Origin of the sequence: Brevibacillus sp. JB24b (genome assembly GCF_051713385.1) — a bacterium.
Lineage (GTDB): Bacteria > Bacillota > Bacilli > Brevibacillales > Brevibacillaceae > Brevibacillus_B > Brevibacillus_B laterosporus.
The window spans coordinates 3,011,618-3,069,288 of record NZ_JBNVQV010000001.1 but is presented as its reverse complement, the minus strand read 5'-3'; the positions used below and the strand labels follow the sequence as shown (position 1 = coordinate 3,069,288).

20 protein-coding genes (2 of these 20 running past the window's edge) are annotated in these 57,671 nt (G+C 39.2%); all 20 read left to right on the top strand.

Going from position 1 to position 57,671, the window contains the following annotated elements; all coding sequences use genetic code 11:
* Nucleotides 1–1,494: the 3' end of a type I polyketide synthase gene (locus ACQV1I_RS14240; protein WP_116333984.1), read on the top strand. 4,572 nt of this gene lie to the left of the window's left edge; only the last 1,494 of its 6,066 coding nucleotides appear in the window; the start codon falls outside the window, past its left edge; it ends in the stop codon at nucleotides 1,492–1,494.
* 29 nt (nucleotides 1,495–1,523) lie between these two features.
* A complete protein-coding gene (gene ectB / locus ACQV1I_RS14235) occupies nucleotides 1,524–2,798 on the top strand; it encodes a diaminobutyrate--2-oxoglutarate transaminase (RefSeq protein ID WP_116333983.1) in 1,275 nt (424 codons plus the stop codon).
* 40 nt (nucleotides 2,799–2,838) lie between these two features.
* Complete coding sequence (locus ACQV1I_RS14230; protein ID WP_116333982.1) at nucleotides 2,839–3,807, top strand: 2,3-diaminopropionate biosynthesis protein SbnB; 969 nt, start codon at nucleotides 2,839–2,841, stop codon at nucleotides 3,805–3,807.
* A 28-nt stretch (nucleotides 3,808–3,835) separates the two neighbouring features.
* Nucleotides 3,836–11,599 (top strand): non-ribosomal peptide synthetase, encoded by a 7,764-nt coding sequence (locus tag ACQV1I_RS14225; protein WP_116333981.1) that lies wholly within the window; start codon nucleotides 3,836–3,838, stop codon nucleotides 11,597–11,599.
* A 254-nt stretch (nucleotides 11,600–11,853) separates the two neighbouring features.
* A complete protein-coding gene (locus ACQV1I_RS14220; RefSeq protein WP_236645774.1) occupies nucleotides 11,854–19,623 on the top strand; it encodes a non-ribosomal peptide synthetase in 7,770 nt (2,589 codons plus the stop codon).
* Nucleotides 19,624–19,734: 111 nt separating this feature from the next.
* Entirely contained in the window at nucleotides 19,735–32,598 is a 12,864-nt protein-coding gene (locus ACQV1I_RS14215; protein ID WP_116333979.1) for a non-ribosomal peptide synthetase, read from the top strand.
* Nucleotides 32,599–32,668: 70 nt separating this feature from the next.
* Entirely contained in the window at nucleotides 32,669–36,748 is a 4,080-nt protein-coding gene (locus ACQV1I_RS14210) for an amino acid adenylation domain-containing protein (RefSeq protein ID WP_236645773.1), read from the top strand.
* A gap of 27 nt (nucleotides 36,749–36,775) precedes the next feature.
* Entirely contained in the window at nucleotides 36,776–42,463 is a 5,688-nt protein-coding gene (locus ACQV1I_RS14205) for a MupA/Atu3671 family FMN-dependent luciferase-like monooxygenase (RefSeq protein ID WP_116333978.1), read from the top strand.
* 21 nt (nucleotides 42,464–42,484) lie between these two features.
* Entirely contained in the window at nucleotides 42,485–44,092 is a 1,608-nt protein-coding gene (locus tag ACQV1I_RS14200; RefSeq protein WP_116333977.1) for a serine hydrolase domain-containing protein, read from the top strand.
* Between the two features lie 56 nt (nucleotides 44,093–44,148).
* Nucleotides 44,149–48,123 carry an amino acid adenylation domain-containing protein gene (locus tag ACQV1I_RS14195; protein ID WP_438769432.1) on the top strand — a complete coding sequence of 1,325 codons (3,975 nt, stop codon included), beginning with the start codon at nucleotides 44,149–44,151 and terminating at the stop codon, nucleotides 48,121–48,123.
* Between the two features lie 182 nt (nucleotides 48,124–48,305).
* On the top strand, nucleotides 48,306–49,835 hold the full coding sequence (locus ACQV1I_RS14190) for a spore germination protein (RefSeq protein WP_116333975.1): 1,530 nt from the start codon (nucleotides 48,306–48,308) through the stop codon (nucleotides 49,833–49,835).
* Between the two features lie 6 nt (nucleotides 49,836–49,841).
* Nucleotides 49,842–50,945 carry a GerAB/ArcD/ProY family transporter gene (locus tag ACQV1I_RS14185; RefSeq protein ID WP_116333974.1) on the top strand — a complete coding sequence of 368 codons (1,104 nt, stop codon included), beginning with the start codon at nucleotides 49,842–49,844 and terminating at the stop codon, nucleotides 50,943–50,945.
* Nucleotides 50,942–52,063, top strand: coding sequence for a Ger(x)C family spore germination protein (locus ACQV1I_RS14180; protein ID WP_116333973.1), 1,122 nt, complete (start codon nucleotides 50,942–50,944; stop codon nucleotides 52,061–52,063). Before ACQV1I_RS14185 ends, ACQV1I_RS14180 begins: the two co-directional genes overlap by 4 nt.
* Nucleotides 52,064–52,144: 81 nt before the next feature.
* The gene (locus ACQV1I_RS14175; protein WP_116333972.1) at nucleotides 52,145–52,741 is read left to right on the top strand and encodes a hypothetical protein; all 597 of its coding nucleotides are present in this window, start codon (nucleotides 52,145–52,147) and stop codon (nucleotides 52,739–52,741) included.
* Nucleotides 52,742–52,881: 140 nt separating this feature from the next.
* A complete protein-coding gene (locus tag ACQV1I_RS14170; protein WP_116333971.1) occupies nucleotides 52,882–53,397 on the top strand; it encodes a hemerythrin domain-containing protein in 516 nt (171 codons plus the stop codon).
* A gap of 151 nt (nucleotides 53,398–53,548) precedes the next feature.
* Nucleotides 53,549–55,132: an acyl-CoA synthetase gene (locus tag ACQV1I_RS14165; protein WP_116333970.1), complete on the top strand. Its 1,584-nt coding sequence runs from the start codon at nucleotides 53,549–53,551 to the stop codon at nucleotides 55,130–55,132.
* Between the two features lie 205 nt (nucleotides 55,133–55,337).
* Nucleotides 55,338–55,988, top strand: coding sequence for a DsbA family oxidoreductase (locus ACQV1I_RS14160; RefSeq protein ID WP_094699996.1), 651 nt, complete (start codon nucleotides 55,338–55,340; stop codon nucleotides 55,986–55,988).
* 46 nt (nucleotides 55,989–56,034) lie between these two features.
* Nucleotides 56,035–56,439 (top strand): nuclear transport factor 2 family protein, encoded by a 405-nt coding sequence (locus tag ACQV1I_RS14155; protein ID WP_116333969.1) that lies wholly within the window; start codon nucleotides 56,035–56,037, stop codon nucleotides 56,437–56,439.
* Between the two features lie 272 nt (nucleotides 56,440–56,711).
* Nucleotides 56,712–57,455 (top strand): 2,3-diphosphoglycerate-dependent phosphoglycerate mutase, encoded by a 744-nt coding sequence (gene gpmA, locus ACQV1I_RS14150; protein ID WP_116333968.1) that lies wholly within the window; start codon nucleotides 56,712–56,714, stop codon nucleotides 57,453–57,455.
* A 62-nt stretch (nucleotides 57,456–57,517) separates the two neighbouring features.
* Nucleotides 57,518–57,671, top strand: partial view of a tagatose 1,6-diphosphate aldolase gene (locus tag ACQV1I_RS14145; protein WP_116333967.1) — the start only. The gene runs 854 nt beyond the window's last position; only the first 154 of its 1,008 coding nucleotides appear in the window; it begins with the start codon at nucleotides 57,518–57,520; its stop codon lies off the right edge, out of view.

Sequence of the window (57,671 nt, the reverse complement as noted above, 5' to 3'; positions counted from 1 at the left end):
CAAAAGTATCTGAATAAGAACATTGGAATCAGTGAAATATTTCAAAATTTAACTATTTTTGCACTTGCAGCACATCTTAGTTCTCAAGAAGAAGGTAATAAAAAAATCATAATCTCTGAGCAGAATACAGAAGCACCAAACATCGTGTTGGAATCGGAGGAAGGAATTGAACTAACAGGTATGCAGCGGCACATCTACTTCCTTCAATCCTATAATCCGTTTATGACTGAACTTACCATGCTTACCGAAAAAGAGCTTTCTACATCTGTTGACATTGAGTTGTTTCAAAAAGCTGTTGACGCAGTTACCCAACAGCATGAGTCTCTACGGACAATTTTCCGAGAAGAGAATGGACTACCCAAACAAGTCATTTTGCCATTTATGAGTGTAGAGACAGAATACGAAGACCTATCCTTTGATTCAGATGCAAGCCAGCTAGCTAAAAGAAAGCTGAACGAAGCTAGAATTCGAGCTTGTCAGCTTTCAAAGTCAACATGGCGTCCGATTTTGTATCGTTTACCAGAAAAGAAAACTCTCTTTGGTCTCATTATTCACTCACTGATTGGAGACCAGTGGAGTTTGGAGTATATTGCTAATGAAATTCTTCAAGTTTATAACGATCTACTAGAAAATAAAGAGATTGCACTTCCACCTACGGGCAACTATATCTCTTGGATACGCGATCAGCTTAGTTGGGAAAAGAGTGAAGGGTTTCAAACAGACCAAGCATACTGGCAACAGGAATTACGTAATCCTCTTCCTCAATTAAACCTAGCAACGGATTTTCAACGTCCTAAGACTCCAAGCTATCAAGGAAGCTTTTATCCTTTTCAGGTAAAGGATGAGGAAGTATGGAAATCAATTCAAGAAACAATCAAACGGGTAGATATTTCCTTGGAAACCTATCTATTGTCTGCCTATTACCTTCTGTTGCACAAGCTTACGCTTGATACAGATATCATCATAGGGATGACAGCTCGTCACCAAGGTGATTCAGATAGTAATGAAATTGTGGGGGCACTGACGAACATCTTCTGTATGCGTGTGAAGGTAGAAGAAACAGAGACGATTGAAGAACTATTTGCCAAGGTAGAAAAAACGAGATTTGCAGCTACTACACACAGTCGTTATCCATTTGATGCTATAGTCGCCCAGGTTAATGCTCAACGTAGTCAACGAAGTTCGATCTTTTCGACAATGTTCCAATGGCATGAATCAATGCCTACTTTAAACGATGGTGTAAGCTTGTACGATTTAAGCTTGGTAGGTGTGGCTAACACAGAACAACTACATTTCCGATTCGAGTTTGATACAAATCTTTTCAAAATAGAAACGATAAGTAAGCTAGCACAGTATTATTTGAATATCTTGTATGAAGTCAGCAATAGTGGTTTACGCATTCCAGATGTACAGCTTTTGTCTCAAAATCAGATGCAAGAATTGAAAGCATCGCAGGTATCAAGTGTCATGGGAGATTTTGAATTTAATTTCTAACTTACAAAACTAACTAGAGGAGAATCCCAATGCTTACGCAAACAACTTCCATATTTGAACAACTAGAGTCTAATGTTCGTTCTTATTGCAGAGCTTTTCCAGATGTTTTTATAAAGGGAAAAAATTCAGCTATGTATACCAAGTCGGGAGCAAAATTCATTGATTTCTTTGCAGGAGCTGGAGCTCTCAACTACGGGCATAATAATGATTTTATCAAAAAAAAGCTTATTGCCTATTTAGAAACCGACGGGCTTGCTCACGGTTTAGATATGCACACCTCTGCCAAAGAAAACTTTTTGCAGACGTTTAATGACTTGATCCTTCGTCCCAGAAATTTGGAGTATAAAGTGATGTTTTGTGGACCTACTGGAGCAAATGCGGTAGAAGCAGGACTAAAGATCGCCCGTAAGACGAAACAACGCTCAGGTATTTTTGCTTTTACAGGTGGCTTTCATGGAATGTCTTTAGGGGCTTTGTCTGTTACCGCCAATAGTTACAATCGTCAGGCGGCAGGCGTTGATTTGCCTCAAGTCACATTCATGCCGTACCCTACTGATTTTTCTTTCGATACGATTGAATATATCGATAAAATGATTAGCGACAGTCATTCTGGTATTGCTAAACCAGCTGCGATTATTTGTGAAACGATTCAGGCAGAAGGCGGTATTAACGTTGCCCCTACTCAGTGGCTTCAGAGGTTACGTCAATTGTGTGACAAGCATGATGTGCTATTGATTTGCGATGAAGTTCAGATCGGATGTGGTCGAGCAGGCTCTTTCTTTTCATTTGAAAGAGCTCCTATTGTTCCAGATATTGTAGTACTTTCCAAATCTATTAGTGGCTATGGTTTGCCAATGTCGCTCTTGTTGTTTAAACCAGAATTAGATATTTGGCAACCTGCAGAACATAATGGAACATTCCGTGGTAATCAACTAGCCTTTGTTGCTGCCGAAGCTGCCTTACATTACAGAGAAATGGAACAATTAGAAGCAGAGGTTCTACATAAAGAAAAGTTTGTGAAACAATTTTTAAATGAACATATTGCTAGCTTGCACGACCAGATTGATATACGTGGAATGGGGTTAATTTGGGGCGTAGATGTAGCTAGAGTTAGTGGTTCAGGAGTAAATGTTGCGAAAAAAGTAGCAAAGCGTTGCTATGAGCGTGGCTTAATCATCGAGTGTGTAGGTCGCAATGATACAGTGATTAAACTTCTCCCTCCGTTAACCATTGAATGGAATGAATTACAAAAAGGATGCGATATATTACAACAATCAATGAGGGAGTGCTTGAGCAGTTTATAAGCAGACAAGATCCAAAAAAGTGAGAGGAGATCATCTACAAATGAGATATCTACATGAAAAAGACTTGCTTACCATTGGAATGAACTGGGATGAAACGACCTCTGTTATTGAACAGGCTGTGAGATGCTTGCAGCAGGATGACTTTGCCCAACCGATAAAACCTTATTTACGATATGGGCAAGAGCAAAATCGAATTATCGCTATGCCTGCTTTTGTGGGAGGTACGATTAATCAAGCAGGGATTAAGTGGATTGCTAGCTTTCCGAATAATATTCAACAAGGTATTCCCCGAGCGCACAGTGTCACCATTCTAAATAATGCAAAGAATGGCGTTCCAGAAGCTATTATTAACACAGCCTTACTTAGCGTCATCCGCACAGCTTCCGTTAGTGGAATGATAATTAAACATTATGATAACGTTCGCACTCTCAAAGATATCACAGTTGGTATTATCGGCTGGGGTCCGATCGGTCAATATCACTTTAAGATGGTTACTGCTTTACTAGGAGATCGAATTAAAAGTATTTACTTATATGATCTTAGTCCAATTGAAATCGCGACAATTGACTCGTCTGTAAAAGATAAGGTTATCATCGCTAAAGGGTGGAAAGAAGCCTACCAAAATTCAGATATCTTCATAACATGCACAGTGTCCAAAGCACCATACATTGATGCTAAACCAAAGACAGGTTCTCTCCTACTCAATGTTTCGTTACGTGATTTTACTACAGATATTTTTCCGTATGTAAAAGATTCAATCATTGTAGACAACTGGGAAGAGGTATGTCGGGAAAAAACAGATATAGAGTCTATGCATTTGTATTGTGGTTTACAAAAGGAAGGCACGAAATCCATTATTAACGTGGTTTGTGACAATGCCATGTCTAGTTACCGTGAAGATCAGAATATTATGTTTAACCCCATGGGTATGGCCGTTTTTGATATTTCGATGGGACATTATTTTGTAAGAAAAGCAGAAGACTTAAAGATAGGACAACTATTGGAATAAACATAACATGTAAAATGGGGGGATTCCAATGAGTACCAATTTTTTGCATAATATTCTACTAGCAAGCGGACAATTTGAGCAAGAGCGTTCCTATTGGCTTCAACAATTGGAAGGAGTCACTGATTTTAGTGGTTTCCCCTTTGAAACACGCCCTATTGCCAACAAAGTAGAGGACATGAATACGGTCAGTTATCCAATTCCACCTGCGATAGTGGCAATTATCAAGCGAATGAGTAACAACTCAGACTATGGAATATACATGTTCCTTCTTGCGGGGATAAAGTATCTTTTGTCTACATACAAACAGCATTCAGATATTATTGTCGGGATGCCTGTTTTTCAGCAACAAGAGGATGATAAACAGGCTTTTTCCAATATCTTGCCAATCCGTTCTAATTTAGATCGTTCACTAACCTGGAAACAGGTGCTCCCTACATTAAAAGGTACGATAACAGATGCAGTGAAAAATCAAAACCTGCCATACAAATCAATTGCTGGCTTGTTGGGGATTTCAAATGAAGAAAAAAGTAGACCGAACTTTGGAACTATCGTTTTGCTTGACACGATACATGATCAAGCAAGTGTAGAGTCGATTACTGCCGACATGGTGTTTCACTTTAAAAAACATGATGAGGGTCTAATACTCCAACTAGATTATCACCCAGGTCTGTATAGTGAAGAGAGTATTGGACAGGTAGTGAATCGTTTATTCGTCGTTTTGCACATGATTACTAGTAAAACGGGTGAATCACTTCAATCAATGGATCAACTCCTTACGCATTGGAAAGGTTCATATACGAATGTATCTAAATTACAGCTACCTGTGGAACACTCACTTTCAAACGCTACACCCATTAAATGGGGGAATAAAGAATTTACCCTCTCTCATGAGGAAAACAAACGACTTACAGAACTAGCGGAAATAGCTGGTAGCTCTCTTTCAGTTGCGCTATTTAGTGTTTGGCAATTGCTTCTTCACCGTTATACAGGCGAAAATGACATTTTAAGTGGATGGATAAGACAGGATGAGCCTAATAAAAGTTCTCCTCTCTCCATTTATAGTGATTTTTCGGGTAATCCTAGCTTCATTGAGTTGCTTCGGCGCGTTCAACGTACAATAGACGCTATCATAATTGAACAGCAGTTTTCGGTTTATCAGCTACCTGCCTTTCAAATTTTATTTGTAACGGGAGAGATAGATTATCCATCATGGACTGATGATACAGAGCTTGCTCTTACTATTTCTCAAAGAGAAACAGGGTTAGTAGGTACAATCTTTTTTGATACAGAACGCTTTAGAGAGGATACGATCCAACGATTAATACAGCATCTAACTACAATGCTTAAAGATATTATGGTTCATCCTGATATCTCGATTGGGCAGATTTCTCTGTTAGATGATTCTGAGCGTGACTTACTACTTACTGCGTGGAATGATACGAATACTCCATTTCCTAGTGAAGCGCTTGTTCAAGAGTTATTTGAAGCGCAGGTCAGACAATATCCAGACCAAATTGCGATTATTGATGGAGAGATCCAGCTTACCTACCGAGAATTACATGAGAAATCTAACCAGATGGCTCATTGCCTTCAACGATTAGGAGTGCAGCCAGACACGCTCGTAGGGATTAGTATGGAACGATCGCCAGAGATGATCATAGGCATCCTAGCTATTCTTAAAGCGGGAGCGGCTTATCTCCCGATTGATCTAACCTACCCTCGGGAGCGAATTTCCTTTATCATCCAGGACTCACAATTAACTGTGCTGATTACGAAAGAGTCTCATTATCAACAGTTTGCAGACTATGACATGACAGTAGTGTTAATTGATAGCGATGTTCAGGGGTTTGATCAAGAAAGCTTGTCAACACCTAGTAGTAACGCTACTGCTACGAATATGGCTTATGTTATCTACACCTCTGGTTCAACAGGTATCCCAAAAGGTACAAGGATCACACATCAGAGTATTAATCGTCTCGTAAAAAATAATTCATATGTAGATTGGGAGCCTACTGATCGTTTAGCGCAGATCAGTAATACGTCCTTTGATGCATTTACCTTTGAATTGTGGGGTACGTTGCTTCATGGGGCTACGCTTGTACTCATTGCGCCAGATGTTGTTTTATCTCCTTACGCTTTCCAGAAAGAAATTCATCATTATGGGATTACTATGATGTTAGTAACGACTGCCTTGTTCAACCAATATGCAGGGGAAAAACCTGAACTGTTTACAAACATTACGGTTTTATTTGGGGGAGAAGCTGCTGATCCTAAGTGGGTAAGAGTAGCCTTAGAAAAAGGTAAGCCGAAGAAGTTAATTAATGTCTATGGACCAGCAGAATGTACAGTGTTTACGACAACACATCATGTTACTCAAGTAGCGGCTGGTGCTTTATCAATTCCAATCGGGAAGCCTATTGCTAATACCCAAGTCTATGTCTTAGATCAATATTTACAAGTAGTCCCTATCGGGGTTCCGGGTGAACTGTATGTGGGGGGACCTGGTCTTGCACTAGGATATTTACATCGACCCGAAATTACAAGTGAGCGCTTCATAAAAAATATATTTTCTTCAAATGAAACGGATCGTTTATATAAGACTGGGGATATTGTGCGTTATTTGCCAGATGGCACTTTAAGCTATATTGGACGCGAGGATGATCAAGTTAAAATACGCGGATTCCGAATTGAATTAGGTGAAATCGAAGCTGTTTTGGGGCAGCATTCAGAAATTCGGGATGCGGTAGTAATGATGAGAGAAGATCAAAATAGTAACAAACAACTGATTGCCTATTTTACTGCCTACAAACCAGGGGTAGTAACCACTAGTGAGTTACGCAGTTTTGCAGAGAAGAAAATACCAATGCATATGATTCCTGCTACGTTTATCTATTTGGATCATCTACCGGTTACACCAAATGGAAAAGTAGATCGAAAAGCATTGCCAGCTCCTTTTCTTGAAAGAGAGGAAGGGAATACGCCGTTTATTGAACCCGTTACTGATACAGAGATAATCCTATCCGAATTTTGGAAAGAAATTTTAGGAATTGGTCGCATCAGTATCATCGATGACTTTTTTAATAGTGGCGGTCATTCTCTTCTTGCTACTCAGCTTTTATCAAGAATATACCATGCCTTTCATATAGAAATATCATTACGAACGTTCTTTGAAAATCCAACGATCCAAGCAATGGGAAAACAGATTGACCACATCATATCTTCAGGAGAGCAATCGGTATCCGTTCCGCTGGTTCCTGTCTCACGAGATGATGATCTTGTCCTTTCGTATACTCAACAAGGAGTTTGGTTTATTGAACAACTGGAACCTGGAAGTGCAACCTATAATGTCCCAGTTGCAAACACACTCAAAGGAAATTTAAACATTGATGCTTTGGAGCGTGCAGTAAATGAGATCATTCGGCGACATGAAATTTTGCGCACCAGTTTTATCTCGAAAGATGGAAAACCTTATCAACTCAGTCATCCATTCCAATCCATTCGCATTCCTTTGATTGATATGAGTGATGTTCCTGCTCCAGAACGCCATCAGCGCATTATCGATATGGCCAATGAGGATGCTAATCGATCGTTTGATTTAACGAAATGTCCGTTGGTGCGTTTCATATTATTTAAAAAAGATGAAGAGAGTTACGTCTTTTATTACACCATGCATCATCTTATCATGGATGGTTGGTCCTTACAGATATTTACACACGAATTATCTGTTTTATATGAAGCATTTAGTCAAGGCAAACCTTCTCCTTTACCAGAAATGCAGCTACAATATGCCGATTTTGCTGCATGGCAGCGCAAGTGGCTAGATGGTAAAGTGATGAATCAACAATTAGCCTATTGGAAAAAACAGTTGGCTGGGAACTTACCAGTTTTACAATTACCGATAGACCGGACTCGTCCAAGTGTAGCCAGTGGCGCAGGTCAGCGTGACACTTTAGTTATGCCGAAAGAACTTGTTAATAAATTACATGTTCTTTGTAAACGTCAAGGCGTGACTCTTTATATGGCCTTACTTTCAGCATTTAAAGTACTGCTTAGTCGATATTCGGGAGAAAACGATATATTAGTTGGTTCTCCAATTGCTAATCGTACACGCTTAGAGACAGAGGGTATGATTGGATTCTTTGCTAATACAATTGTATTACGTTCTCAATTGAGCGATAACCCAACATTTACTGAACTTCTAAAACAAGTACGCGAGGTTACTCTTGAAGCGTTTTCCAATCAAGATGTTCCATTCGAAAAATTAGTGGAAGTATTACAACCTGAACGTACAAAAAACATCACCCCAATTTTTCAGGTCATGTTTACATTGCAAAATAATCGTCGTACCGATTTTAAACTCTCTGATGAGACACTGATTCATCCGGAAATTGATAGAGGCACGTCTATGTTTGATCTTTTATTTGATATTGCAGAGCATCCAGATGGTCTGCTGTTGGTAGCAGAATATAACATGGATATATTTTTTTCAGCTACCATCGGCCGTATGATGGAGCATTATCGGGAGCTGCTCGAATCCATTGTGGAGCTTCCAGAGCAACCAATTTCTGATCTAAATATGTTGACAAAACAAGAAAAAATCCAAATTCTCGAGGATTTTAATGATACAAAATGTGATTTTCCACTAGACAAAACCACGCATGAATTATTTGAAAAGCAAGTGGAATGTCGACCTACTGACATTGCTGTTATACATCGGGATCAACAAATGACGTATGAAGAATTGAATGCTCGGGCCAATCAAATGGCGCGCTTTATCCGTAGAACCGGTATGAAAAATGAAGAGATAATAGCTGTTTTCTTAGAACGTTCCATCCCAATGATGGAAAGTATCCTAGGTATTTGGAAAGCAGGTGGGGCTTACATACCTATTGATACGGCCTACCCCATACAACGAATTATAGGTATTCTCGAAGATTCAGGGGCGGCGGTACTGATCACTACATCGAAATTTGTTACTCCAGAGATTATACAGAACTATAGGGGTACCATTATTTGTATTGATGATCAAATGGACGCCATCAATCAAGAAAGGAAAGACAATCTAAGTGTTATCGTTGAGCCTGACCATCTTGCTTATATCATCTATACATCAGGATCAACAGGTAAGCCAAAAGGGGCGATGGTAGAGCATATCGGATTAAACAATCATCTACACATGATGATAAAGCAACTTAAGTTGAGTGAAGATTGCCGCATCGCCCAAACTGCTTCTCACTGCTTTGATATTTCTGTGTGGCAATTTTTTACATCTATTATCTTGGGTGGAACTACTATCATCTATGATAATCAGATGACTATGGAGCCTACCTCTTGCATTGAAAAGATTATTAAAGATCGGATAAATATCTTTCAAGTTGTTCCATCTGTTTTGTCCGTTATGCTGGATCATGTGGAAGAAACCAAATTGTCTCTAGAGTGTTTTCGATATGTAAGCGTCACAGGAGAAGCAATTAAACGTAGTTTGGTAGCCAGATGGTTTAAGCTCTTCCCGCATATTCCGTTAGCGAATGCATATGGGCCTAGTGAAGCATCAGACGATGTTACGATTCATATCTTAGATCAGTTGCCCCAAAGCGAAATCGTTCCTATTGGTAAACCTTTGCACAATTTTAAGATTTACATTGTTGATGAAAAAATGAATCTCTGCCCGGTTGGAATTAAAGGCGAAATTTGTGTGTCTGGTTTAGGGGTTGGACGAGGATATTTGAATGATCCAGAAAGAACCGCCAAAGTATTTATGGAAGATCCGTTTGCTGATCATAAAGGAGTACGACTTTACAAAACGGGAGACATGGGACGTTGGCTTTCTGATGGAACACTGGAGTTTTTTGGACGTAAAGACTATCAAGTTAAAATTCGTGGGTTCCGTATTGAATTGGAAGAAATCGAAAACCAAATTAACAATCATCCCGATATTTTGGAAACGGTAGTAATGGATATTGAGGATACAAGGGGTCAGAAAAGTTTATGTGCCTATGTAGTGTTGAAACAAGATGTCCCTATTAATCAACTAAAAAGGCATTTATCAAATACGTTACCTGACTATATGATTCCAGCCTTCTTTGTAAAAATGGAGAGGCTTCCCTTGACTACAAATGGGAAAGTGGATCGTAAGGCGTTGCCAAAACCTGATCGTAATGTTGTAGAAAGCAAATACGTAGCACCACGTACCATAATTGAAGAAAAAATAATTGCTATCTGGGAAAGTGTGCTTGATACGAGTGGAATAGGTATCGAAGATCATTTTTTTGAAAATGGTGGGCATTCACTGAAGGCAACAACGGTTATTTCGCGTATCAATAAAGAATTACAGGTAGATATCTCCCTGCGTGAAATTTTTAACAGCCCAATCATTAAGGATTTAGCACAGGTTGTAGAGAACAGTGCCAATAAAGCTTATCCGATGATTCAACCTGTAAAAAAACAAGAGGCATACCAGCTTTCTTCTGCACAAAAACGTATGTTTATAGTAAATCTACGAGATTCAGAGAATATAGCCTATAATATTCCGAACATGTTTATTATTGAGGGGAAACTGGACAAACAACGCCTTCATCAAGCCCTTCAAAAACTGGTGGAGCGTCATGAGATTCTTCGCACTTCTTTCGGATGGGAAAAAGGAGAACCTGTTCAATATGTTCAGGACAAGCTAGAGCTAGACTTGAAAGAAGTAACATCAACACACGAACAGCTTCACAGCGTTGTTCAGTCACTTGTGGCTCCTTTTGACTTGGGCAAGGCACCACTACTGCGTCTTTTTGTTGTCACGGTGGAAGAGGGATACCATGTGCTTGTCTTGGATATGCATCATATCATAATGGATGGATCATCCATAGCAATTTTGCTAGATGAACTGGTGCAGTTCTATCAGGAGAAGCAACTTCCAGAGCCAAGAATTCAATACAAAGATTTTTCAGCTTGGCAAAACAAACTATTGATGTCAGAGATCATGCAAAGTCAAGAGAAATACTGGCTGGATCAGTTTACTGGTCAATTACCTGTGCTTGCACTGCCAACAGACTATCCCCGTCCGTCAGTGAAAAGCTTTGAGGGTAGTTATGTTGAGTTCTGTGCTAGTAAGGAATTGACGTTAGGATTGCGAAACTTAGCCAGTTCTACAGGTACAACACTTTACATGGTTTTACTTGCTGCATATCACGTGCTGCTATCAAAATATGCTCGTCAGCAAGACATCATTATTGGAACACCGATTGCTGGTAGGCATCATGCAGATCTTGAAGAGGTAATCGGCATGTTTGTTAATACATTGGCCATACGTTTACAATCTGAGACTCAGCAGACATTTAGTGAGTTCCTGCTTGTAGTTAAAGAGCATGTATTACAAGCCTTTGATAATCAGGATTATCAATTTGACATGCTCGTAGAAAAGCTAGATGCAGCAAATGATGAATCTAGGAATCCCTTGTTTGACACGATGTTTATACTACAAAATATTGAGGAGCCTTACATCACAGAAGGTAATGATGTTACTGATAAGCTGTCCATATCTCGCTTTGATTATAAATACCGTATGTCTAAATTTGATCTCAGTGTCATTACGATAGAAGCAGATGAGGAGCTAGTATTTCAATTTGAGTATGCCAATACATTATTTTCAAATATTACGATAAACATTTTAGGAGAATCCTTTCTTAAGCTACTTACTATAATTGTGACTGAGACAGATAAAAAATTATGTGATTTGGAGATTACTGAGTCCATTGATCTGATTGAAATGGATATTTCTGATCAATTGAACTTTCATTTCTAAATAAAACTGCTAAGTAGTAAGACCTTGGGATAAAACCCATGGTCTTACCTTTCTTCCTTAATTTATTATAGTATTAGTGAAAATTTTTAAATTGTATGATATTGTTAAGTTGTGGAATTTTCTGGCGTTGAAATTTTTTCTTTTTTCATCAACTTCTTTATTTATCTATGCCTACTAAAAAAAGCATAAGAAATTATGCAGATAGGTACATTCTATATCTGAATAGAAGGCCGAAAAGAGTACAAAAGGAGTGGATGTGCGTGGGGAAAACAATGAAGATTGAAAAAACGAACGTAGAAGAAATTTTGGGATTAACGCCTTCTCAAGAAGGAATATTGTTTTACTATTTATATAATCTTGAAAGTAGAGAGTATTATGAACAATTGTGTCTACATGTAGAAGGCAGGGTTCAACCAGAACTAATAAAGCAAGCATGGGATTACATTGCGCAACAGAACGAGATGCTACGAACTATTTATCGGTGGGAAAATTTAGAAAAACCGGTGCAGATCATTTTAAAGGATAAGCCAGTACCTTTTAGACAGATTGATTTATCGATGGTACCTATAGAACAACAGATGGAAAAACTTGCAAATCTAAAGCTACAAGACCTCCAAGAGCCATTACATCTACATATAGAACCGTTCCGTATTACTTTGTGTAAATTGACGGACAATCATTATGAAATGATTATTACGAATCATCATATTCTGTATGATGGATGGAGTAATGGTGTTTTACTTAGCGAATTTTTTCAAGCTTATCATAATCTCAAAGAAGGACAGGAAAATACGGCAAAAGAGAAAAGTAAATTTAAAGATTTTATCAAATGGAGTCAATCTCAGCAGGAGAAGGAAGAAGTTACTCTATTTTGGAAAAGCCTTCTTGATGGATTCGATACAAAATCAGATGTACTTGCCCGTAAAGAATATAACCTTGAAGCTTCGAAACAGGGGAAAAGCTATACATATGGTTTCACACAGAGCTTGACTAAGCGTTTAAAAACATTTGTACAAGAACAAAATATTACAATCGCTACCTTTTTTTACACAGTTTGGGGCATGGTGTTACAACGCTATAATAACAATCAGGATGTTGTGTTTGGTGTAACTAGTTCAGGGCGTACAGCGCCGATTCAAGGGATCGATCAAATGGTAGGTCTCTTTATCAATACACTACCGTTACGTGTAAAAAACCGTTCAGATGAGACGATTATCGATTTGCTACAAATGGTTCACCAACAAGTGAAAGAACGAGAAGCTTTTGAAGCAATTCCACTTGTTGATGTCAAAAAATGGACTCAATTGGATAACCAGGAATCGTTATTTGATTCTATTATGATCGTCCAGAATTACCCGATTGATTTTAGCCTGATGAACAAATTTTCCGATTTGTCAGTCCGGTCCTACGAGATGAACGAATTAACCAATTATCCGCTATGCTTGGAAATCGTCATGAAAGAGGATGTAGAATTACGAATCACTTATCACCAAAATCGTTTTGACGAATCTACCATCGAGCGTATTGCTGGGCATGTGCTACAAATGATAGAAGAGATACTAAACGACCCATATGCAAACCTCTTTTCTATTAAGATGATAACTCCTCAAGAGAAAACGTTGATCCTTGAGAAGTTTAACGATACAACAGTAGATAATTTACAAGAGCAAACCATTCACCAGTTATTTGAGAGTCAGGTGGAGCGTACACCGGATCAAGTAGCGATAGTCTATGAAGGTGCGCAATTAACATACCGTGAATTAAATGAGCGAGCGAACCAATTGGCACGTACTCTGAGAGCAGAAGGAGTAGGACCTGATCAACTGGTTGGTATTTTGGTCGAGCGTTCCTTGGACATGATGGTTGGGCTACTAGGAATCCTGAAGGCAGGGGGAGCTTATATCCCGATCGATCCAGTGTATCCAGAAGAGCGCATTCGCTACATGCTAGAGGATACGGGTGCCAAACTGGTAGTGGCACATAGTCATTTACAAGAGAGAATCACCTTTGCTGGAAAATGTCTCGCTGTGGATGAAGAATCTTCCTATCAGGATCTCACAACCAATCTTGAACCGATTAGTACTCCATCTGATTTAGCCTATGTTATGTACACATCAGGTTCAACAGGTAGGCCTAAAGGAGTCATGATTAGTCATCAATCAGTTATCAATCAGGTGGATGGCATTACGGATCGAATTGATTTTTCTCCAGGGAAGTCGATCCTTTGTATTACGACGATTTCATTTGATCCATTCATTTTGGAAACGTTCCTTTCGCTAAGTAAAGGGGTAAGGGTTGTCATAGCTAGTGAAGCTCAACAGGCTGATCCGAAAGTATTGAGTGAAATCATTTGGAAAGAGAAAATTGATATGCTTCAAATGACACCTCCTCGTATGCAAATGTTATTGTCTTCCATGCATGGCACAGAGCGTGTCAAATGTTTAGAGGGAGTTCGTGAGATTATGCTGGGGGGAGAAGCCCCACCTGTTTCATTGCTACAAACCTTGCGTACCTACACGGGGGCACGACTGTATAATATGTACGGTCCCACGGAAACCACTGTTTGGTCATCTGTAGCAGAAATAAAGACAGGAGAGGCTATCACAGTCGGTAAGCCGCTCATGAATAAATACTTCTATGTTTTAAGTGCTCAAAATCAGCTTCAACCAATAGGTGTGGCAGGTGAGCTATGTATTGCGGGTGAAGGACTAGCAAGGGGCTACTGGAACCTTCCAGAATTAACGGCTAAAAAGTTTGTAGAAAATCCATTTGTGCCAGGGAGCCTGATGCATAAAACAGGCGATTTGGCAAAATGGCTCCCAGATGGAACCATCGAGTGCTTAGGGAGAATCGATCATCAAGTTAAAGTTCGAGGCTATCGCATTGAGCTTGGAGAAGTAGAAGCACAGCTTGTGAAAATAAAAGAAGTGAGAGAAGCTGTCGTAATCGCGCGGGAAGATCAAGATGGGACCAAGCATTTGTGCGCTTATTTTGTGGCGGATAAGCAATTAACGGTAAATGAACTAAAAAGAAGCTTGTCGTCTGAGCTTCCTAATTACATGGTTCCCTCTTATTTTATGCAGTTAGATAAATTACCTCATTCACCAAATGGAAAAATTGATCGTAAGTCTCTCCCTGCTCCAGAGGGGATTAGCATCAACACAGGAGTAGAATACGTAGCGCCTCGTACAGAGCTAGAACTCAAAATGGTGCAAATCTGGAGTGAAATTTTACAGGTAGAAAAAATAGGAATCAATGATAATTTTTTTGAACTGGGTGGACATTCACTTAGAGCATCCCAATTTGTCTCGAAATTACGAAAAGTCTCTAACAAACAGCTTTCGCTACGAGCAGTATTTAATAGACCAACAATTGTAGAATTAGCGTCATTGGTAGAAAATGAAGCATCTTTAGATTACGGGAAAATTGAAAAAGCACCTGTACAAGATTACTATCCGATTTCTTCTGCACAGAAAAGATTGTTTGTGTTAGATAAAATGGAACAGGGTTCAACGACCTATAACATGCCAGGAATGATTTCACTAAAGGGCAACGTAGATCGTAACCGTATGGAACAAGCATTTCGTCAACTAGTGGATCGCCATGAGGCTTTACGGACATCTTTTCATTTTATAAATAATGAGGTAGTTCAACAGATCCATCCGAAGGTTACGTTCTCCATGTCAGAGTACTCATTACAGGAGAGTGCGAATGCAGAAATAGATCGGTCCGTATTGATCACCCAAATAGTTGAATCTTTTGTGCAGCCGTTTGATCTGCAACAAGCACCGCTCTTAAGAGTCAAGCTTGTACATATAGAGAAGGAAGAATATCTTCTCTTGGTTGATATGCATCACATCATATCAGACGGATCAACGATTGAATTGTTTATTGAGGAATTCATGAGCTTATACGCGGGTAAGTCATTACCTGAATTGGCTATTCAGTATAAAGATTATACGGTTTGGCACAATTCACAGGTAGCTTCAGATGAATGGGATAAAAAAGAACAGTATTGGCTATCACAATTTGCTGATGAAATTCCAATATTGCATCTTCCTACCGATTTTGCCCGTCCTCCAATAAAAAGCTTTATGGGTGATCATGTGTTGATGAGGCTGAATAAAGAAGAGACTGCCGCGATCCATCAATTTGCTTTAGAAAACAACGTAACTCCTTTTATGGTACTTCTTGCGACATATCATTTCTTGCTGGCTACATATTCAGGCCAAAATGATCAAGTGATTGGAACGCCATTTGCAGGGAGAACACATGCTGATTTGCAAAATGTAATGGGGATGTTTGTAAATACGTTACCGATCCGTAATCGCGTGGAAAAAGGGGATAGCTTCGTTTCCTTTCTTGCAAGAGTGAAACAAAACGTATTGTTAGCTTATGAACACCAGGAGTATCCGTTTGAGGAATTGGTCCAAAAGCTGGATGTTGAACGGAATGTAGACAGAAATCCATTGTTTGATACCATGTTTATCTTACAGAATATGGACAGTAAAGAGCTGACTTTAGATGATATGACAATTAGTCAATTGGAGTTTCCAAATAAAACATCTAAATTTGATCTAACTCTTGAAGCAAAAGAAAAGGAAGGACGATATCATTTCCGCCTAGAATATTGTAAAGACTTGTTTCACAAAAGAACGGCAGAGCAACTAGTAAAACACTTTATTCATTTATTAACAAAGGTTACGAAGAGTCCTGATTTTACTTTTGATAGTCTGGAATTGTTATTACCAGAAGAAAAAAATCAGCTTCTCGTTGAATTTAATGATAGGGTAATGTCCTATGACCAGGATAAATCGATCCATCAATTATTTGCTGATCGTGTAAAGCTAACTCCTAATCAAATCGCAGTCATGTGTGAAGAACGATCGCTTACATATCAGAAATTAGATGATAAGGCTAACCAAATCGCTCATTATTTACTCGAGCATCATCAGGTACAACCGAATCAATTAATTGGAATACTTATTGAACGTTCTGAATTCATTTTAATCGCAATGCTTGGAATTCTGAAGGCAGGAGCTGCCTATGTACCAATTGATCCTGTATTACCCGATGAGCGAATAAAGATAATCGTAAATGAAGCAAGCATAAGTGTTGTCCTATCAACTTCGCGTTTTATCCATCAGCTTAATGCGTTGCAATGGGAATGTCCAACTTTACATACCTTTGTATGCCTTGACAAAGACGAGATTACTTCCATTGACTCCAGCCAAACAAGCGAACTGCTTGATCAGAAATTGTGGAATCATATCGGTTCAGTCGGGGATGATGAGATTTCTATTGGCGGCTGGGTAAGTAGCTATACGGGACAACCATTCTCACTAGAGGAAATGAGTGAGTATAGTAAAAACGTGCTGCATAAGCTAAAACCTCATCTAAATTCTCGAACGAGGGTTTTGGAAATTGGATGTTCATCAGGTTTAACTATGTTTGAGCTAGCTCCCTATGTTGGTTCTTATTATGGTACTGATTTATCTGATGTCATTATTGAGAAAAATAGGCAAAGAATGGTGCATGAAGGTGTTTCTAACATTAAACTTACCACTTTACCTGCTCACGAAATTGATCAATTGGATGAACGAGATTTTGATGTAGTGATTTTAAATAGTGTCATTCAATATTTTCCTAATCATAATTATTTACGCTTTGTTTTAGCAAAAGCACTAGAGTTGATGGGGAAAAATGGGGTTTTATTTGTTGGCGACATTATGGATTTGTCGTTGAAGGAACAGATGATACAGTCATTAACGGAACATAAGAAATCACAGAGTGATGATGATAAACATCGTACAAAAACAGAATTTACAACTGAATTGTTTATCTCGCGTTCTTTCCTAGAAGATTGGCTATTGAAGCACGACGAGGTTACACATGTTACTTTTTCTCAAAAAGAACACAGCATTGAAAATGAGTTAACTCGATATCGATATGATGCATTATTTACTATTGATAAAGAGTGTCTACCAGAGGATTCCCTGACGAAAAAGAATGTGGACATTCAAGGCAGGCAGCAACAGGGTGCTTCTATTATAAATAGACAGCCTACACAAGCAATAAATACTCAAATAGCTGCTCATTCACTTTGTTACGTTTGCTTTACTTCTGGCTCAACTGGGAAGCCGAAAGGTGTAATGATTGAGCATCGTGGTGTGCATAATTTTATAGAAGCTGCTGTAAAAATCATTCCTTTTGAAGAGGGAAAAAGGCTTGTCTCTGTTACTAATATTAGCTTTGATGTACTAGTGTTGGAGACCTTTGTCCCATTGCTAAAAGGAGTTACTGTAGTTATCGCTACGGAAAGTGAACAACGTGATCCTAAACGCTTGAGCAGGTTGATCATCAACAATAAAACAAGCATGATACAAGTCACTCCTTCACGTCTTCAGCTCCTAATGAATGATAAGGAGTGTCATCACAGCTTACATCTGCTTGAAATCATTATGATCGGTGGAGAAGCTTTTTCAACTGTTCAATTAAAAGGACTGCAAGCCATCACACAGGCCAAGCTGTTCAATTTGTACGGGCCTACTGAGACGACGGTTTACTCCGCGATTGCTGATTTAACTCACAAAGAAACAGTAACCATCGGTCAGCCAATAGGAAATACTAGTATCTACATTGTAGACAAACATAAAAAACTGGTCCCCATTGGCGTCCAAGGAGAACTGTGTATAGCGGGGGATGGTGTAGCAAGAGGTTATCTGCATCAGCCAGAGCTGACCTCAGAAAAGTTTGTGTCCGATCCGTTTCATGCTGACAGTACTGTGAGAATGTATTGTACAGGTGATCTAGCAAGATGGTGTGAGGATGGTACGCTTGAATATTTGGGACGATCTGATCATCAGGTGAAAATTAGGGGATATCGCATTGAATTAGGGGAGATTGAAGAACGATTACAAAGCCACGAAGAGATTACGGAAGCTATTGTTCTTAGTAGCGAGGATACTTTTGGCAATAAAATATTGATTGCCTATATTGTCGCCCAAACCGAGCTTTCGGTTGCACCTCTGCGTGAGTTTGTAAAAGAAGCACTTCCTGAGTATATGGTTCCGGCACATTTTGTACAAATAGAGAAGATGCCGCTCACGCCAAGTGGTAAGGCTGATCGTAAAGCGCTCGAAAATACCACATCTAGACTTTCTACAGGTACTGCATTTGTTGCGGCCTCAAATGAGGTAGAAGAAGTGTTGCTTTCCATTTGGGAAGAATTACTTGGAGTTACAGGCTTTGGTATTCACGATAATTTCTTTGACCTTGGTGGAAATTCTTTATTATTGGTACGAATGCACAGCCGTGTGGATGAAAAATATCCCAATCATGTGACTGTTACTGATATGTTCACTTATCCATCCATTAATAAGATCGCTACATTAATTATGCATGGTGATATTGAGCAAGCTAGAACCTTTAGTTTACCAAGCATTTCTATGGCCCGTGATTATTTTGCTAGTAATCAGATGAGTGAGGCAGGTTCTTTGTTTGAAGCAGAATTAAATCCTGCTACTGTGATGAAATTACAGCGATTGGCGGAAGTAGAACAAGTGACGATAGAGGATGTATTTGTTGCTACTTATATGTTTTTGCTCGCTCAAATTAGTGGGTCTAAACAATTATCCATTCAGCTATTAATGCAAACTCCAAATCAGTTCATGTCATTAGACGCAGATATAAGTTCAATGACTAATTTTTCTGAGTTGTTCCGCTATGTCCATCAGAAACAGAAAGCGGAAGATGATATCAAGGTATATGAGCCAGATAGTCTCTCTGGACTTGTCATGACCAAAGAACCATTTACTATTACTCCGTTACTTTACCGAAAAGGACTTGCAACGAAGCGTAGTGAGATGAATGACATATTTGATATCCTGCTTGAAATTGAACAGGGCAGCAAAAATATATACCTCCGTCTTGATTATCAGCAACAATTGCTTAGAAGCGAAAAAATGAAAGAATTGCTTAATGCTTATATGAAACTCCTTACAATGATCTTAGAAAATTATTAAGTTTCACAAGGATCGGTATACTCAAAAAAGTGTTGCCTGATTCAATTCATGGAATGCATAAAGGATCAGGCAACAGCCATTGTAACCTGAAGAAGAAGGAGTGAGACATTTTTGCTCAATTTTCATTCATTTAAACTTGACGATCTAATTAACGAAGATGTAAGTGAAATTAAAGCTGTTGATAAGAAATCCATTGCAATTATAGGAATGTCTGGTCAATTTCCCATGGCTCCTCATTTAGAAGCTTTTTGGAGTAACCTTTGCAATGGGGAAGATTGCATCACATCCTTTCCTGAAACGAGGAAGGGCGATACTGAAGTGTATTTACGTACGGTTAAGTCTTCTGCGGAAGCTACTTATTACGAGGGTGCCTTCTTAGAAGAAATCGACAAATTTGATGCTTCCTTTTTTCGACTTTCTCCTAAAGAAGCTTCTTTCATGAGTCCAAACCAACGTTTGTTTTTGGAAACAGCATGGCATGCTCTTGAAGATGCGGGTTACGGTGGTGAAACATGCAAAGGGAGCAAGACAGGAGTATACGTGGGGTTTAGTGGAGATGCCTTGCATGACTACAAAGGGTTGATAAATGAAGTTGGACATGAATCGATCCCGCTGTTTATACCAGGTAATTTGTCGCCGATTATTGCTAGTCGAATTGCTTATTTATTAGATTTGAGAGGCCCATCCTTAACAATTGATACTACTTGCTCCTCATCGGCGGTGGCTATTCATACCGCTTGCCAAGCTCTTCGAAACGGGGAGTGCAATATGGCAATTGCGGGCAGTGTAGGTCTTCATTTTATGCCGTTAGACAATGAATTAAAACTAGGGATTGAATCATCGACACGACGTACAAGAGCTTTCGATAGGAATTCAGATGGAACAGGCGCGGGAGAAGGTGTGGCCGCCCTTATTTTAAAACCTTTACACCAAGCAATTCATGATCGTGACCATATCTATGCAGTGATTAAAGGAAGTGCGCTTAATCATGATGGTATGTCCAATGGTCTGACAGCACCTAATGTGCTGGCTCAAAAAGAAGTAATTCTTGCTGCTTGGCAGGATGCAGGCATTGAACCTGAAACCATCTCTTATCTAGAAGCGCATGGTACGGGTACGGCGTTAGGTGATCCTATCGAAGTAGAGGCCATCCAAAAAGCATTTCGTACATTCACGGATCGAAGCCAATTTTGTGCAATCGGTTCTGTTAAATCAAACATTGGTCATCTAGGATCAGCAGCTGGCATAGCAGGGATTATCAAGTCGGTTCTAGCATTAAAACACAAGAAAATCCCACCAACTCTTCATTTTGAAATGCCGAATCGTCAGATTGCATTTGAGGATTCGCCGGTATATGTTAATACGGTTTTGCGTACATGGGAAGCAAATAAAGAACCTTTGAGATGTGGCGTTAGCTCATTTGGATTAAGTGGTACCAATTGCCATATCATCCTGGAGGAAGCTCCCGTACAGGAGGATGAGGTAGCAGATTGTTTGCCTCAGCGAGTTGAGGTTTTAGCGATTTCTGCCAAAAGCTTGACCACTCTTCAAGTGCTGGTACAAGAATATATCAGTTTTTTGTCAGATAAATCAGATGAGATTCTATCAGATATTTGTTATACGGCTAATAGAGGCCGCTCACATTATTCTCATCGTCTTGCCCTGACATTTTCTACTAAGCAGGAGTTAATGGAACAATTAGAACAAGCAGCTATCGTATTATCAACAATTAACCCAAATGAGTCAAGATCACATGTTGGTCATAACTTATACTATGGAATACATAAGATCGTGCGCGAACAACAGAGTGATCTTTCGAGAGGAAAGGTTAGCGAACGAGAAATTCAAGGATTGACGCAAGAAGCAAAAGAAGTAGCCCAGAAATACCTAGATACAGACCGGACAAATTCTGAAGCTTTAGTTAGCTTATGTCAGGCTTATGTGTCAGGAGCGCTTATTGAATGGGACCTTATCTATAGTAAAGAAAATCGAAAACGGATGAGCGTACCTGTATATCCTTTTGATCGCAAGCGACATTGGATTGAATCCCGAACAGCGTGTAGAGACGAAAGAGAGGGAAATATTTTGAAGAATGCACAGTCTAACATCTCTGAAGTAAACAACGATCATTTCAAGAATCAGAGAATGGAAATGATTTTACAGAACGTAAAACACATGGTGTGCACGCAAGCAGGAATAGATGAACAGGAATTTGATGTGCATGCTAATTTTTATGATCTAGGATTTGATTCTATTCTATTTATTCAACTGAATAACCAAATCAAAGATACATATGGTGTTCAAATATCCTTTAATATGTTTTTTGAAGAATTAAATAACACATACAATCTAGTAAATTATCTAGCGCAAATCTTACCTAGCAGTTTCTTTGTAACTGACATGAAGTGTGAGGCTATAACTACGATACCATCTCAAGAAAATGTACAGGCAACAAGCATCGAGTCCTCTTTGCCCCACGTTTCTGACTATAAACCAGTTCTTGCGGGTAATGGACAGACCGATTTAGGTGGGCTCGAACAATTAATGAGTCAGCAATTAGAAATAATGGCAAAACAACTGGATGTATTTCGTTTCCTACAGCCGAAAGCTCAGGAGGAGAGCTTAGTCCAAGCTCCTATAGCAATAGATGAGCATCGTTTACAAACTAGAGGAGAAGCTACGAATGTAAAAGAGACTCCCGTTGGTTTTAGAAGTCTAGCAAAAGAAAATAATAAAAAAGAAGTGTTCGTTCCCTATCAAAAGGTTTCTTTCGAGTCAACGCATAACGTAACAATGCAAGAACGTAGCCATCTACATGATTTTATAACTAGGTGTTCTGACAAAACTCGCTCCTCCAAGTTGTTAGCGCAAAACTATCGTAATGTACTTGCTAATAATCGAAATGTGGCGGGATATCGTTCCACATGGAAAGAAATGATATACCCAATCGTTAGTGATCGAGCCATGGGCTCAAAGTTATGGGATATCGATGGAAATGAATATATAGACATATGCATGGGGTTTGGGGTTAACCTACTTGGACATAATCCTACCTTTATAACAGAGGCTATTAACGAAGAGTTGAAGCGAGGTTTCCCAGTTGGGCCTATGTCACGACTAAGTGGAGAAGTGGCTCAATTAATTTCTGATATCGCAGGAGTAGATCGGGTTGCGTTCTATAATTCAGGTACGGAAGCAGTTATGGTTGCTGTCCGGATAGCGCGAGCTTTTACAGGACGTTCGAAAATTGCTATCTTTGCAGGTTCTTACCATGGTAGTTTTGACGGTATTTTAGCTCGCTCTGATACAGCTAAAGAAGATGGAAGCTCCAAACCGATGGCTCCAGGTGTTCCAACAAGCATGAGTGAAGATATTCTGGTGCTTGAATATGGAAGTGAGAAGGCCTTGCAAATCATCCGGGAAAATGCCGATGATCTAGCAGCGGTGTTGGTTGAACCAGTCCAAAGTCGTGATCCAGAATTACAGCCAAAAGAGTTTTTACACTCCCTGCGTGCTCTGACAGCTGAGCTTGGTACAGCCCTTATTTTTGATGAAGTGATTACCGGTTTCCGTATCCATCCAGGAGGTGCCCAAGCATGGTTTGGTGTTCAGGCTGATATGGTAACCTATGGAAAAATTGTTGGAGGCGGGATGCCAATAGGTGTTGTTGCCGGAAAAACGGCCTATCTAGATTGTATTGACGGGGGATACTGGCAATATGGAGATCAATCGTATCCACCAGTTGCAGAGAAGCGTACATTCGTCGCAGGCACATTTTGCCATCATCCCTTAACCATGGTAGCCGCCAAAGTGACTCTAGAGCACCTAAAACAACAAGGGAGTACCCTACAAGAAGAGGTAAACCAACGAACAGCTCGTATGTGCCAGACTTTAAACTCTTATTTCAGAGAGCAGAATGTCTCCATTCGAATGGTTCACTTTGGCTCGTTGTTCCGTTTTGTAGTAAAAGGTACGCAAGAAATATTATTTTACCATCTGCTGTTACGTGGTATTTACACCTGGGAAGGAAGAAACTGCTTCTTGTCCACTGCTCATAGTGATCAAGATGTTGAAAAGATTATTGATGCAGTTAAAGACAGCATAGAGGAGATGAAGAGAGCAGGTTTTTTTTCTAACACTCCCTTAGAAGAGAACATAGATAAGGGAGTTAAAGACGAGTTACAGGTACCGCTATCAGAAGAACAAAAGCAATTATGGTTTTTTTGTCAATTGGGAGAGGAAGAGTCGCGTTCGTATAATGAATGCTTCGTGCTTCAACTATCAGGTCAATTAAAATTGGATGGAATTCGTTATGCAATACAGCAACTTGTTGATAGGCATGAATCTCTACGAACAACAATAAGTGCAGATGGCGAATATCAGTGTATACATCCCAAAATGGTGATTGACGTCCCATTGATTGATTTTCAGGATCAAAAGGGCATGGATGCAAAAAAACAAGCGCAAGCTTGGATGGATAACGAGGGTAAACAAGTCTTTCATCTGGAAAAAGGTCCGTTATTCAAAGCCTATATCCTGCAGATAGAAAAAGACGTTTATCAGCTAGTTTTCATTATTCATCATGTTATTGCGGACGGTTGGTCAATAGGTATTCTTGTTAAAGAATTGGAGTCCCTTTATACCGCTGCCTATCATCATCAGAAGATAGATCTCCCTGAGCCTATGCAGTATCGAGATTTTATAGTATGGCAAGACAAGCAGCAGAATCAGCTTTCAGAAGCATTACCTTTTTGGGAACAACAGAGTACAAAATCGTTTGAAGTACTAGATTTTCCGAGCTCAAAAATGAAGCCTGCAAAACGTAGCTACATAGGAAATCGAACAACTCTGATTCTAAAAGCCGATGTAGCGAACAAACTAAGAGAGTTTAGTAAGAAACAGAGAAATAGCTTATTTATGACTCTTTTAGCCTCTTTTCAGGTATTTTTGCATAAGATAACAGGTCAACGTTCTATGTTTATTGGCATCCCTAGTGGGGGACAAGCGCTTGCAGGCTCCTCGCATTTAGTAGGGCAATGTGTAAATATGCTACCTATTCATGGCCAAATTGACCCAGATCTGACCTTTGCCGAGGTTAGTAGCTTAGTGAAAAAGAATGCCTTTGAAGCTTACCAATATCAGCATTGCTCAATGGCTTTAATTGGCAAAATGCTAGCAGCTCAATCAAATAGTCCTAAGCTACCTGGAATTACTGCAACCTTCAACATGGATCGGCCGACAGGCAATTTACAATTTCCTGAATGTGCAGTAGAGTTTGTACCTTTTCCAAAGGTTTCAACCAAGCAAGATATCGGGCTTAATGTTATTGAAGTAGGCTCTGAATTACATCTTGAGTTTGAATACAATGCTGATCTCTCAGAAAATGGAATAATAGATGGGTGGATCAACGGTTTTTCTAGATTAGTAGAAGACTTGGTGAATGATTCTGACCGCTCACTTTCAGGTATTTCACTCTTAACACATCTGGTAGCATCACAGGACTTGAAAGAGAAGAAATCTCTAGAAAGTAAGGGGCAACTGTTTATTCATGAGCAAGTAGAAAAATGGGCGTTAGAATATCCTAACAAGAATGCTGTTTTATGTGGTAATAACGAAATTACTTATCAATTGCTTCATGAACAGTCTAATCAATTGGCTCGCTGGATTCAGCAACTGGATGTAGAACCCAATCAGCAAATTATCATTTGCTTACCTACTTCTGTCGAAGCGATTGTATGCATTCTTGCTGTAATAAAAGCCGGCTATACGTACACCTATATAAATAAAGAAGCGACCGATATAGTACAACATGCAGTAGTCATGACACGCGAAGCAACACCACTTGTCAAGGAAAACGCTAAGCAGATTATTGATCTACAGGAAATACAGGAAGATGTAAAACAGTTAGCTTCTTCAAACTTACAATTACAGAATAGCGCAGATAAAATTGTGCAAATCGTTCAAGGTGTTGGTGGTTTTACTCATCAACAGCTCATGTGTTATGCAGAAGCAATCAAAGAAAAATGTAAGCTTACAAGCACTGATTGTGTGTATATTGCTTCGTCTAATGAAGTAGATTTTTGGGAAAAGTTGTGGATACCGGCACTGGTAAATGGAGCGACTCTGCGAATAGCTCATCAAGAAGATGCTTTATTCGACTATAGCAATGACATTGGAAAAATCATTTTAGTTCATAAAGGAAGCAAGTTAGACGAGGATACAAAGCGAATGCTTACTTCCCTACAAGAAGTTGATCTTCTCAAGCTTGTTGTCCTTGATACGGAAGTATTGCTTTGTCATCACCTACCTAAATGGAGGGAATTTTTGCCGAATGGTTCGAGGCTGTTGCGCTCTTTTAGCATGAAGCAAGTTCCGATGCTAATTACAGTACACGAAGTATCTGATTTGGAAATGGCGTCACTCCAAAAGGTTCCTTTAGGATATCCAATAGGCTTTTTTCAACCAGATATAGTAGATGATCAGAGACAGCCAGTAACCTTGGGTGTAGCAGGGAATTTGTGCCTTACATGGGGACATGGTGATAAACAAAATGTGTATGCTACCAAGGAATTAACTCGATTACTACCAGAAGGTGAATTTGAGTATATAGGAAATATAGATAAACAGGTGAAACGCAATAACCGTCGGATTCATACACACGAAATTGAAGCGGTGCTTGAGCTATTTCCTGGTGTGGACAGGGCAATCGTGAGGATAGCTGATGATCAGGGTAAAAAGAAAGAGCTTCTGTCTGCGTATCTCTTTACTGGTCAGCCAGATCAATTGGATATTCAGCAACTTCGCTCGTTCTTATTATCCCATCTTCCAGAATACATGCGACCTACTCATTTTGTAAAACAAATGGTAATGCCTCTTCGAAGTGATGGAAGTATAGAACTTACTGAATTACCTGATCCATTCTCCTGCCAAGGATATGAGAATTGTTCTACTCCACCTGCCAACGATACGGAGGAGAAAATTTGGTCTATCTGGAGTGATGTTTTAGGAACAGAACAATTTGGTACGGAAGATAACTTTTTTGATCTTGGTGGTCAATCTCTACAAGCATCTACCATTGCCATGAGAATGCAGAAGAAATTTGATTGTTTTATCCCTTTGCACCATATGTTTCTCTATCCAACCATCAGGGAGCTAGCGGCTAATGCTGTAAAGGAAACTGGTGTGAGTGTACCTATTTTTACGAAATTAGCAATACAAGACTATTATCCGGTTTCTTCTGTCCAAAAACGATTATATGTTCTATCAGAGCAGCAAGCCCATAGTGGAACCAGCTATAACCTCCCTGTCGGGGTTTGTATCGAAGGAATACTGGACTATGCAAAACTCCGTGAACAGATTAAGCATGTTATTTCGCGTCATGAATCATTGCGCACATCTTTTCACCTTAGAGAGGGTGAGATTGTTCAACGAATTCACGATGAAGTAGACATTCCATTGGTGTTTATAGAAGGAACAGAGGAACAGCTAAGTAGTATCACAGAGGAATTTGTTCAACCCTTTGTGCTTTCTGAGGCACCTCTAATACGCCTGCAACTAGTAAAAATAACAGAGGAAAAACACGTTTTGCTACTGGACATGCACCATATTATTTCAGATGGACTAAGCATGAATATCTTGATAAAAGAACTGCTTTATTTATATCAGGGTGAACAGTTGCCAGAACTAAGTGTCACCTATAAAGATTTTGCAACCTGGCAGAATTCATTTCTATCCACAGAAAATGTGCAGAAGCAAGAAGAGTATTGGCGCAATGTATTAGCCGAACCGTTGCCAGAATTAAACCTGCCTGTTGATGTAGCAGTGAATACGGGTCAAAATGGACGGGGCCACGTGCAAAGTTTCAAGATTGATTCGGAAACAACAGAAGCTCTTAAAAAAATCAGTGATCAGTGTAAGGCAACCTTATATCATACACTATTTGCCGTTTATGAGATTTTTCTTGCTAAATGCTGCTATACCGAGGATATAGCGGTACTCACTGTGACCTCTGGTCGTACTCATCCGCTAGTCGAAAATATGGTGGGTATGTTTGTCAATACACTACCTGTCCGCTTACAAGTGACAAGTAATAAAACATGGCTACATTTAATTGAAGAGATGAAACAGCAGATTGTGGAAATGATTGAAAACCAGGACTACCCACTTGAATATATGGTAGAGCGACTTCAATTCCCTATCGAAAAGGTTCGCGCAGGTTTTACGTATCAAAGCGCAGATCATGAATTACCAAATACCTTATCGGCAGGAGATTTAACGCTGACCCCTTTTGAGGTTAAAAATTCAGCTACTCGTAGTGATGTAAGCTTGCTAATCCAAGAAACGAATGATGGCTTATCCTGCCTTATGGAATGTAATGCTGCTATTTTTAACGAAACAAAGCTGGATGTATTGATCGATTGGTTCAAAAAGCTACTTATAGAACTGCTTGAGCATCCGATGAGCAAAATTAGTAAGATACAAATGAGCAATGGCACGGAAAACTCACTATTTAACCATTTGGCATTATCAAAAGCTGATTATGAATGTGTTTATCCATTAACAACTACTCAACGAGACATGTATTACGATATCTTGCTTAACCAAAACAATGGGCTATCGTATCTCTTCGTCTCCTCCATAGATCTCCCAGCAAAGATCAACAAAGAGCTATGGAAGCAAGCAACTGAGCATGTTTTTAATCAGACACCGCAGCTTCATGTTCATCTAATCAAGGATGGGGCTGCAATTTATCAAGCTGTTAAGAAAAATAGTCCGTTTTCCTACGATGAATACGAAACTGATGGAGCCGAAACAAGTGCTTTTATAACCAAGCTGATAGAGCAGGAGCTAAACGTTTCATGGAACTTATTTGAGCCAAAGCTTGCCACATTCGTATTTGCTACTGATCAGGCTGGGAATCATACGTTTTGCATCTTAGCTCATAATCTCATCATTGATGGTGTAGCAGTAAAAATTATTATTGAGCATATCGCAGCGAGCTATGAAGCTTTGGAGAACGGTACAGAATATAAACCAAAGGAAACAGAGAGCTTCTCTGCTTATGTTTCGAATAACTTACAATCGTTTGATACCAGTATCATCAAAAACTATTGGAAGGAAAAGCTCTCTAATGTGGAGCAGCTTGCCACGAGTGGTATAGAGAAGCAATCAGCAGTCGTAAATCAAAGAACTCAGATACCTGTTGAACTGTTTGCACAGATAAAGAGATATTGTGAAAAGGAGAAGGTGCGGCTTTCTCATTTCTTATGGGGAGTATATGGTTTGTTGGTTAAAACTTATAGCAACCAGCAATCCGATTTTCTGATACGTAATATTATCAATGGACGACCACGTGAGTATTCACGCACAGTCGGAAACTTTTATCAAGTGACACCTCTATTGTTTCCACGTCATATTTTTACCCCTGATATGGAGATGAAAGACTATTTCGCTCACTTGATGAAAATGAAATCAGAAGATGTTTCATATCGAGATATTTCCATGATGGAGCAAAAAAATATCCTGGGAGAAGAAGAGATATCTTTTTACTTCAATTATCTTAACTTTACGATGATTCCCATTTGTCAAGAGATGGTTCATATTGATTATTATCATCTTCATTATTCTGAGCGACAGGTGAATATATGGGTCAAAGCGTTTTCAGATTCAGTTGAGCTTTCCATTTACTATGATCAACAGGTATTTCCGGGTGAATCATTCTTAGATTGCTTCATTCATATAGCTAAGCAGATTACAGGTGGAAAAAATACCTTGTCGGAATTAGATTATCTGGGAAATCAGGCGGAGATAATCAATCAATTCAATGCAACAGAGCGCAATTTTAACACAAAACGTTCCATTCACCATTATGTGGAAGAGTATGCGTTGAAACAACCTGAGAAGGTAGCGCTACGTTATCAAGATTGTCGGATTACCTATCAAGAATTAAATGAATGGGCGAATCGACTTGGCCATTTCCTAAGTAAAACAGGACTGACAACAGAAGGATTAGTCGGTATTTACATGGAGCGATCACCACGTATGGTAGAAAGTATCCTTGCTGTTTGGAAGGTAGGCGCTGCTTATACACCAATTGATCCAGAATACCCACTAGATCGTGTATTCGGGATACTTCAAGAATCGAAAGCGCAGGTGCTACTAACTACTAGTGATCTGGTGAGCGACACAGTAAGAGCAGGTTTTATAGGAAGAATAATCTGTCTCGACCAAATAGTAGATGACCTTATGAAGGAAAGTGGAGATAACGTAAACATACCACTTGATATGAACCAGCTGTCTTACGTCATTTACACGTCTGGCTCTACTGGAAAGCCAAAAGGTGCGATGGTGGAGCATATCGGGATGATGAACCATATTTTTGCGAAAGTTGATGGAGTAGAAATAACGGCAGAAAGTATTGTTGCGCAAAATTCTTCCCATTGTTTTGATATTTCGGTCTGGCAGTTTTTTGTTGCTCTTGTATCAGGTGGAACTACTGTTATCTATCCAAATGAGTTGATTCTCAATACGAAGCACTTTATTGAAAAAGTTAAGCAGGACAGTGTTACCGTATTAGAGGTGGTTCCTTCCTATTTGTCAGTAATGCTTGATCTACTAGAAAAAGAGGTTCAAATCTTCCATTCACTTGAGTACCTGCTTGTCACAGGAGAGACTCTAAAACAAAACGTAGTGGAGAAATGGTTCAAACTTTATCCTTTAATTCCAATTATCAATGCTTACGGTCCAACTGAAGCATCTGACGACATCACTCATTACTATATGGATTCAGTACCAGTAATGTCGACTATCCCAATTGGACAGCCATTGCAAAATTTTAATATTTACATTGTGAATGAAAATCTTCAGCAGTGTCCCATTGGTGTCAAAGGTGAAATTCTTGTTTCTGGAATTGGGGTAGGTCGTGGATACCTATATGATACTGAACGGACTCAAGCGTTATTTATGGATGATCCGTTTACTGATGAAAAAGGACGCCGTATGTATAAAACAGGGGATTTAGGGCGATGGCTCCCGGGCGGAATCATCGAATTCTATGGACGTAAGGATCATCAGGTAAAAATTCGTGGCTTCCGTATAGAGTTAGGTGAGATTGAGAGCAAGCTGGTTCAAATTCCATCAATCAATGAAGCCATTGTAACCGACCTTGAAGATGAGTTAGGGAACAAGTATCTTTGCGGGTATATAGTCTGCAAGAGCAAGGTAGATAACGCAGAAGTGAAGGCAACCTTATCGAAAGTATTACCTGGATATATGATTCCTTCCTATCTGATCCAATTAGATCAGATGCCGGTGAATACAAATGGAAAGGTAGATCGTAAAGCGTTACCTGTACCTGTAATAGATGCAACAAGAGAGGTAATGGAAGCAGAAAATATAACAGAAGAAAAATTGATACAAATCTGGGAAAGTGTGCTTGGAATAAAGGGTATCAGTGTGACCGATCATTTCTTTGAAAACGGTGGGCACTCATTAAAAGCAATCATGCTTTTATCACGTATTCACAAAATTTTTGATGTCGAAATGAGTCTGCGGCAAATCTTTGAAATGCCGACGATTAAGGAACAGGCGATGTATCTTCGCAATGCGGAAAAGAGCATGCATTTTTCCATTCAGCCTGCACCAAAAAAGGATTGTTATCCCCTTTCCGATGGACAGAAACGCCTCTTCCTACAACATCAACTAAATATGGAAAGCACCAGCTATAATATGCCAGGCGTAATGTTGATGGAGGGTGAACTGGACAAGGGACGACTTGAAAATGTTTTGCAAGAAATTGTAAATCGTCATGAAAGCCTTCGTACCTTGTTTGACCTAGTAGATGGGGAGCCGATGCAGATCATTCAAGAAGAATCTCAGCTAACCCTCAATTACATGAATGTAGAGGAGCGAGATATAAATGAACAAATCAAGCTTTTTGTCCGTCCGTTTGATTTGAGTAAGTCTCCACTACTTCGGGTGACAATAGCGGAACTGTCCGATAAGCGACACTTATTATTAGTCGATTTGCATCACATCATTTCTGATGGTGTGTCTATGGGCGTCTTAATTCGCGATATGATGGATTTATATCAAGGTAAAGAGCTTGCTCCACTTCCCATTCAGTACAAGGATTTTACCAATTGGCAGGCACAAGAGGGCAAAAAAATCATGGATACACAAGGAGAATACTGGAAAAAAATATTTGCTAATGAAGTTCCCGTTCTCTCGCTGCCAACGGATGGGGATCGCCCTAAAATGAGGAGATTAGAGGGTGAACGTATACGTTTCGTGCTTGATTCAGATATAAGCCAAGGAGTATATGAGATAAGTAAAAAGAGCAATACAACCATTTTCATGGTGTTAATGGCGACTTATCAGATCTTACTGGCCAAATATGCCAATCAAGAGGATGTTGTAACAGGTACTGCTGTTGCAGGGCGTTCACATTCTGATCTTGAAAACGTTATGGGGATGTTTATTAATATCCTACCAATACGTACACAGCCTCAAAGCGGTAAAACATTCGTAGAATATCTTGGCGAAGTGAAGCAACTAGTTTTGCAGGCATTTGAGCACCAGCATTATCCGATGGAACAATTGCCAGAATTATTGAAGCTTTCACGTGATCTTAGCCGCAATCCTCTATTCGATACGATGTTTAATATGCAAAACATGGAAATGCCTGAATTGGAATTGGATGGCATTCGGGTTTCACCTTATCCATATGTTACTAACGTCGCAAAGCTCGACCTAACGTTAGAAGCAAAAGAGCAATACAACCAACTTTATTTCGAACTGGAATATGCGACAAGCTTATTTACACGGGAAACCGCTGAACGAATGATCCGGGATTATCAGCATATTCTGCGTTCGATCGTATTAGATGATCAAGTAAGATTACGAGACATTGCCTTGGAAAAATCTTTTACTAAAGTGAAAAAATCGATTCAAACAGAAATCGACTTTAATTTCTAATGGCGTATCGAAAAACAAAACCTGATCACCCTTGGGCTAAGAAATTGGTCCTTTGGGTGATCGGGAATTTATGAAGAAAACCTCGAGGAAAGGCTTGATCAGAGGTAATCATGCAAATGGAGAGGGGGAAAAATTAGCGATGGATAACATTACACAAAATCTGCTTCTCTCAAGTGGAGAATTAGAAGAAGAGCGGCACTATTGGTTAAAAAAGCTAGCTGGAGCAGAGCAGATGACCATCTATCCACCTGATTTTTCAAGAGGTGAGCAGACAGATACCGACATGACGAGTATACCTTTTACTTTTCCTGATGAAGTGAGTAAATGGATTGTACAATTGGTCAACGGGTCAGAGTATGGCATATATATGGTTCTTTTAAGCGGAATCAACTGTTTACTCTATAAATATACTGGTTACGAGGATTTGATCATTGGAATGCCTGTGTTCAAGAATGATGCCACAGCAGACCTGAGTCAGCTACTTGCCATACGAACGCAGATGACACCAAGTGATACCTTTCGTACCATTTTGCATCAAGTGAAGCAATCTGTAATGGAAGCTGATCGCCACCAAAATATTCCAATTATGAAAATTTTAAAAGAAGTGGGACTGTTAAACGAAGATCAGCGACTCCCTGCTTTTCCAGTGGTAGTAAGCCTTCACAATATTCATAAGGAAATAAATAATAATGATGTAGACCTTCATTTTCACTTTCACTATTCAGGAGAGCATCTTACTGGGGAAATCGTATTTTCTCAAGCAGTTTTTTACAAAGAGACTGTGAATCAAATGTTCAAGCATCTCTTCCATATGTTTATGACAATAATGGAGGACTCTACTAAACCATTAGTAGAGCTACAAGTAATGAGTGAAGAGGAGTCTAATCAAATAATCCATGGCCTTAATCGGACAGAGAGGCCCTTTGCACGAGAAAAAACGATTTCAGACTGGTGGGACATACAAGTTAAACAGACACCTGATCAGATCGCTGTGGTGTATAAAGACCAGTCACTTACCTATAAAGAGGTAGATGAAAGAGCTAATCAGATTGCCCAGCATTTGCGTCGCCATGTCTCCATTCAGGCAAATGACTGTGTCGGAGTAATGGTTGAGCGGACAGAAGAAGTAGTGATTAGTTTACTAGCAGTTCTCAAATCGGGAGCAGCTTATGTACCGATTGATCCCACTTATCCAACTGAGCGTATAGCATATATGATCAATGACAGCAAGATGAAGGCAGTAGTGACTCAATCCGCTTATTTGAATCATTTTGATCAAGATATTTCTGATGACTGCAAAAATATTTCTTTTGTGGTTCTTGATCGGGTTCAAGAACTGATGGCACAGGAGCCAGCTTCTGTACTGGAGTCGATCCATACTGCTGACAATCTAGCTTATGTTATCTATACGTCAGGCTCAACAGGCAATCCTAAAGGTGTTATGGTAACGCATAGCAATGTAGGTAATTTTTTTATCGGGATGGATGAAAGCCTACAGCCAATAGAGGGAGATACGTTTCTATCGGTAACGACCATATCATTTGATATTTCTGTTTTGGAGCTATTATGGACAATAACAAGAGGAATTCGTCTTGTCTTGGTAGATACGCAGGAGGACACATTTGGTAGCTATGATAACTACCTTGACCTACCAAATGTTGAGATGATCACAATGATGCAATGTACCCCATCTCGACTTAAACTGCTTATGGACTCTCCTTACTCGCAACGTTTTTTACAGTCTCTTCGGGTTTTGTTAGTAGGAGGAGAAGCATTTCCTGCCCAATATGTGGACGAGCTACATATGAAAACCAATGCAAGAATATTCAACATGTATGGTCCTACAGAGACTACAGTTTGGTCTGCGGTCTATGAAATACCTAGACAAGATACTAAGCAAAACAACAACATAACAATAGGAAAACCAATCGCAAACACTCAAATCTATATTCTTGATCAACATCAAAAGCTGGTGCCTATCGGGGTACAAGGGGAGATTTGTATAGCTGGTGAGGGAGTAGCGAAGGGATATTTGAATCGCTCCGAACTGACAGAGGAAAAGTTTGTATTGAATCCCTATGGTAAGACTCGGGATGAAAAAATGTTTAAAACGGGGGATATTGGCAAATGGCTCGCGGATGGAACCCTACAATTTCTCGGACGTGCCGATCATTTGGTAAAAATACGTGGATACCGAATTGAATTAGGTGAGATAGAATATACATTGAATCAGCATCCTGAAATTTCCAATTCTATCGTATTAGCTCAACCAGACCATCAAGGAGATATGCAGCTCTCAGCCTTTCTAGTCATGGATCAAGAAGGAAAGAGAGAACCATCAACGCAGGAAATACGTGAATATCTTATGCAGCATTTACCTGTGTATATGATGCCGCATTTTTTTAGTAAGATATCAATTTTTCCGCTTAAACCAAACGGAAAAATTGATCGTCAAGCGCTCTCTATGCTGACTCGTAGTGATGAATCATCTACTACGTTTGAAGCGGCTCGTGATGAAGAGGAAGAGGTACTTACCACTGTTTGGAGGCAGGTACTTGGGGAGGATAAGATTAGTATTCATGATCGCTTCATTGACTTAGGAGGTGATTCAATAAAAGCCATGAGGGTTGTTTCTGAACTTTATAGGCTTGGATACAAACTTCAGGTGAAAAACCTGTTTGAATATCCAACGATCATTGAATTGCGGCAACATGTACAGCCAGTAAATCAGTGGGTCAATCAGGATATTGTTCAAGGAACCGTTCCATTGACACCTATTCAACACTGGTTTTTTGCCCAATTGATGGAAGAAAAACACCATTATAATCAATCGGTAATGTTAGATAGCCACTCTCCAATTGATTATGAAAGCTTGATTAAGGTTTTGGACAAACTGACTGCTCATCATGATGCCCTTCGGATAACTTATCGACAGGAAGAAAATGGTGTTGTGCAGACCATTCGGGATACAAGTCATCCTGTCTATGAATGTCAGATTTTTGATTTAACAGGTAAATCAAAAACAGTAAAGGATGTGAGGAGTGACATTCAAAGCATATGTCGAGAGCTGCAATCAAGTCTTGATTTGTGGAATGGCAAGCTATTTAAAGTTGGTTTGTTTCACACTGATTACGGTGATCATTTATTTCTTACCTTCCATCATTTGATTGTCGACACCCTTTCTTTACGAATTTTATCAGAAGATTTAGAGCTGGGTTATCAATTGGCAGTGAACAATCAATCTGTTTCGTTTCCCGATAAAACGGACTCTTATTTAACCTGGTCACAACAGCTAGGCGAATATGTTAACTCGTCTGAGTTGCAAAAAGAGCTTTCTTACTGGATAAAAATAAGGGAAGAGTCTCTTGGAGCAGGTAGTGCTTTTGGAAAAATAAGCGAAAACGAACGGTTGGCAGTAAGCCTTTCAGCTTCAGATACTCAGCTATTGCTAAAAGAGGTTCATCGGGCTTACAATACCCAAATTTATGACATCCTTTTAACGGGACTTGGAATGTCTCTTCGCTCATGGATGAAATCGGACAAGATACTCATTGATGTCGAGGGTCACGGACGTCACGAGTTGAGTGAGCAATTGGATATAACCCGTACGGTGGGATGGTTTACCACAATGTATCCAATTCTTTTGGACATGAGTCATCATGCTGATCTTTCGACGCAAATTAAAGAAATGAAAGAGCACTTAAAGAGGATACCTAATCAAGGAATAGGATATGGACTACTCAAATATCTTGGAACTGATATGAATAAACAAGCATTGTCAGGTGAATCGCAATCAACTCTCTTATTTAACTATCTCGGACAAGTGGATACGGATAGAGAAGATACTATTTTTCAGTTTTCCTCCATTCCACCAGATTGTACCATCAGTAGTGTTAATGAACGTACCCATAATCTAATCTTCACGGGGATGGTACAAAATGGAGAGCTGACATTTTGGGTGGACTATAACAGAAATGAATTTTCGCGAGATACTATGCAAAGTGTATTGGAAGGGTTTTTCAGACATCTGCAAGAACTGATCCGTCACTGTACAAGTAAAAAGAGCCAAGAGTTTACGCCAAGCGATTTTGGAGACAAAAATCTATCGATGTCAGATTTGGATGATATTCTAAGTCTGTTAGAAGAGTGATCTCTTATACATGAGCAGAGGTGAAATATGGAGACAAACAACGCACAAATTCAGAAAATATATTCTCTCACTTCGACACAAGAAGGAATGCTATTTCATTCCATAATCGACCATACATCTGGAACATACTATCAGCAAGCAGTCTTTACAGTAGATGGCTTGCTTCAGACAGATCTTTTAGAGAAAAGTTTTAATCTCCTCATTGAGCGGTACGAGATTTTTCGGACAATGTTTGTATATGAGAAAATTCAAACACCCAAACAAATTGTATTGAAGGAGCGGCCACTTCAGATTCAGGTCTTCGATATATCACATCTTGATAATGAAAAGAAGGAATCCTATGTCGACGAGTTTATAAAATCGGATCGATCAAACGGGTTTGATCTAACTCATGATACTTTATTTAGAGTAACAGTCATTCAAACAGGAATTGATAGCTATTACATTATTTGGGGATACCATCATATCCTTATGGATGGATGGTCATCTAGTATTGTATTAGATGAGCTCTTCCACATTTACGATTGTCTTCGGAATGAAAAAATATGTGAATTTGGAACTGTGCAACCCTTTAGCCAGTTCGTCCAATGGCTAGAGAAACAAAATCATGAGGAAGCCAAAACATATTGGAAACAATATCTTGATCAATATGAGCAACCAAGGAGTCTACCAGCCTTTGGTGAAGGTGGTACATCAGGAAAATTTAAACATGGGGAAGTTATCTTCGAATTAGATGAGAAGATGACCGAAAAACTGATACAGATTTCTAAACAACGCCAAGTTACTATCAATACGATATTTGAAGCATGCTTCGGTGTATTTTTGCAGAAGTACAGCAATCATACAGATGTGGTATTCGGATCGGTTGTTTCGGGGCGTCCTCCTACGTTACTAGGCAGTGAAGATATGGTTGGTTTATTTATTAATACCGTTCCGAAACGAGTGAAATGTGAAGATAATCAAGTTTTCTCATCCTTATTACAAGAAATACAGCAAGCTTCACTTGAGTCCAAAGATTATGAGTACTATCCTCTCTATGAAATTCAGGCGCTATCTCAGTTGAAGCAAGAGCTGATCTCACACCTTTTGATTTTTGATAATTATCCACTCTCAAAAGGGTTAGAACGTTTGCAAGATAAACAAAATATGGGCTTTTCTGTAACAAGCATTCAATTTACTGAACATCCAAATTATGATTTGACTTTGCATATTCAAATCGATCAAGTGGTAAAGATAAAGATTATTTATAATAAACTGGTTTACATAAAAGAACAAGCTGAACAATTCAGAACACATTTTATGCATATTCTTCATACGGTAACGTCTGAATCAGATAGTCTGATTGCTAATATAGAATTATTGGATCAAGCAGAAAAAAATCAAATCATTCATAAATTCACCAATAATGAACAAGTCTTATGTGGTGAAAAAACAATTCAAGGCTGGCTCCAGGATCAAGTAACGAAAATTCCAGATGAAACAGCAATTGTTTATCGTGATCGAACATTGACCTATCGTCAACTAGACGAGCTTTCGAATCAGCTTGCCCATTCTTTGCGGGTACAGTATCAAATTCAGCCCAGCGATCTGATTGGAATCATGCTAGACCGTAGTGAACAGCTTATCGTAACCTTGCTGGCTATTTTAAAATCCGGGGCAGCCTATGTACCTATCGATCCAACGTATCCAGTTGAGCGTATTCGCTATATTATTCACGATAGCCAAATGAGAGTACTCATGACGGAATCACGTTTTCAAAACCGAATAGGTGATACATCTGAATCGGTTATCCTACTCCTTGATCAAGTACATGATCAGCTGGTAAATCAATCAATTGATGTACCCCATGTGATAAACAAAGGATCAGATTTGGCCTATGTTATCTATACATCTGGCTCGACAGGTAATCCCAAAGGTGTAATGGTCACGCATGCAAATGTAAGCAACTTTTTTACAGCGATGGATCAAAAGCTGCAACCTAATGCAACTGATGCTTTTTTATCAGTAACAACGATTTCCTTTGATATTTCTGTGCTAGAACTATTCTGGACACTAACACGTGGAATCCAAGTTGTCATAAGCCCTGATGATACATATGAAAACTACGACAGTTTTTTGACAAATAAGGAACAGCCGCAGATGGATTTCAGTGTATTCTTTTTCTCAAGCTACGACCACCAAAAGGTAGATGAGAAATATTCATTGCTTTTGGAGACAACCAAGTTCGCAGATGAGCATGGATTCAATGCTGTATGGACTCCAGAACGTCATTTTCACGAGTTCGGTGGGCTATACCCTAATCCATCCGTCATCAGCTCAGCGCTTGCTATGATTACTCAAAACTTACAGCTCCGCTCTGGTAGCATCGTATCCCCTTTACATGATTCCCTGCGTATCGCTGAAGAGTGGTCAGTCGTGGATAATCTTTCAAAGGGACGTGTTGGCCTATCGTTTGCACCGGGCTGGCATGTGGACGACTTTGTTTTACGCCCAGAAAACTACGAAGAGCGTTATGCTCATATGTTTAGACAAATGGAAGAAGTCCGTCAATTATGGCGCGGTGAGAAACTAACTCGTATAAATGGAAAAGGATATCCTATAGAAGTTCAATCATTTCCAAAACCAATTCAATCTGAGGTTCCAGTTTGGGTGACGACAACAGGGACCGCTGAATCCTTTATTCAAGCTGGAAAAATGGGAGCCAACATTTTAACTCATTTCCTTGGACAGGACATTCATCAATTAGAAAATAATATTCGCCTTTATCATGAGACTCTACTCGATAATGGGCACGATCCAAAGCTGTTCAAAATTTCTATCATGCTGCATACCTTTATTGATGATGATATTGAGTATGTACATGACAAAGTAAAAAAACCGTTTTGTGATTATCTAAGATCTAGTGTCAGCTTGATACGTAATTTGGCTAAAAATCTTAACATCGGCACAGATATGCTAGACATGAACAACGTATCAGAGGAGGATATTGAGCAAATTTTAGAAGTTGCTTTCCAACGCTATTGGAATACGGCAACCTTACTTGGTACACCGGAGACTTGCAATAATTTAGTTGAGCAGCTCTATCATATCGGTGTGACTGAGATCGCTTGTTTACTTGATTTTGGTATTGATCATGCCTCTGTTGTTCAAAGTTTGCATCACTTAGCTGCTTTCAAGGATAGGTACGCTAAAAAAAGCGAGAAGGAAGCTTTAGCTGGCGACACAGTTTCACGAATTCGACCGATAACCATGATTCAAACTACGCCATCAAGGCTCAAGATGATTGCCGCTGATCCTAGCTCTCAGAAATTTTTACAATCTCTAGAGACCTTATTAGTGGGCGGTGAGGCTTTCCCTTCGTCACTGATGCAACAGCTACAAAGGCAAACAAAGGCAAACATTTACAATATGTATGGTCCGACAGAAACAACAATTTGGTCGGCGATCCATAAAATAGCTGACACAGAGCAAATTGCCTACATTGGAAAACCGATAGCTAACACCCAGATTTTCATTCTTGATGAGCACCATCATCTTCTACCGATAGGGGTTATCGGTGAAATTTATATCGGTGGAAAAGGAGTAGTGAAGGGTTATTGGAATAAAGAGAATTTGACTCGAGAGAAATTTATTCCGAATCCATTTTCTTCTGATCCACGTTCTCGTTTGTACCAAACAGGTGACTTAGGACGATATCGAGCAGATGGAACACTCGAATTTATTGATCGGAAAGACTACCAGGTCAAAATACGTGGCTATCGCATGGAGTTGGGTGAGATTGAAACAGCAATCCTTAAACATGAAGATATTGTAGAAACAGCGGTTACTACTCAAACGGATGAAAATGATGATAAACAACTCGTTGCCTATATTGTCTGGAAAACGGGAACAAATCAAATAAACAAAAATGTGACCCAACTTCGCAGTTTCCTTGCGGAGAGGTTACCTAGCTACATGATCCCTGCTTATTTTGTATCCTTGGAACAATTACCCTTAACACCAAACGGTAAAATAGATCGGAGTGCTTTACCGATAGACTGGACATTGATAGACACGGGCGTTGAATATGTGGAGGCTTCCAATGATAAAGAGGATGTATTAGTTACTGTTTGGCAAAAAGTCCTTGGTGTTAATAATGTAAGCGTCCATGACAATTTTTTCTCTCTAGGTGGAGATTCGATACGAGCGATACAAGTGTCTTCCTTAATTCAAAAATATCAATACAAAATCCAAATTAACGATTTATTCAAATACCCAACTATCAGAGAACTGTCTATGTATGTGAAACAAATTAAAACGAAACGGACAACTAACCAATTGGTTGAGGGGAACGTACGTTTAACGCCTATTCAACATTGGTTCTTTCAGCAAAATGTAACAGATGCCCATCATTACAATCATGCAGTCATGATTCATCATGAACAAGGCTGGGACGAGCTATTGCTACAAAAGGTATTTACACGACTCGTCGAACACCATGATGCCCTGCGTATGACTTTTCATGTAGAAGGGGAGCAAGTAATACAGAATATCCGTGGACTTACTGATCGGCTCTTTGATTATACATTGATAGATTTCAGGGGTAAGCATGTGACACCAGCTACGCTCGAAGCCGAAGCATCTAATATTCAGGCTGGATTTGATCTTAGCACAGGTCCATTGATGGCAATTGGACACTTTAAAACGGATCACGGTGACCATTTGTTGATAGCTATTCATCACCTAGTAGTTGACGGAATATCTTGGCGAATTCTGCTTGAAGATCTTGCAAGTGGCTATATGCAGGTACTAAATGGAGAGGCGATTTATTTTCAGGATAAGACGGATTCTTTTAAAGAATGGTCAACAGAACTACATGTTTATGCCAATAGTCAAACCTTACGAAAGGAATCTTCTTATTGGGAACAGCTGGCTAACGTACCGATGATATCCTTACCTCAGGATCATATTGTAATCGATGATTGTATGGAGGATAGTAAGACATTAACTATGCATCTTAATCCGGAAGAGACTAACCATTTGTTAAAAGAAGTTCACCATGCCTACAATACGGAAATAAATGACATATTATTGACGGCTCTTGCTCTTTCGATGAGAGAGTGGACTGGTGAAAGTCGCACCTTCATACATTTAGAGGGCCATGGTCGGGAGCCAATCAGTGAAAATATAGACATTTCACGGACGGTTGGCTGGTTCACTTCTCTTTATCCTGTGTTGCTTGAAACAAAAGAAGAAGATATCGCCTATCATATTAAATACACAAAAGAATATCTACGAAAGGTTCCGAATAAGGGAATTGGCTATGGTATCTTACGTTACTTAACATCTGCTGACAAAGGGGAAGCGAGCCATCTTATTATAAAACCCCAAATTATGTTCAATTACCTGGGGCAATTTGATCAAGATATCTCAACTGATGCCTTTAAAATCTCACCTTATAGTACGGGGCCAACCCTAAGTCACAAAGTGGAGAGACAGTACAATTTTGAAATTGTGGGTATCATCCAAGATAGTTCTTTACGGCTTCACTTTGAATATAACCAAAACATGTACGATTCCAGCACAGTACAAAATATTATTGCTTTATACAAAAAACATTTGCTTGAAATTATCAACCATTGTCTCAATAAGGAAGGAAAAGAAATCACTCCAAGTGATGTGGGAAATGATACGCTCTCAATTGAAGAGTTGGCTGATTATCTAGAGCATTTATAGGAATAAGAAGGAGAGATTTGTATGCTACTTATAAAAGAGCTTGAGCATCAAATCATGATGGAAATGGAGCAGGCCCGTGTACCGGGTCTGGCCATCGCCATCATTCATAATAAGGAATTAATATATGCAAATGGATTTGGTGTTACTAGTGTGCAAGACTCAGGAGTAGCTATAAGTCCTCAGACTTTATTTCGTATAGGTTCGATTTCTAAGTTGTTTACGTCTACGTTGATCATGAAATTAGTAGAGAATGGGCTTCTTGATTTAGATACTCCAATCATAAATTACATTCCCTGGTTTTCACTTCAAAATCCAGCCTACAATGGTCTGTTAACCCTTCGTACTTTATTGAGCCATTCAGCAGGATTCAGCAACGGCGGAGACTATCTCGGGAGTAGAGAATCAGATGGTTTACGTCGACATGTATCTGAGGAGCTTTCAAAAATGAAATTGATGGCACCACCAGGAAAGCTTCATACATATAGTAATTTTCATTACAATCTAGCAGGCTGTATAGCAGAAGAGGTTACTGGAAAAGCATTTGCTACTTTAATGCAAGAACTGGTTTTTTCACCTCTAAAAATGAACAGTAGTACATACGATCCGCTGTTTGCAATGACACACTCACTAGCGCTGCCACATTATATAGATGATGATCAGATTTGTGTATTGCATCGCTTTTTAGAGAATACAGCATATTATCCATCTTTTTTTGCAATGTCAACAGTCACCGATTTGGCTAAGTTTGCCCTCTTACATATGAATAAGGGATGCTACTTGGGCAAGCAATTACTTCAATCTGAATCCATTCAGCAAATGCACGAATATAACACACCACTCTATAACACGTATCAAAGTGGATTTGGGTTGGGGTTTTTCTTGCAAGAAACAGAAAATGGACTTCGCATCTCCCGGCATTTTGGCGATATTAGTAGCTATAGTGCTGATTTTGTTATGCACACAGAGGCTGGGAGTGCTGTAATTATCCTTAATAATCGCCCCTTCCAACATGACAAGATCACCCGTCTCGTTTTTGATCAATTACAATTGCCGCATTCTCACGTAAAAACCTCAAAAGAATTATTCAAAGGTAGTAGTAACGAGGAGGATTGTTTAGGTATCGCAGGAACCTTCTTTGGAACTAATGTGGGGATTGCAGAAATTACGAAGGAAGATCAGTCTTTGCTGATCTTAAATAACCAACGAATTAGGCTTCAGATTAAGACAAGCGATTTCTTACAGGGTTATGACGAAGAGGGTAACCATGTGATGAATATTGGAGTGATAAGGGAAGAAGATGGCTGTGTGCAGTATCTTATGATAAACAACAATCGTTGTCATCGTTACTTATTGCCATCTGGTAGGACGTCTCTATCAAAAGAGGCACTAGAAGCTTGTTGTGGAACCTATTCACATCACGGATTTCCAGACTGGGTTTATCATGTAACCTACCAAGATAATAAGCTCATCATGGAAGAGGATGGGATTACAGATGTTCTTATCCCAATTGAACATGGTTTATTCGTGAGTGATACTTTTAAATCGGTACAATTTCACATTGATGAACAAGGACAGGTTCCCTATTTTTATCTACATGGCACTTGGAAAATGGAACGATTACATCGGTAATTATCTCTATTCAAAATAGGAATAATCTATCTTGCACCTCTAGGAGGCTTTCATTCATGACGACTAGCAAAATTACAGAAAATCTCATACTCTCCAATGAAAAATTAGAAAAAGAAGAAGTATACTGGCTAGATCAGATGAACGGGATTAGTGTGCTTTCTACGTTTCCTATCGAATTTTTGCGTACATCGTTGGATGAATTCCAAAAGGGGGTTATCACTTATTCGTTTTCGGAAGTGATAACAGAAAAAATTCGGATGATTGCAAATCAATCTCCATACGCGATATTGACTATTCTTGCAACTGTCCTTGCAGATATTCTTTCACGTTATACCGAAGCAGAGGATATTGTTTTTAGTATGCCTGTTTTTAAACAAAAGAAAGAATTGAAGACCGTAAACAAATTACTACCGCTGCGTATTCAGGTACAACGTAATGAGATGACTTTTAAACATTTACTGATGCAAATGAGTAAAAAAATCAATGAAGCGAGTCAAAATTCAAACTATCCATTTCATCAGATAATAAAAAAATCTGGATTGCAGGTTGAAGATGGTATATTTCCATTGTGCAATACTTGCATTATGTTAGAAGACATCCACGAGAAAATTAGCGTAAGCCAAATAAAAGCTGATTCGCTATTTATCTTTTCTCAGAATAAGGGTAATCTACAACTCACTCTTGAATATAATGCTAGTTTGTATAGTTATGATCGCATGCAAATGATCGTTCATCATGTAGACAATTATCTCTCTGAAGTGATGAGAGAACCTGATAAAAGCCTAATGGAAATTTCATTTTTAAGTGAAGCTGAACGTCATCAATTACTTTATGATTTTAACTCGAGTAGTTTTGACTATCCACGCCATAAGTCGGTATCTCAGCTTTTCGAAGACCAGGTAGAACGTACGCCTGATAGGATTGCTGTTGTATTCGAAGGGAAACAATTAACCTATCGTGAATTAAACCATCGGGCGAATCAAGTAGCTTGGTTCTTACATGAACAAGGAGTTAATGAAGGTACAATTGTCTGTTTTATGGTGGAACGTTCTCTTGAATTATTAATTGGCATCCTTGGTATTATCAAATCAGGTGCTACATACCTACAAGTGGACCCGGATTATCCAAAAGAACGAATTAACTATTTGCTTACCCATTCTCAAACTTCTGTGATACTAACCCAGCAAAAACATAAAGACAACGGCAATCTAAAACAGGCTCGCACTTTTATCATCGAAGATATTTTGACGCAATCAAATGTTCGTACTGAAAATTTGAATCTACTTTATCAACCTGAAAATCTTCTGTATGTTCTCTATACATCAGGTTCTACAGGCAATCCAAAAGGAGCCATGATCAAACACCATTCGTTTGTCAATCTATTATACTGGCATATCAACAAATTGTCGTTTTCAGAGAATGAACGGGCGCTGTTAATTGCACCTAGCAGTTTTGATTTGGCACAAAAAAATTTGTTTAGTGTGTTACTAGTTGGAGGGAGATTGATAATCTATTCTCCAGGTCCATATGATTATCGCCATATGTCTACTGTGATCGATAAAGAGCGGATAACAATGATCAACTGCGCTCCTAGTGCCTTTTACCCCTTGGTTCATGGAAATATCGACGATGATTTTGTTAAGCTAAGTAGTATTCGCCACATTAGTCTTGGTGGTGAACCGATCAACATGGGTAATCTACAGCCTTGGATCAAATCGCCCCATTTCAAAGCGGAGCTCTCAAACACATATGGCCCAACAGAGTGTACAGATATTTCTGGATACCATGTTTTGAATAAGGAAGAATTACATCAAATTACTATGGTTCCTGTGGGCAAACCAATTCACAACGCCAAGTTTTATATTTTAGATAAATATTTGCAATTGCTTCCACCGGGGATTCCAGGTGAATTATGTATTGGTGGAGAAGGAGTGGGAAATGGTTATTTTAACGCTCTAGAGCTAACAAATGAGCGTTTTATCGATACACCTCATTTAAGCGTACCACGTGTCTATAGAACTGGTGATCTGATGCGTTGGCTAAAAAATGGTGATCTTGAATTTATTGGGAGGATTGATCATCAAGTAAAGATTCGAGGTTTTCGTGTCGAGCTGGGGGAAATAGAATCAAGGCTTTTACAATACCCTGGCATGAGAGAAGTTATTGTTCTTGATAAAACAGACGAACACGGGATGAAATATTTGGCTGCTTATTTCGTGTCAGAGAATGAAGTGACTCTTGATCTAATTTCTAATTTTGCTCAAAGTCATTTACCAGAATATATGATTCCTTCTCAATTTATGCAGTTGCCTGAATTTCCGCTTACTCCAAATGGGAAAATCAATCGGTTGGCACTGACTCAATTACAAGATTACCTTACTTCATTTACTTCATATGAGGTTGCAAAGACTCCTCTGGAAGAAGAATTGCTAAGAATTTGGAAAAATATTTTGAAACTCGAAAAAATCGGGATACATGATAATTTTTTTCGGATAGGAGGTCATTCCCTTAAGGCAATGATGCTAGTAACTATCCTGTACAAAGAATTCAATGTGAGTCTTTCAATCAAACAAATCTTTGATAATCCCACCATTGAGTTATTGGCGCAGTTGATTGAAGTATCTGGTGACTCTGCCTTTATCCAAATTCCATTGGAACCAGTGGAAGAGAGGCCGTATTACCCAATCTCTGCTGCCCAAAAGCGAATGTTGATTGTTGACGAACTAAATCAAGGGGATACAAGCTATAACATTCCTTCCTGTGTAATTATTGAAGGACCAGTCAATCCAGAACGTTTTGAGACAGCTCTTATTCGACTCATCGAGCGTCATGAAGCACTCCGTACCTCTTTTGAGTGGCAAGGGGAAGAGCAGGTTCAACGAGTACATAAACAGGTAAAATTTCAAATGAGTAAACGCAAATTACAAGAGGAAGAGGTTATTGATTTAATTAGAGAATTCGTAAAACCATTCCATTTATCACAGGCCCCTTTGTTTCGCGTCGGCTTGTATGAGCTAGGTCCAGATCGTTATTTTTTGATCATGGACATGCACCATATCATTTCTGATGGCATATCTATGGGAATCTTGGTCGAAGATGTTATTGACTTATATAAAGGACAGGAACTTTCGCCACTACCGATACAATATAAAGATTTTACACACTGGCAGAATCAATGGTTTGCTTCTGAGCAAGTAAAAAAACAAGAATTGTATTGGTTGGATACGTTCGCTGGTGAACTTCCAACTCTTCGCTTGTTGACGGATTATCCACGTCCTCGAATACGTACAAACGTAGGGGACAGAATTTCCTTTATGCTTTCTAAGGCTGAGAGTGATGAACTTAATCGAATCGTCCAAGATAGTGGATCTACCTTATATATGATTCTGTTAGCGGCATATAATATATTGCTGTTCAAGTGTACAGGACAGGAGGATATCGTTGTTGGTACTCCTGTAGCAGGGAGACAGCATGCTGATCTGGAAAGAGTAGTAGGGATGTTTATTAACACCTTACCAATGCGTAACTATCCTCAAGATTCGAAAACATTTGCAGAATTCTTTACAGAAATAAAGATACGAACCCTTCAAGCGTTTGATCACCAGGATTATCCTTTTGATGCTTTAGTAGAAAAACTCAAAATACCAAGAGATTCGAGTCGGACTCCACTATTTCAAACCATGTTTACTCTACAAAATATGAACCAAGCAAAGATAGAATCGGAAGAATTAACTTATACACCGTATGACTTTTCGGATAATACCTCCAAAATGGATTTATCAATTATTGCCGTTGAGACTCCTGATGGCTTATTATTTGATCTGTACTATTCAAGTAACTTGTTCAAACGAGAAACGGCTGAAATCTTAGGGCAAGCGTATTTACAGATTATGAAGCAAATCCCATCTCGCTTTGACAAGACGATAGCTTTGAGCTTGAATTTAACTCAGGTGAACGCAATTCGTCAGCTCAAACAGATGCTTTTGAGGATGAGGAATTCGATTTTTAATGAAACGTCAAAAAAAGTGTAGTAGCAAGGTAATCATCTCCTGCTCCTGCACTTTTTTTGTCTTCTTCGAGGTAGATCGAGTTTGTAGGAACATTTTTCTACAATTTATGAAAGAATAATATCCAAGATTTTCTGCCATGTGCATAATATCCCACTAGTGGTGCATACTTAACATACAGTCTAAGGACATGTAGAGGTGATTGCATGCCCAAACATCCTTTTTTTGAACGAAGTATGAGAAAAGGTCTCACGTACACTGATTCCAAAATCCAAAATGACCGAGTTACGACATCACTTGAAGACAATATAAATCAAATACTGTCCAAGCTTGATCAGATGCCAGATCTTACAGTACAGCGCTTTTCGTGGAATCAAGGGGAAGAAGCCGCCATTTTATATATGGAGGGACTATCTAATAAAAAGCTGATCTATGAAGATGTACTTTCTCCTATATTAAAGGACATGACCTCACTTACACAGATTGAGGATTCTTCGTTAGTAAGCTGTGAAATGAAGCCAACACACTCATTTGAGATGATTGAACATAACCTGCTCATAGGTAAAAGCATCTTGTTGTTTAATAACCATGTCACAGCATATCAGGTCAGTACAATTTCATATCCAGATCGGTCTATTGAAGAGCCATACCTTGAGCCAACGATTAAAGGCGCGCATGATGGCTTTGTTGAGAATGCCTCGAAAAACCTTGGTTTGTTACGTAGATACATACCTAGCCCCGAATTAAAGCTTCGGCAGATGAAGATTGGAGAGCGGGGAAAAGTCAATATTACTATGGCTTATTTGGGGGATGTAGCTAACCCAGAGGTCATCGAGGAATTAGAACGACGCATTCAAGCACTGAGTCAAGATGTCATTATTAATATCGGGGAATTACAGCAATTAATCTCGAAGAATACATTCACAGTATTTCCGCAGTTTTTAGTTACAGAACGGCCTGACACAACTGCGATGCAAATTTTACAAGGGCGGATAGCAATCATTATGGATCGTTCTCCAGGTGTACTTATTGCACCGATGAACCTGATTGGTTTTTTGCAAACGAAGGATGATTATAATGTCAATTGGCTACTAGCCTCATTTGTGCGAGTGCTCCGTTATATTGCTTTTATGATCTCTCTTGTGCTTCCAGCATTTTATGTAGCGACAATTTCATTTCACTTTGAAGTGATTCCGTTAAAGCTGCTGTTATCCATTGGGGAATCCAGAGAAAAAGTGCCATTTCCGCCAGTATTAGAGGCTTTAGTAATGGAGTTGTCATTGGAAATGCTTCGGGAAGCAGGCCTTCGTTTACCAGGTCCGATTGGCCAAACGGTAAGTATTGTGGGTGGTATTGTAATCGGGCAGGCTGCGGTACAGGCTGGTATCGTGAGTAATATTATGGTGATTGTGGTATCCATCACAGCAATCGCTTCCTTTATCATCCCTTACTACGATATGTCGTCTACCATTCGTCTACTTCGTTTCCCCATGATGATGCTTGCTTACTTCTTTGGTTATGTAGGGATTATTATGGGTTTAATGATCATGTTTATCCACCTCATTACACTTACTTCGATTGGGATGCCGTATGGTTCGCCACTTTCGCCGGTTCGAATGAAAGAATGGAAAGATGCTATTGTACTTGCAGCCCCAAAATATTTGACAACCAGGCCTCATAGTGCAAGACCAATACAGGAAAAGAAGAAAAAGGCTACTGATCCAACAGATAGGTGATGGTAGATGGATTATGTAAAGCACAATCAAATAACGCTGTATCAATATATTTTTTTAATTGTGGGCAATCAGGTAGGATTGGGGATTTTGTATATCCCGCGAGATTTAGCACGTGAAGTAGGAATAGATGGTTGGATATCCATTGTGTTGAGTTGGATCATTGTTTGTATTGCTAGCATTATTATCACAAAAATGATGGCCAGAAATCCAGAACTTACGCTACGCCAGTCTTTACGCTTATATTGTGGTCCAATTATCGGATGGATTGTGTATTTTTTGATAGCGGTTCATCTTATCGTTTTTACTTATGCGATAATAGCAGGATCTATTTTTTTAACACAGATATGGGTTCTACAGAGAATGTCGAGCTTCTGGCTGATGAGCTTATTTGTTATCCCTATTTATATGTTGTGTTCTCATGGTTTTAAAAACATTGCTCGATATGCTCAATTTGCTATTCTGATTAGTGTGTGGATGCCTCTGCTGTTGTTGTTCCCCTTACAATATGCAAATCCGTTTTATCTGCTCCCTATCATGCGTGAAGGGCTCGACCCTGTTATAAAAGGTGTCATGCCTGCTATCACATTTTTTTGGGGCTTTGAAATGATCATGTTTTTCTATCCTTTTTTAAAGGATAAATCAAAAGCAACAGCAGCTGCCCTCATTGCCAATACCATTTCTATGCTGGTTTTGTTGTTTGTCACCATCATCTGCTTTCTCTTTTTTTCACAGGAACAAGTGGCTAATTATATGTGGCCTACTCTTACATTATTAAAATTGGTGGAGTTTCCATTTTTAGAGCGTTTCGAAGTCATTTTTCTGTCGTTTTATTTGTTTATGCAATCGATTTCTTGGATTACCCTTAGCTACTTTTCTGTCTACACCCTAGAGAGTCTATGCAACGCTAAGATGAAATCGAAGCACTTTCTGATTTTTTTAGGATGTCTTGTAGCCATTTCTATTTTCTATTCACCTAGTTTTTCTGAGGTCCGTAATTTTTTAGAGCTGGCACAGCCACTCAGCTATTTCGTAAGCTATTTGTTTCCTCTCATCTTCTTACTGTATCTTGTCATGTTTCAAAAGGTCATACAGAGGAGGCGTGAGAGATGACTAAAAAATATCACATTCAAATTTTCATGTGGATCAGTCTGTTCTCGTTGTTAATGAGTGGGTGTTCGCAACGGATCAATATTGAGAATGCGACGTTTAATTTAACACTTGGGTTGGACAAAAAAGGAAATGATCTGTATTACTATTCCGTCAGTCCCGTATTTAATAAGGATGCTTCTAAAAAAGTAGAAGCTCATGAGGTCAGAGCATCCAGCATTCGCAATGCACGTAATTTCTTTGATGCTAGCTCTATTGGACTTTTAACAACTGCTAAATTACAGCAGGTTTTGATTGGAAAAGAATTATTGGAATCACATGATGTATTCCCGTTATTAGATGTTCTGTATCGGGACGTGACTAGTGCTAGCAATGCGAATGTTTTAATGGTGGATGGGCCAGTGAAGGATGTTATCATGTTTGGAGCAAAAGACAAGCCACGTCTGCCCATATACCTTGGTCAGTTGATTGATTCGACAGCAGTGCGTAACCTGATTTCACGTTCGACGTTACTCGATTTTCAATGGACGGTTATGGAGAAGACGATTACACCTTATATCGGAATTGTCAGTAAAGAAAAAAATCAATTGAATATAAAAGGGACAGCTTTATTGAATCAGCAAGGAAAAGTTGTGACCACTCTTTCACTACAGGAGACTACAATTATGCATATGCTTCAACGCTTTCATAGAGGGTTGTTTTCCTTGTCACTATCGCTTAAAGAAACCAAAAATAAAGCTGACAGTAAAATCATTAGCGCTACCTTTGAGCGTGTGACACGCAAGGTTCAGCTAGTAAAAAAGGATGATCAATTCTACTACACGATTCATCTTAAAATGGATGCGAATCTAAATGAAAGCATAAACCTACTTTCTAAACAGAACACGATGAAATCAATTGAAAAGTTTCTGGAAAAAGCAGTAAAAAAAGAAGCGGATAAAGTAATAAAAAAAATACAGCAGCACAAAGTAGATCCTATGGGCTTAGGCGATTATATGCGAGCGTACTATTATCCTGATTGGAAAAAGCTGGAGATGGACTGGGGAAGTGCACTTGCAACTATAAATATTAATATTGAACCTGAAATTAGGGTAATCTTCAACGGTTTAGTTCAAGAATAACAAGGCAATAGTTACGCTATACAAAACAGAGAAAAGCGAGTAGAATAACTGTATTATAACAGATGAGGGGGAGAACGTGTTATGGTGTCATGGGAACAAGTTGAGCATATGCCATTAAAACAAGTCGTAGATGAAGTGATTGAACGACACACTAGCATTCATGCAAGTTGGAGCATTCCTCCTCGATCAAAAAAGCTATCAGTTGCTCATTTAGTCACGCCGGATACCTTATTGTGCCAGATTAGTCTATCGAAAAGCCTCCATCGTTGGGTAATTAGGCAGAGCACAGAGTCTGGGGATTTATTGCTTGCTTGGACAAATATTGGACTTTTAGTTGAAGGCACGATGAAATGGTTTCTTAGCGTTTTTCATGAGGAAGTTCGACAAGACTGGGAGAACCAAGTAGTAAAATTTAAAGATCACTATTCCCAAGAATCGTTTTTATACATGATGAGAAAATTTTTTCACCAGCGTATTTGGTTTGGAAATGGAGATTTTGACCGATGGGTGATGCATGTTCACGAATGTCGCTTTTACGGTCTTAGTGATCAGCAACAATTGCAAGGTCGTATGGAGCGGATTGATGAGGCTGTTCGTGTCTACTTACACTTTTTACGTTTTCATCAGGAATTAGTCGAACAGCAATTCATCCATCAGGCAGAAGAGAGTAAGGGGTAATGACCCAAAAGAATTTAGGCATCTCTTGAAAGGCTAAAGGGAGGTGCCTATTTTATTTTGGTAAAAAGGTTACAACGTTCTCACTATTTCTAGCAAAAACAAGTATACTAGAAACAGATAAAACAAGGAGGGAAAGTGCCGTGCATAAAGAGTTATCACCTGCTTTTGTACAATTAAAGAACGAGCATGGTCCGCTCCGTCAATTAATGGAAGAGTTATATGAACAGGCCGTTACAATGGGGAAAACAGGAGATGAGAGAAGCTATGTTCAAACTCTGCGTTCATTAGAAGAGAAAGTAGATAGCTTTTTGCTTATGCTAGAAAAACACGCCAATCGTGAAGAGGCCTTATTTTTCCCTATGATGTATACATTAACGGGTGGAGAGAACGGACCTATTGCTGTCATGGAGGAGGAACACAGGGAAGCGAAACAGCACTTAGCACGTTTCAAAGAAAAAATGAGCACAGTAGGTTTGAGTATTGATAAGAACACAGCTATAATTACTGCCGATCCAGTAGCAAAAGCCTATGTAGTTTTATCCGATCACTTTATGAAAGAAGAGATGGTTCTTTTTCCAATGGCAAATCAGCTGCTTTTAGAAGAACAGAAGGACGAGCTAGAAAGACGGTTAACAGAAGCAGACAGAAAAAAATAGGATGGATCAGATAAAGGAGACTGTTCAATGTCTGGGCAGTCTCTGCGACAGTCAATGTCTTGTGAAAAACAATAGGCTTCTTTGTGACAAAACATTCTGAAAACAAATCAAACCCATATATAATAAAGAGAAATAGTGGGGAGGTATGGAAATGAGAGAAATTCAACGAACTCGCCGCAACACATTAGGGGATATTGTCAGAAGAAGTAGTCGTCGTTTTCCGAATAAAATGGCTCTTCGCTTTGAAAACGAAGAAGTTACCTTTCAACAACTGGATTCTTTAATAAACCAAACAGCTCAATACATTTGCTCTCAGGGTTTGCAAAAAGGTGAACGGGCTGCTGTGTTATCTCGAAACTCACTTGATTTTGTAATCGTTACGTTCGCTCTAGCAAAAGCGGGGGTTATTATGGTTCCGATTAACTATATGCTGAATGTAGAAGACATTGCATATATTATGGAACATGCAGAGATTCAGGCTTGTTTCGTCTCGCCGGAATTCCTAGCTGTAGCGGATAAAGCGTATGAGATCGTTGGCTGTAAACTACGACTACGCGCAATTATTTCACACCCTGCCGATCCCATTAAGGAATGGATGCCGCTACGTAGCATAATTGCTCACCTGTCAACAGAGGAGCCAGATGTGGACTTGGAAGATGATGACATCGCTCATATTATGTATACGAGTGGTACAGAGTCCAAGCCAAAAGGTGTTATGCTAACTCATAAAAATTTGTTAGCCGAATACGTGAGTACAATCTTAGATGGTGATCTGACGGAGCAGGATATTGCACTTCATGCTTTGCCGTTGTTCCACTGCGCTCAACTCCATTGTTTTTTAGGTCCCTATTTATATGTGGGTGGTAGTGGAATTATTTTGGAACAAGCTACGCCTTCACTGATGCTCAAGACAATAGAACAATTTGGGACAACCCAGCTTTTTTGTCCGCCTACTGTTTGGATAGCTTTATTGCGTTCTGAGGATTTTGGTACACGTGATGTATCTACCTTACAAAAATGCTATTACGGAGCTGCCATTATGCCTGTAGAAATTATCAAAGAGCTTAGCCTGCGCTTACCTCAAAGTCGGTTGTATAATTTTTATGGACAAACAGAAGTAGCTCCACTAGCAACCGTCTTAAAACCACAGGATCAACTGCGTAAAACAGGCTCGGCTGGAAGACCTGCGTTACATGTAGAAACGAAAATTTTTGATGAGCTGGGTAATGAAGTACCTATTGGCAACATCGGTGAGATTGTGCATCGGAGTAGCCACGCCATGCTTGGTTATTATAAGGATGAGGAGAAAACGAGAAGTGCTTTTCAAGGGGGCTGGTTTCATAGTGGTGACCTCGGTTTCATGGATGAAGAGGGCTATATAACAGTGGTAGACCGTAAAAAGGATATGATTAAAACAGGAGGAGAAAATGTAGCAAGTCGGGAAATAGAAGAATGGATTTACCAGCATCCCAAGGTTTCGGAAGTGGCAGTGATCGGTGTTCCGCATCCATATTGGATGGAAGCAGTTACGGCTATTGTGGTACCCAAAGCAGGGGAAGAAATAGTGGTGGATGAATTATTGGAATTTTGCAAAAAGGGACTTTCCTCCTTTAAAGTACCTAAGTTCGTTGTTTTAGCGGAGCAGCTACCACGTAATCCTAGTGGGAAAATTGTAAAGAGAGAGCTACGCATAAGCTATCAGACGTTAGGTGAAACTGATAAGCTACATAGGTAAACATTGATTAGGGGTATTCTAAAATAGTTATTATAAAATGGTTGACTTACATTTTAGTTGTAACTATAATTGTTACATGTTCATTAATAATAATCGTACTGTTTAAGAATTCTGTGCAAATTCATAGTAGATGAACATGCATATTCTTGGATTTTTTATTGTAACTACGGTGGTTACGACAATTGGAAAGCTGAGGTAATGATCTATGACGATAAAAATTAAAGCTTACTCTGATTTTATATGTCCATTTTGTTTTTTAGGAAAAGGTCCTTTAGATGAGATCGTTAAGGAAAAAGATGTAGAAGTAGAATGGATGCCATTTGAATTACGTCCAAGTCCTTATTCAAAAATTGATCCATGGAAGGAACCTGATAAGCTTAGCTCTTGGGATTCATTTATTCTCCCCACTGCTAAAAAGCTAGGGGTTGACATGCGTTTACCACGTGTTTCTCCGCATCCATATACACACCTGGCGTTTGAAGGCTATCAGTACGCGAAGGAACATGGAAAAGGTAATGAGTTTCACCATCGAGTGTTTACTGCATTTTTTCAAGAGGAACAAAACATTGAAGATATCGAGGTGCTGACAAAACTAGCGGGTGAAGTTGGACTTGATATGGATGAATGTAAGGAAGCCTTGGTAACACGAAAATATAAAGAAGTGCATCAAGAGCTACTGAAGCATGCCTATGAAGAGGCGCAAATTATGGCTGTCCCAACGTTAGTGATTGGCGACGAAGTGGTTCAGGGGTTAGCTAGCAAAGAAACCTTAGCAAAAATTATTGATAAGGAACTAGGTAAAAATAAGACAACCGAATTTGATGGATTGCAATGCTCTTTGGATGGAGAATGCTAATAGAAAGACATCGGACTTCCTTATCTAAATCTGGAGGATACAAATAATGGGGCAACCAACCAATTTAGAAATAATTCGCAGCACATACGAAGGTCCATCTTCTTCAAATGCTCAGCATTTACTTGCAGCACTCTCGGATTTCGTAGAATGGACTGAAGCTGCAGGTTTTCCATATGGCGGAACATACATTGGTGTAGAAGCTGTCATGCAGAATGTATTTAGCCGTTTGGCAACTGAATGGGAAGATTATAAAGCAAGTGTGCATTCTTATCATGAAGTGAACGAGAAAGATATCATTATCGTTGAAGGGGTTTATTCCGGAACCTATAAAAAAACAGGGAAAGCATTTCAAGCCGATTTTGTACACATTTATCACCTTTGTTCTGGGAAAATTGTTAAATTCAAACAATACGTTGATAGTCATGTGGTTCAACAGGCTATGATATTTTAATTAAAAATCGGTTAAAATGAATAAAAGATAGCCGCTAGTAATAGGCAGAATATTTGGGGCAACTAGGAACGAAAGATTACCACGTTCTAGTTGCCTTTTTCTATTCTTTTTATATCGTTTTCGTACCTTTCTTATCGGAAATAAAATACCAAATTAATGCTATACTACATACTAAATAACATGACTTGAAGGTAAGCAAAAAATCGTTCATGTAGACACGACAGGCTGATCAATTGATAAAGGACCTTTTTTCGAAGGAAGGGGAATCCGTTATGATTAAACTAGTACTTATTCGGCATGGACAAAGCCTATGGAATCTTGAAAATAGGTTTACAGGGTGGACAGATGTGGATTTGTCAACGAATGGACTTCAAGAAGCAAGAGAAGCAGGAATGATTCTGAAGAAAAATGGGTATGTGTTTGATGTAGGATATACCTCTGTTTTAAAAAGAGCAATTCGTACCTTATGGATTGCTTTACATGAAATGGACCTCATGTGGATACCTGTTTATAAAACATGGCAATTAAACGAACGTCACTACGGAGCCCTTCAAGGTTTAAATAAGGCGGAAACGAGTGAAAAATATGGAGCAGAGCAGGTTCAGATATGGAGAAGATCAACCGATGTACGACCACCTGCCCTAACAAAAGATGATAAACGCTTTGAAGCCTCTCATCCAAAATATAAAGGGTTAAAGGAAGGGGAATTTCCTCTTACCGAAAATCTAGAGGATACCGAAAAACGAGTGTTAGCGTATTGGAATACTGAAATTGTTCCCACGTTGAAAAAAGGACAAAAGGTTATTATCTCTGCTCATGGTAATACCTTACGGGCGCTAATCAAATATCTAGATCAAATTTCAGCAGACGGTATTGTAAGCTTAAACATTCCAACTGGTATTCCGCTTGTATATGAATTGGATGATCAATTAAAACCAATTCGTCATTACTATTTATGTATGGACGGCAAGGTTCCTGAAGGCGAAATCCCTAAGCATATTGATATGAATAAATAAAAGTCTTGTTTGGCTTGTAATGCTTACGTTTCAATAATGAATTGTAGGGAGTGAAAAGTAAGATGAAGATGCAACGCGGAAAATTTGAGGGATTACAAAGGTTATCGAATGATAAAGGAGTAATCGCTGCCTTAGCCATTGACCAGAGGGGCTCTATGAAGAAAATGATTCAAAAAGTCAAAGGAGACTCCTATCATATTGAACAGGTCAAGGTTT

Excerpts from the sequence above, each read along its gene's own strand:
- ectB (WP_116333983.1), top strand. The coding sequence starts at position 1,524 with ATGCTTACGCAAACAACTTCCATATTTGAACAACTAGAGTCTAATGTT.
- ACQV1I_RS14230 (WP_116333982.1), top strand. The coding sequence starts at position 2,839 with ATGAGATATCTACATGAAAAAGACTTGCTTACCATTGGAATGAACTGG.
- ACQV1I_RS14225 (WP_116333981.1), top strand. The coding sequence starts at position 3,836 with ATGAGTACCAATTTTTTGCATAATATTCTACTAGCAAGCGGACAATTT.
- ACQV1I_RS14220 (WP_236645774.1), top strand. The coding sequence starts at position 11,854 with ATGTGCGTGGGGAAAACAATGAAGATTGAAAAAACGAACGTAGAAGAA.
- ACQV1I_RS14210 (WP_236645773.1), top strand. The coding sequence starts at position 32,669 with ATGAAGAAAACCTCGAGGAAAGGCTTGATCAGAGGTAATCATGCAAAT.
- ACQV1I_RS14205 (WP_116333978.1), top strand. The coding sequence starts at position 36,776 with ATGGAGACAAACAACGCACAAATTCAGAAAATATATTCTCTCACTTCG.
- ACQV1I_RS14200 (WP_116333977.1), top strand. The coding sequence starts at position 42,485 with ATGCTACTTATAAAAGAGCTTGAGCATCAAATCATGATGGAAATGGAG.
- ACQV1I_RS14195 (WP_438769432.1), top strand. The coding sequence starts at position 44,149 with ATGACGACTAGCAAAATTACAGAAAATCTCATACTCTCCAATGAAAAA.
- ACQV1I_RS14190 (WP_116333975.1), top strand. The coding sequence starts at position 48,306 with ATGCCCAAACATCCTTTTTTTGAACGAAGTATGAGAAAAGGTCTCACG.
- ACQV1I_RS14185 (WP_116333974.1), top strand. The coding sequence starts at position 49,842 with ATGGATTATGTAAAGCACAATCAAATAACGCTGTATCAATATATTTTT.
- ACQV1I_RS14180 (WP_116333973.1), top strand. The coding sequence starts at position 50,942 with ATGACTAAAAAATATCACATTCAAATTTTCATGTGGATCAGTCTGTTC.
- ACQV1I_RS14175 (WP_116333972.1), top strand. The coding sequence starts at position 52,145 with ATGGTGTCATGGGAACAAGTTGAGCATATGCCATTAAAACAAGTCGTA.
- ACQV1I_RS14165 (WP_116333970.1), top strand. The coding sequence starts at position 53,549 with ATGAGAGAAATTCAACGAACTCGCCGCAACACATTAGGGGATATTGTC.
- ACQV1I_RS14160 (WP_094699996.1), top strand. The coding sequence starts at position 55,338 with ATGACGATAAAAATTAAAGCTTACTCTGATTTTATATGTCCATTTTGT.
- ACQV1I_RS14155 (WP_116333969.1), top strand. The coding sequence starts at position 56,035 with ATGGGGCAACCAACCAATTTAGAAATAATTCGCAGCACATACGAAGGT.
- gpmA (WP_116333968.1), top strand. The coding sequence starts at position 56,712 with ATGATTAAACTAGTACTTATTCGGCATGGACAAAGCCTATGGAATCTT.